The following is a 56,580-nucleotide window of genomic DNA, read 5'->3' as shown; positions in this document are numbered from 1 at the left end:
TCGCCCCTCCCGTCCCCGGTTGTGAAGGGACGTGCACCGATTGCGGGCGCGAGGGCCTGATCCGTGCGCCCCCGCACCCCGCCCCCGTCCCCCTCCCGGGGGGGACGCGCGTTCGCGGCGCCGGGGTGATTGGTCCGCACGGGTGGGGTTCGCGGCGTGGCGAGGGTGTGGTGCGGGAGACCCGGGGGGCCGTGGATTTCAGTGGGCCTCGGCACCCAGTGTGATCAGCTCCATATACCGCCGAACGTGATCAAGTCCCCCCTGCTCACGCACCCCCACGCCCCGCCCCGGAGGTACCACCCATGACCCAGAGAAGGCGCAGGTCCTTGGCGCTCCTGACCTCGGGAGTCCTCGCACTGCCGCTGCTCGCGGGATGCGGAGCGGGTGAGGACGACGGCGGCCCGGCCGCCGCGGGCCAGGACATCGCGACGACCGCCCGCGACCGGGTCGCCGACGGCGGTGTGCTCCGCTGGGCCGTGGACAACCTCCCGAACACCCTGAACACCTTCCAGGCCGACGCCGACGCCGCCACCGGCCGGATCGCCGGGGCGGTGCTGCCCCAACTGTTCGTCATGGATGCCAAGGGCCGGCCGGTGGTCAACCCGGACTACCTGGAGAAGGCCGAGGTCACGGAGCGCGAGCCCAAGCAGGTCGTGCTGTACAAGCTGAACCAGCAGGCGGTGTGGAGCGACGGCCGGGAGATCGGGGCCGCCGACTTCGTGGCCCAGTGGAGGGCCCTGAACGGCAAGGACTCGGCGTACTGGACCGCCCGCAACGCCGGCTACGAGCGCATCGAGAAGATCGAGCGGGGAAAGACCGACCTGGAGGTCAAGGTCACCTTCGCCAAGCCCTACGCCGACTGGCGCTCCCTCTTCAGCCCGCTCTACCCGAAGCAGGTCACGGGCACCCCCGAGGCCTTCAACGAGGGCGCCCGAAGCGCCCTCAAGGTGACCGCAGGACCCTTCAACCTCGGGGCCGTCGACAAGAACACCGGTACCGCGGCGCTCACCCGCAACGCCCGCTGGTGGGGTCGCCCCGCCAAGCTGGACACCCTGGTCCTCACCGCCGTGCCCCGCGCCGAGCGCCCGGCCGCCCTGGCCGCCGGCCGCCTCGACATGGCGGAGATCGACCGCGCCGGCGCCGACCGGATCGCCCTCGCCCTGCGCGACGGGGGCCGCGCCTCGGGCGCCAAGGGCGCGCACGGCCCGGGCACCTCCGTGACGGCCGCCCAGGCGACCCTGTCCTGGGCGGTGGCGTACGGGCAGGACGAGAGCAAGGCCGCCGCCGAACAGGAGACCCGCCGCAAGGACGCGGAGGCGGTGCGGAAGTACGCGGACGAGCAGGTGGCCCTGCGCACCTTCACGGTGCGCAAGTCGCTGGAGCCCGCCTACACGCAACTCGCGATGAACGGCGCCTCCGGCCCCCTCGCCGACGAGCGGGTCCGACGGGCCGTGGCCCGCGCCCTGGACCGCAAGGCGCTGGCCGAGATCGTGCTGAAGCCGCTCGGCCTGCCCGCGAAGCCGGTGGGCAGCCACCTGGCGCTCGCCGGGCAGCGCGCGTACGCCGACAACAGCGACGCGCTCGGCGGCCAGGACACCCGGGCCGCCCAGGCCCTGCTCGCCGACGCCGGATGGCGACAGGGCGGCAAGCTCACCGCGCCGCTGGGCACCAAGGCCGGCCCCGAGAGCGACGGGACGGCCCCCGGGCAGGACGACGGCAAGACCCCCTCGGGCCCGGGCACCGGCAACGACGGCCTCTACATCGTCGGCCAGGACGACGGGAAGGCCGGCGACGCCAAGGCGCCGGCGCGCGCGCCCGGCGACCACGAGGACGCCGACGGCGAGCACGAGGGGGACCTGCCCGAGGGCCGGCTGCCGGACGGCGAGATCGTCGACGCGGACGCCGCCGCCTCCGAGGCCCGTGAGGGGCGGCTCTCCCCGGTGCTGGCCCCGGCCCCGTTCGCGGCCGCGCAGGAGGAGACCCTGCTCGGCCAGGCGGAGGCGCAGGCCCGGGCCGAGGCGGAAGCCGGGACCGAGGACCGGGCGCAGGACGACGGGAAGCGCGGCCCGACCCTCGACGGCGAGCAGGGCGAGGACGACAAGGAGCCCGCCAAGGCCAGCCCGGCCCCGGCCAAGCAGGCCCACACCTCGGGCAGCGTGCTCGCCAAGGACGGCAAGCCGCTCACCCTCCGCTTCGTCCTTCCCTCCGGCCCCGGCTCGGAGTCCCTGCGGGCGGTCGGCGAGCGGATCTCGCAGATGCTGCGCAAGCTCGGCGTGAACACCGAGGTGACCAAGGTGGCGGACGAGAGTTTCTTCAAGGACCACATCGCCTCGGGCCAGTACGACCTGGCCCTCTACTCCTGGCCGGCGACGGCCTACCCGGCCACCGACGCCCGCCCCATCTTCGCCAAGCCGGAACCCGCCGCCGACGGGTCCCTCCTCGTCGAACAGAACTACACCCGGGTCGGCACGGACCACATCGACCAGCTCTTCGACCAGGCGGTCGGCGAACTGGACGAGGACCAGTCCCGCGAGCTGATGCGCAAGGCCGACGCCCGGATCTGGGCCGCGGCCGGCTCCGTCCCGCTGTACCAGCGCCCCGAGCTGGTGGCCGTCAAACCGAACCTGGTGAACGCGGGCGCCTTCGGCCTCGGCGCCCCCCGCTTCCAGGACATCGGCTGGAAGAAGGCCGCCCCGGCCAAGGGCGACGAGAAGAAGAAGTAGGACAGGGGGCGAAGAAGTGGTGACAAAGGGGGGTTCGCCAGGTTGACCCGCGGGTCACAAGCTCAGAAGTGACTCAAGTCCCTTGCCCGCCGGACACCCGGCGGGCAAGGTCGTCGATACCCGTTGACCCGAGTGAACACCCTGCAGAACACCTTGTGGACCTGCGTGAATCCCCAGTGGACACAGGCGTCGGGCGCGACCGAGATTCCCCACCCCACACTCGGTTCCGCTCAGTCGTCCGGCCTCTTGACAGACCCCCCGGCAGCCGGTTCCCGCCATCCGACGTACGATGGGGTAAGGCCGTGGCAGGTTTTCCGCCCGGTCGAGGCTCGCGTGCCGGACCGTACGCGCCGCCATCCACGATCCCGGGAGAAGCGCCGAAGTGCCCACGCGCCACGACATCCGTAACGTCGCCATCGTCGCCCACGTCGACCATGGCAAGACGACCATCGTCGATGCCATGCTCAAGCAGGCCGGTGCCTTCGCCGCCCACCAGCACCTCGACGACCGCATGATGGACTCGAACGACCTGGAGCGTGAGAAGGGCATCACGATCCTCGCCAAGAACACGGCGGTGAAGTACCACCCCAAGGACGGCGGGGCGCCCATCACGATCAACATCATCGACACCCCCGGCCACGCCGACTTCGGTGGCGAGGTCGAGCGTGGTCTGTCCATGGTGGACGCGGTCGTCCTGCTGGTGGACGCGTCGGAGGGCCCGCTGCCCCAGACCCGCTTCGTCCTGCGCAAGGCGCTGCAGGCGAAGATGCCGGTCATCCTCTGCATCAACAAGACGGACCGTCCGGACTCCCGGATCGACGAGGTCGTCAACGAGACGTACGACCTCTTCCTCGACCTGGACGCCGACGAGGAGCAGATCGAGTTCCCGATCGTCTACGCCTGTGGCCGTGACGGCGTCGCGTCGCTGACCAAGCCGGAGGACGGTACCGTCCCCGCGGACAGCGACAGCCTGGAGCCGTTCTTCTCCACCATCCTGGAGCACGTCCCCGCCCCGGTGTTCGACGAGGAGGCCCCCCTCCAGGCCCACGTCACCAACCTGGACGCCGACAACTTCCTCGGCCGCATCGCCCTGGTCCGCGTCGAGCAGGGTGAGCTCCGCAAGGGCCAGACCGTCGCGTGGATCAAGCGTGACGGCACCATCTCCAACGTCCGCATCACCGAGCTGATGATGACCGAGGCGCTCACCCGCAAGCCGGCCGAGGTGGCGGGCCCGGGCGACATCTGCGCGGTGGCCGGTTTCCCCGACATCATGATCGGCGAGACCCTGGCCGACCCGGAGAACCCGATCGCGCTCCCGCTGATCTCGGTCGACGAGCCGGCGATCTCCATGACCATCGGCACGAACACCTCCCCGATGGTCGGTCGCGGCGGCAGCGGCAAGGGCGCGGACGCCAAGTCCGCGGTCAAGGACCGCAAGGTCACCGCCCGCCAGGTCAAGGACCGCCTCGACCGCGAACTCATCGGCAACGTCTCGCTCCGCGTCCTCGACACCGAGCGCCCCGACGCCTGGGAGGTCCAGGGCCGCGGTGAGCTCGCGCTGGCCATCCTGGTCGAGCAGATGCGCCGCGAGGGCTTCGAGCTGACCATCGGCAAGCCGCAGGTCGTCACGCAGGAGATCGACGGCAAGGTGCACGAGCCGGTCGAGCGCATGACGGTCGACGTCCCCGAGGAGCACATGGGCGCGGTCACGCAGCTCATGGGCGTCCGCAAGGGCCGCATGGACAACATGTCGAACCACGGCTCCGGTTGGGTCCGCATGGAGTTCGTCGTCCCGTCGCGCGGCCTCATCGGCTTCCGTACGGAGTTCCTGACCGGCACGCGCGGCACCGGCATCGCCCACTCGATCCACGAGGGCCACGAGCCGTGGTTCGGCCAGCTGGTGACCCGCAACAACGGTTCCCTGGTCGCCGACCGCGCCGGCTCCGTGACGCCGTTCGCGATGATCAACCTCCAGGAGCGCGGTGTCCTGTTCACCGAGCCCGGCACCGAGGTGTACGAGGGCATGATCGTCGGTGAGAACTCGCGTTCCGACGACATGGACGTGAACATCACCAAGGAGAAGAAGCTCACCAACATGCGTGCGGCTTCCGCGGACAACACCGAGAACGTGGTGCCGCCCCGCAAGCTCTCCCTGGAGCAGTCCCTGGAGTTCTGCCGCGACGACGAGTGCGTCGAGGTGACCCCGGAGGCCGTCCGCATCCGCAAGGTCGTCCTGGACCAGAAGGACCGCTCGCGCACCGCTTCGCGCGCCAAGTCCGGCAAGTAGGCACGTAGCCACGGCGCTTGTCGGCTGCCGCCCGCGGCCGGCCGAAACCCGTCCTGTGGCACGGCCCCGCCCCTCACGGATCATCGTGAGGGGCGGGGCCGTTCGCATGTGTCAACCGGATTGTTTCGTTCTGCTGTCCGGATACCGACCGTGACACTCCGGATGATGAGCTAACCGTCCGTTTCGCACGTGTCTGTCTCCTATCCGTTTGTCCGGATTTCGGGTTTTCGCCATGCGGTGATGTTGTGAAAACGAGACCACTTAAGTGTGGTTTACGGTCTGGCAGTCCCCGAGGATGGCTCCATTGAGCTCGGGTCAATGGGTCACACGCTGTGGGGAGCGTCGACTCACGAGCACACACGATGGGACCGGATTTCGCTGTCAGGGGTGTCAGCGAGCCGGGTCCTTCACGAATCGACAGTGACTCCTGAGGAGGCAATTACCCATGCGCGGAGCAACGAGCGCCAAGTGGGTCGCGGGTGCCGTCATCGTGGCGATGGCTGCCACGGCTTGCAGCACCAGCAAGGACAACGCAGGCGAGGGTGGCGGCAACATCACCGTGCAGCTTGGTGAGCCGCAGCACGGCCTGATCGGTCAGAACACCGCCGAGTCCGAAGGTGCCGAGGTTCTCAACGCGCTCTTCACCGGTCTGGTCAAGTACGACAACAAGACCAACGAGCCGAAGCTCGCGGTCGCCGAGTCCATCGAGACCACGGACTCGAAGACCTGGACGATCAAGATCAAGGACGGCTACACCTTCCACAACGGCGAGAAGGTCGACGCCCAGTCGTTCGTCCGCGCCTGGAACTGGGGTGCCAACCAGGACAACGCCGCCGAGGGCCTGCCGTTCTTCTCGAAGATCGACGGTTCCGACGAGCTGGCCCCGGGCAAGGACAAGAAGCCCACCGCCAAGGAGCTCAAGGGCCTCAAGGTCGTCAGCGAGAACACCTTCACCGTCACGCTGAAGGAGTCCTTCTCCCAGTTCAAGACGATGCTGGGCTACAACGCCTTCTACCCGCTGCCGAAGGCGTTCGAGGCCGACCCGAAGAAGTTCGGCGAGGCCCCCATCGGCAACGGTGCCTTCCAGATGGACGGCGTCTGGGACCACAACAAGCAGATCAAGGTCAAGCGGTACGACAAGTACCCGGCCGAGGGTCGCGCCAAGCTGGCCGGCGTCACCTTCAAGATCTACGACAACCTGGACACGGCGTACAACGACCTGCGCGCCGACAACATCCAGATCCTCGACAAGCTCCCCATCTCGGCGATGGCCACCGTCTCCCAGGAGTTCGGCGAGCGCTACATCTACAAGCCCGAGTCCGGTGTCGGCTACGTCGGCCTGCCGCTCGAGCAGAACCCCGAGACCTTCGGCAAGCTGGAGATCCGCCAGGCGATCTCCATGGCCATCGACCGGGACGCCATCGGCAAGAGCATCTTCAACGGCACCCGCAAGCCGGCCGACGACTTCATCAGCCCGATCGTCCCCGGCTACCGCAAGGGCGCGCTCGGCGAGTTCGGCACGTACAACCCGGCCAAGGCGAAGGAGATCTTCGAGAAGGCCGGCGGCATCCCGGGCAACAAGATGGAGCTCGGCTACAACGCCGACGGCGGCCACAAGGAGTGGATCGAGGCCGTCGCGAACCAGCTGAAGCAGAACCTCGGCATCGAGGTCACCGCCAAGCCGTACGCCAAGTTCGGCGACATGCTGGACGACCTGGGCGCCTCGAAGTACAAGGGCGCGTTCCGCATGGCGTGGTCCATGGACTACCCGGCGGCCGAGAACTACCTCCGTCCGATCTTCTCGAAGGTCGCGATCGAGAACGGCTCCAACTACGGCCACTACAAGAACGACGAGTTCGAGGCCGTCATGAAGCAGGCGGACGAGGCGAAGGACCCCGCGGAGGGTCTGAAGCTGTACCAGAAGGCCGATGACATCATCATCCGCGACCTTCCGTACATCCCCGTCTTCACGTACATGTCTTCTTCGGCCTACTCCAAGTCCGTGAAGAACGTCGAGGTCGACGCCCAGGGCCGCATGGACCTGGCGAACGTCGAACTCAACTGACACCCCTCTTCACCAAGGGGACCGCGGGGGCGGGCAGGCGGAATCAGGTTTCCGCCCGCCCGCCCTTTCCCCCTGCTCTTCCGTTGGAGGTCTGATGGGCCGCTACCTCATCCGCCGACTCATACAGGCGATCCCTGTACTGCTCGGTGCCACGTTCCTCATTTACTACCTCGCCTTCAGCCTGCCCGGCGACCCCGTTTCGGCGCTGGCCGGCGACAAGAAGGCCGACCCCACCGTCGCGGCCATGCTGCGGGCGAAGTACAACCTGGACGATCCGTTCCTGCTCCAGTACTGGCACTACATCACCAACCTGTTCCAGGGGAACTTCGGTGAGACCCTGCAGGGTCGTCAGGTCATCGACCTGATCACCGAGGCGTTCCCGTACACGGTCAACCTGGCCGTCGTCGCCTTCGTCATCGAAGCCCTCGTCGGCATCACCGCCGGTGTCATGTCGGCCCTGCGCCGCGGCAAGTTCATCGACCAGCTGGTGCTGATCACCACGCTGCTCGTGATCTCGATCCCGGTCTTCGTCTTCGGTTTCGTGCTTCAGCTCGTCCTCGGCGTCGAGTTGAAGGAAGCCTGGGGAGTCGACTTCTTCCCCGTCTCCTTCAACGAGAACGACGGTCTCCGCGCCTATCTCCTGCCCGGGTTCGTGCTCGCCACGACCTCCCTGGCGTACGTGGCCCGACTGACCCGTACCAGCCTCATGGAGACCATGCGCGCGGACTACGTCCGCACCGCCACGGCCAAGGGCCTGCCCCGCCGCCGCGTCGTCGTGCGTCACGCGCTGCGCAACGCGCTGATCCCGATCATCACCTTCCTCGGTGCGGACCTCGGCTCCCTCATGGGTGGCGCGGTCATCACCGAGAGGATCTTCAACATTCACGGTATCGGCGGCACGCTGGCGATGTACGTCTGGCAGAAGCAGGGCGTGGTGGTGGTGGGCATCGTCACCATCCTGGTTCTCGTCTACATGCTCGCCAACCTGATCGTGGACCTGCTGTACGCCGTGCTCGACCCGAGGATCCGTTATGCGTGACACAACCACGGTGGGGGACGAGTTGACCGAGACCCAGACCGTCGGCGCCCCTTCCACCGACGTCAAGAGCCCCAAGGAGGGCGGGAAGCGGAAGAAGAAGGAGCGCGAGGCCAGTCTCTGGTCGGACGCGTTCTACGACCTCCGCCGCAACCCCGTCTTCCTCATCGGCGGCGCGCTGGTGCTGTTCATGGCAGTGGTCTCGCTGCTGCCGGGCATCTTCACCGGCGTCGACGCCTACGCGGCCTGCAACCTGCGCGACTCGATGATGAAGCCCAGCGGCGACCACATCTTCGGGACCGACGTGCAGGGTTGTGACGTCTACGCGAAGACCGTCTACGCGGCCAGCAACTCGATCATCGTCGGCATCGCCACGACCGCCATGGTGGTCCTGGTCGGCGTCACGTCGGGTCTGCTCGCGGGCTGGTTCGGCGGCTTCGTCGACACCGTGCTCTCCCGCTTCGCCGAGATCTTCTTCGCCATCCCGCTGATGCTCGGTGGCATGCTGATCATGTCGGGCCTCGGCAAGGGCAACGCCTGGACCGTCTCGTTGGTCCTCGCGACCCTCGGTTGGCCGCAGATCTTCCGCATCATGCGGTCGTCGGTGCTGGCCAACAAGCACAACGACTACGTGATGGCGGCCCGCGCCCTCGGCGCCGGCACCTGGCGCATCACGCTCCGGCACATCCTGCCGAACGCCATCGCCCCCGTCATCGTGGTCGGCGCGATCAGCCTGGGTGTGTACATCTCCGCCGAGGCTGCCCTGTCCTACCTGGGTGTCGGCGTCCAGGCGCCGGAGATCTCGTGGGGTCTGATGGTGAGCGACGCCCAGGCGCGCTTCCTCCAGGCTCCTTACATGCTGCTGTTCCCGGCCGCAGCGCTGAGCATCACCGTGCTCGCGTTCATCATGGTCGGCGACGCGGTGCGCGACGCCCTCGACCCGAAGCTGCGCTGAGGAAGGGCGTACGTTGACCATCATCGACAAGACCTCGAACGTCCCCGCGCCGCGATCGGCGCCGGAGGGCACTCCCCTTCTCGAAGTGCGCGACCTGCACGTCGAGTTCCACACCCGCGACGGTGTCGCCAAGGCCGTGAACGGCGTCTCGTACTCCGTGAACGCGGGCGAGACCCTCGCCGTCCTCGGCGAGTCCGGCTCCGGCAAGTCCGTGACGGCGCAGGCCATCATGGGCATCCTGGACATGCCCCCGGGCAAGATCCCGCACGGCGAGATCCTGTTCCAGGGCACCGACCTGCTGAAGCTGCCCGCCGAGGAGTTCCGCAAGGTCCGCGGCCAGAAGATCGCCATGATCTTCCAGGACGCGCTGTCCTCGCTGAACCCGGTGCACACCGTCGGCGCCCAGCTCGGCGAGATGTTCCGCGTCCACCGCGGGATGTCCAAGAAGGACGCCACGGCCAAGGCCGTCGAGCTCATGGACCGGGTCAAGATCCCCGCCGCCAAGGCGCGCGTGGGCGACTACCCGCACCAGTTCTCCGGCGGTATGCGCCAGCGCATCATGATCGCCATGGCGATGGCCCTGGAGCCCGACCTGATCATCGCCGACGAGCCCACCACGGCTCTCGACGTGACGGTCCAGGCCCAGGTCATGGACCTGCTCGCGGAACTCCAGCGCGAGATGAACATGGGCCTCATCCTGATCACCCACGACCTCGGCGTCGTCGCCGACGTCGCGGACAAGATCGCCGTCATGTACGGCGGTCGGATCGTCGAGAACGCCCCGGTCCACGAGATCTACAAGCGTCCGGCGCACCCGTACACCCGCGGCCTGCTGGACTCGATCCCGCGCCTGGACCAGAAGGGCCAGGAGCTCTACGCGATCAAGGGCCTCCCGCCCAACCTGCTGAACATCCCCTCGGGCTGCGCGTTCAACCCGCGCTGCCCCAAGGCGCAGGACATCTGCCGCACCGACGTACCGACCCTGCAGCAGGTGACCGAGCAGGACGGCGCCGTGCTGCCCGGCCGCGGCAGCGCGTGCCACTTCTGGAAGGAGCAGATCCATGGCTGAGCTCACGAAGAACGCCCCCGAGCGCGAGCCGATCCTCCAGGTGCGCAACCTGGTCAAGCACTTCCCGCTGACCCAGGGAATCCTGTTCAAGAAGCAGGTCGGAGCGGTCAAGGCCGTGGACGGGGTCTCCTTCGACCTCTACCGCGGCGAGACCCTCGGCATCGTCGGCGAGTCCGGCTGTGGCAAGTCCACCGTCGCCAAGCTCCTGATGAACCTGGAGAAGGCCACCGCGGGCGAGGTCTTCTACAAGGGCCAGGACATCACCAAGCTGTCCGGGCGCGCCCTGAAGGCCGTCCGGCGCAACATCCAGATGGTGTTCCAGGACCCGTACACCTCGCTGAACCCGCGCATGACGGTCGGCGACATCATCGGGGAGCCCTTCGACATCCACCCCGAGGTGGCCCCGAAGGGCGACCGGCGCCGCAAGGTCCAGGACCTGCTGGACGTCGTGGGCCTCAACCCGGAGTACATCAACCGCTACCCGCACCAGTTCTCCGGCGGTCAGCGCCAGCGCATCGGCATCGCCCGCGGCCTCGCGCTCAACCCGGAGATCATCATCTGCGACGAGCCGGTCTCCGCGCTCGACGTGTCGGTGCAGGCGCAGGTCATCAACCTGATGGAGAAGCTCCAGGACGAGTTCAACCTGTCCTACCTCTTCATCGCGCACGACCTGTCGATCGTCCGGCACATCTCGGACCGCGTGGGCGTCATGTACCTCGGCAAGATGGCCGAGATCGGCAGCGACGGCGAGATCTACGAGCACCCGACGCACCCCTACACCCAGGCGCTGCTGTCGGCCGTCCCGGTCCCCGACCCGGACGCCCGCGAGGGTCGCGAGCGCATCATCCTCACCGGTGACGTCCCGTCCCCGGCCAACCCGCCGTCGGGCTGCCGCTTCCGCACCCGCTGCTGGAAGGCCCAGGACAAGTGCGCCACCGAGGAGCCGCTGCTGGCGATCCCGGAGCGCTTCAAGGGCCTGGACACCCTGGCCGCGCACGAGTCGGCGTGCCACTTCGCGGAGGAGAAGGCCGTCCTGGCCGTCTGATCTCCCCCGGGACGCACCTCTGTTCAGGGCGCCCGGTACCGGATCCTTCCGGTACCGGGCGCCCTGACGTGTGGCGGGTACGGAAGTCGGTTGCCTTCGGGGCCCGCCGCCACCGAGAGTGGGCCGATGACCGACATGCTGACCGTCCGACCCGCCGGGCCCGGGGACGCGTCCGACATCTGCGCACTGCTCAACGCCGTCGACGTCATCGAGATCGGCAGACCGGAAACGGACCTCGGCACGGTCAAGGCCGACCTGCACCACCCCGGCGTCGACCTGGCGAGGGACTCCTGGCTCGCCTTCCGGGCCGGCCGGCTCGTCGCGTACGCGCTGGTCTGGGCCGACGCCGGACCGGGTCGGGTCGACGGCGACCACTACGTGCTGCCCGGCGACCCCGAGGCCGCCGTACGACTCCTGGAGCTGATGGAGGTCCGGGCCCGCAGGATGGCCGGCGCGACCCGCGCCGCCGCACTGCGACTCCAGCTCAACGTGAAACCCACCCTCGACACGGGCCTCCTGACCCGCCGCGGCTACCGTTCCGTGCGCCGGTACCAGGTGATGACCCGCCGGCTCGACGCCGCCCGCGAACGACCGCCGCGGCCCCCCGACGGGCTGACACTGCGTCACTGCGCCGCCGACGAGGCCGACCCCCGTCGGGCCCACGCCCTGGTCGAGGAGACGTTCGCGGCGCACTACGGGCACGTGGAGCGCGCGTACGAACCCTGGCTCGACCACCTCGACGCCCGTCGGCTCGACTGGTCCCTGGTCTGGATCGCCGCCCTGCCCGCCCGGGGCGACGTGGCCGTCCTGCTCACCCGGGACGACCGCATCAGCATGGGCTGGATCAGCCACATCGGCGTGCGCGGGGACGTTCGCGGCCGCGGCATCGGCGGATTCCTGCTGCGCCACGCCTTCGCCGCCTACGCGGAACGCGGCCGGGACACCGTGGGGCTGGGCGTGGACACCCACAACGAGAGCGGTGCGCTTGCGCTCTACGAGGCGCACGGAATGGGCCTGCACTACGCCGTGGACACATGGGAGCTGCCTTTGCACTCGCAGGGGTGACAGGCGGGTGACGCGAGGGTGCAATCGGTCCAACCGGAGGTGTATGGGACCCCTCATAGGGTGACATTGGCCCCTAAGTGAGACTTGGGATCCCTAGGAGGCACTCCATGCGCGGAGCCACCCACGCCAAGTGGGCCGCATGTGCGGTGGCCGTCGCCCTCGCGGCGACGGCCTGCGGCGGCGGCGGAAGCGACGGTGGCGGAGGCGAATCGGGGATCGTCAGCTCCTCGTGGGGTGACCCGCAGAACCCGCTGGAACCCGCCAACACGAACGAGGTGCAGGGCGGCAAGGTCCTCGACATGATCTTCCGGGGCCTCAAGCGCTACGACCCGAAGACCGGCGCGGCCGTCAACATGGTCGCGGAAAAGGTCGACACGACGGACAGTCAGAACTTCACGATCACGCTGAAGGACGGCTGGAAGTTCAGCAACGACGAGCCGGTCACCGCGCAGTCCTTCGTCGACGCCTGGAACTACGGGGCCGACGTGCGCAACAAGCAGAACAACTCGCCGTTCTTCTCCGACATCGTCGGCTACGAGAACCTGCACCCGGCCTCCGGCGAGCCCAAGGCCAAGACGATGTCCGGACTCGTCGTCAAGGACGCCAAGACCTTCACGGTCGCCCTGAAGTCGAAGTTCTCCACCTGGCCCGAGACCCTCGGCTACCAGGCGTTCTCCCCGCTGCCCAAGGCCTTCTTCACCGACCACGCCGGCTGGCTCTCCAAGCCGATCGGCAACGGCCCCTACACGGTGGACTCGTACACCAAGGGCACCGCGATGAACCTGCGCAAGTGGGACGGGTACACCGGTGAGGACAAGGCCCAGAACGGCGGGGTGGACCTGCGGGTCTACACCGACAACAACACCGCCTACACGGACCTGATCTCCGGAAACCTCGACCTCGTCGACGACATCCCGGCGCAGCAACTGAAGAACGTCGCCAACGACCTCGGCGACCGGTACATCAACCAGCCCGCCCTGATCATCCAGACCCTCACCTTCCCGCTGTACGACCCGCAGTGGGGCAAGGAGGGCATGGAGAAGGTCCGCCGGGGCATCTCGATGGCGATCAACCGCGACGAGATCACCAAGCAGATCTTCCGCGACACCCGCACCCCCGCCAAGGACTGGACCTCGCCGGCCCTCGGCAAGGACGGCGGCTTCAACGCCACCCTCTGCGGCGACGCCTGCGTCTTCAACCCCACCGAGGCCAAGAAGCTCATCCAGGAGGCCGGCGGCCTGCCCGGCGGCAAGATGACGCTCACCTCCAACGTGGACACCGGTTCGCACCGCGACTGGATGGACGCCGTCTGCAACAGCGTCAACAACGCCCTCGGCGAGGGCCCGGTCTGCACGGTCAACCCGGTCGGCACCTTCGCGGACTTCCGCAACCAGCAGAGCGCCTTCAAGCTCACCGGCCCCTTCCGCTCGGGCTGGCAGGCCGACTACCCGCTCATCCAGAACTTCCTGCAGCCGCTGTACTACACCGGCGCCTCCTCCAACTACGGGAAGTTCTCCAACCCCGAGTTCGACAAGCTCGTCGACCAGGCCAACCAGGAGAGCGACAGGGCGAAGGCCACGGCCACCTTCCAGGACGCCGAGAAGATCCTCGCCGAGCAGATGCCCGCCATCCCGCTCTGGTACCAGAACGGCAGCGCCGGCCACTCCGAGCGGATCTCCGACGTGGCCCTCAACCAGTTCAGCGTCCCGGTCTACAACGCGATCAAGGTCAGCTGACCCCCACACGGATCCCGCGCCCTCCGGCACCCTCCCGGTTCCGGAGGGCCCACCGACACCCCGGAGCACTCCTTGGGACGCTACGTGATCCGGCGGCTGCTCCAGATGATCCCCGTGTTCATCGGCAGCACGTTCCTGATCTTCTTCATGGTGTACGCGCTGGGCGACCCGGTCGCCGCCCTCTTCGGCGACAAGGCGCCCGACCCCGCCACCGCCGCACGCATCCGCAAGGACCTCTACCTCGACCAGCCCCTGTGGAAGCAGTACCTGCACTACATGGGGCAGATCTTCCAGGGCGACTTCGGCACCGCCTTCAACGGGCAACCGGTCACCGAACTGATGGCGTCGGCCTTCCCCGTGACCCTGCGCCTGACCCTGGTCGCCATCGTCATCGAGGTCATCGTCGGGATCACCCTCGGCGTGATCAGCGGCCTGCGCCGGGGCCGGAGCGTCGACACCACCGTGCTGGTGCTCACCCTCGTCGTGATCTCGGTGCCCACCTTCGTGACGGGGTACCTGCTCCAGTTCCTCTTCGGCGTCAAATGGGGCTGGGTCCGGCCCACCGTCTCCGGGGAGGTCGCCTTCGGGGAGCTGATCCTGCCCGGCATCGTGCTCGCGCTGGTCTCCCTCGCGTACGTCACCCGGCTCTCGCGCACCTCCATCGCGGAGAACGTCAAGGCCGACTACGTCCGCACCGCCGTCGCCAAGGGACTGCCGCGCCGCCGGGTCATCACCCGGCACCTGCTGCGCAACTCGCTGATCCCGGTGGTCACCTTCATCGGCACCGACATCGGCGCCCTCATGGGCGGCGCCATCGTCACCGAGCGGATCTTCAACATCCACGGCGTCGGCTACCAGCTCTACCAGGGCATCCTGCGCAACAACTCCCCGACGGTGGTCGGCTTCGTGACCATCCTCGTCATCGTCTTCCTCCTGGCGAACCTGCTCGTCGACCTGCTCTACGCGGTCCTGGACCCGAGGATCCGCTATGCCTGAGCCGGAGCACCCCGCCTACGACCCGCTGCAACCCGGAGAGGGGGAGGTCATCGCCCCGACCGGACAGGGCGGACCCATGGATCTCGCGCTGGAGGAGGCCGAGAGCCTGGAGAAGCCACTCGGCGACACACCCTCCGGCCCGGGGGAGAAGGCCCGTTCCCTGTGGTCCGACGCCTGGTATCAACTGCGTCGCAACCCCGTCTTCATCGTCTCCTCGCTGCTGATCCTGTTCCTCGTGGTCATCTCCATCTGGCCGCAGCTCATCGCGAGCGGCGACCCGCTGCACTGCGAGCTGTCGAAGTCCCAACAGGGCGCCTCGCCCGGCCACCCCTTCGGCTACGACACCCAGGGCTGCGACGTCTACACCCGCACCGTCTACGGCGCCCGCGCCTCCATCACGGTCGGCATCTGCGCCACCCTCGGCGCCGCCCTGCTCGGTTCCCTGCTCGGCGGTCTCGCCGGATTCTTCGGCGGATGGGGCGACTCGTTGCTCTCCCGGGTCGCGGACATCTTCTTCGGCATCCCGGTCGTCCTCGGCGGCCTGGTCTTCCTGTCCGTGGTCACCAGCACCACCGTCTGGCCCGTGGTCGGCTTCATCGTGCTGCTCGGCTGGCCGCAGATCGCCCGCATCGCCCGCGGCTCGGTGATCACCGCCAAACAGAACGACTACGTCCAGGCCGCCCGCGCCCTCGGCGCCGGCAACGGCCGGATGATGCTGCGCCACGTGGCGCCCAACGCCGTCGCGCCCGTCATCGTCGTCGCCACCATCGCCCTGGGCACCTACATCGCCTTGGAGGCCACCCTGTCGTTCCTCGGCGTGGGCCTGCGCCCGCCGACGGTCTCCTGGGGGATCGACATCTCCAACGCCGCCTCCCAGATCCGCAACGCCCCGCACATGCTGCTCTATCCGGCCGGCGCGCTGAGCATCACCGTGCTCGCCTTCATCATGCTCGGCGACGCGGTGCGCGACGCCCTCGACCCCAAGCTGCGCTGAGGAGTGGGCACCATGCTGCTCGAAGTCCGCGACCTCCACGTGGAGTTCCACACGAGGGACGGAATCGCCAAAGCCGTCAACGGCGTCAGCTACTCGGTCGACGAGGGCGAGACCCTCGCCGTGCTCGGCGAGTCCGGCTCCGGCAAGTCCGTCACCGCCCAGGCCGTCATGGGCATCCTGGACATGCCGCCGGGCAGGATCCCGCACGGCGAGATCCTGTTCAAGGGCAAGGACCTCCTGAAGGCCAAGGAGGAGGAACGCCGCAGGATCCGCGGCGCCCAGATGGCCATGATCTTCCAGGACGCCCTGTCCTCCCTGAACCCCGTCCTCAGCGTGGGCGCGCAGCTCGGCGAGATGTACGAGGTCCACCGAGGGATGTCCCGCAAGGACGCCAAGGCCAGGGCGATCGAGCTGATGGACCGGGTGCGGATCCCCGCCGCCAGGCAGCGGGTGGGGGACTACCCGCACCAGTTCTCCGGCGGCATGCGCCAACGCATCATGATCGCGATGGCGCTGGCCCTCGAACCCTCCCTGATCATCGCCGACGAGCCGACCACCGCCCTCGACGTCACCGTCCAGGCCCAGGTCATGGACCTGCTCGCCGAGCTCCAGCGCGAGCTGAACATGGGCCTCATCCTGATCACCCACGACCTCGGCGTCGTCGCCGACGTCGCCGACAAGATCGCCGTGATGTACGCGGGCCGGATCGTCGAGGCGGCCCCCGTGCACGAGATCTACAAGCGTCCGGCGCACCCGTACACCCGCGGCCTGCTGGACTCGATCCCGCGCCTGGACCAGAAGGGGCACGAGCTCTACGCGATCAAGGGCCTGCCGCCCAACCTGCTCGCCATCCCGCCCGGTTGCGCCTTCAACCCCCGCTGCCCGATGGCCCGGCCGGTCTGCCGGGCCGAGGTTCCGCCGCTCGCCGACGTCGCCCCGGACCGCACCAGCGCGTGCTTCTTCTGGAAGGAGTGCATCGGTGCCTGAAGCCATCCTGGAAGTGCGGGACCTGGTCAAGCACTACCCGCTGACCCGCGGCGTCCTCTTCAAGAAGCGGATCGGCGCCGTCAAGGCCGTCGACGGCGTGTCCTTCGGCCTCGCCCCCGGCGAGACCCTCGGCATCGTCGGCGAGTCCGGCTGCGGCAAGTCCACCGTCGCGAAGATGCTGGTCAACCTGGAACGCCCGACCTCCGGGGCCATCTCGTACAAGGGCGAGGACATCACCAAACTGTCCGGGCGCGCCCTGAAGGCCGTCCGGCGCAACATCCAGATGGTGTTCCAGGACCCGTACACCTCGCTGAACCCGCGCATGACGGTCGGCGACATCATCGGGGAGCCCTTCGACATCCACCCCGAGGTGGCCCCCAAGGGGGACCGGCGCCGCAAGGTCCAGGACCTGCTGGACGTCGTCGGCCTCAACCCCGAGTACATCAACCGCTACCCGCACCAGTTCTCCGGCGGTCAGCGCCAACGCATCGGCATCGCCCGCGGCCTGGCCCTGCGCCCCGAGGTCATCGTCGCCGACGAACCGGTCTCCGCGCTCGACGTCTCCGTCCAGGCGCAGGTGGTCAACCTGCTGGCCCGGCTCCAGGACGAGTTCGAGCTGTCCTACGTGTTCATCGCGCACGACCTCTCGATCGTCCGGCACATCTCCGACCGGGTGGGCGTGATGTACCTGGGCCGGATCGTCGAGATCGGCAGCGACATCCAGATCTACGACCACCCCACCCACCCCTACACCCAGGCGCTGCTCTCGGCCGTGCCCGTTCCCGACCCCGACGCCCGCGCCCACCGGGACCGGATCATCCTCACCGGCGACGTCCCGTCCCCGGCCGATCCGCCGTCGGGCTGCCACTTCCGCACCCGCTGCTGGAAAGCCCGGGAGCGGTGCGCGGTGGAGGTGCCGCTGCTCGCCGTCCCGCAGGTCTTCCCCTCGGGCCCGGCGGCGCATCCGTCGGCCTGCCACTTCGCGGCCGAGAAGCGGGTGGTCCCGGGGCCGGGCGAACTCTCGCCGCCACCGGACCCGCCGCCCTCCGGCCCACCGGCCCCGGAGCCGCCGTCAGCCGGTCCGTCACCCGGAGGCCCGCCGTCCAAGGAGTAGCCGCCGGGCCGCCGGCAGCACGGGGGCTCACACCCGGCGATCATTTCCAGCCACCCCCGAATATGCGGAGAGCCTGGCCCAGGGTGACGACAACTCGGTTTACCTGGTGGCAACTTGACCGTTTCTGGCCCGAGATGTGAACCGGGCAGCCTGGGCCGGGTGCGGCCGTGCGGGTGCCGACAGCCGGCCGGGCAGGCGTACGGCCTCCCCGGCCGGCCTCCCCCGTGACCCTGTGCATGCACGGCGTGCGCCCCTTGTGCTGCCGGAATTCGATCGATGCGCTGGTACGGATAGTTATGATCCGTAGCGCACGGTGGGTATGAGTCCGCCGAGCACGAATACGCGTACCGATGTCCGCTCGACGTGGAGGTGAAACGCCGTGGCACTCTCGATCTCGGCCGTGGTGCTGCTGGCGATCGTCGTCTTCCTGCTGGTTCGGAGGTCGGGACTGAAGGCAGGACACGCCGTCGTGTGTGTGCTGCTCGGCTTCTATCTGGCGAGTTCGACCATCGCGCCGACGCTCAGCCAGCTGACGTCCAACGTGGCCAGCATGATCAGTGGCCTCAAGTTCTAGGACTCAGCTCGTAGGCTGACCCCATGAACGGTCTTCCCGCTCGTCGTCTGCTCCTCGTGCACGCGCACCCGGACGACGAGTCCATCAACAACGGCGTCACCATGGCCAAGTACGCGGCCGAGGGCGCCCACGTCGCGTTGGTGACCTGCACGCTGGGCGAGGAGGGCGAGGTCATCCCGCCCGACCTCGCCCATCTCGCGGCCGACCGCGACGACACCCTCGGCCCCCATCGCATCGGCGAGCTCGCCGCGGCCATGGCGGAACTGGGCGTCACCGACCACCGGTTCCTCGGCGGTCCCGGTCGCTTCCGCGACTCCGGGATGATGGGCGCCGAACAGAACCACCGCCCCGGCGCCTTCTGGGCCGCCGACGTGGACGAGGCCGCCGCGCACCTCGTCGAGGTCATCCGGGAGCTGCGTCCGCAGGTCCTCGTGACCTACGACCCCGACGGCGGCTACGGACACCCCGACCACATCCAGGCCCACCGCGTCGCCACGCGCGCGGCGGAACTCGCCGCGGAGGGCGCGTACCGACGCGATCTCGGCGCGCCGCACACGATCGGGAAGATCTACTGGAACCGGGTGCCGCGCTCGGTGGTCGAGGAGGGCTTCGCCCGACTGCGCGCCGCCGGCGGCAAGGCGCCCTTCCCGGGGCTCGCCGCACCGGACGACGTGCCCGGGGTCGTCGCCGACGAGCGCGTCACCGCCGAGATCGGCGACGGGGCCGACGGCGAGGCGTTCGTCGCGGCCAAGGCCGCCGCGATGCGCGCGCACGCCACCCAGATCGCCGTGGACGGGCCCTTCTTCGCCCTGTCGAACGACCTGGCCCAGCCGCTCTTCGCCCGCGAGTACTACGAACTCGTCGTCGGTGAGCCGGGGGCCCCGGCCGGCGAACGCGAGCGGGACCTCTTCGCGGGGGTGTCGGCATGACCACCACCTGGACCCCCGGCCGGATCGCCGCCCTGCTCGGCCTGCTCGTCGCCGGCGCGGTGGCCGGCGCGGCGGGCTGGCTCGTCGTGGGCCTGTGGTTCCCGGGCGGACTGCTGCTCGCGCTGGCGGCGCTCTTCGGCGTGTTCCTCGCGGGCCGGATCGCCACCGGGACCGGCATCGGCGTGGGCGCCGCGGCGATCGGCTGGTTCCTGGCCTACGTACTCCTCAGCCTGCCGCGCCCCGAAGGGGACTTCCTGCTCGGTTCGTCCGGAATCGGCATGTACGCATACCTTTTGGGCGGGACCGTGATCGCTGTGATCTGTGCCACGATGCGCGGCCCGGTCGACCGGCCGGTTTCGGCCGCGAAGCCCCGCCCGTGACGTGTCGTTGAGCACGGACGGAATCCGATCGGGGACGGCTTGCGGGGGTTTGACGGATCGTTGAGTACGCTCTCGGAGCGGGTGAAGGGGAATCCCCGATTCCCGGCGAACAGTTGCGCCCGGGCGACGGCCAGTATGGTGGACGGGCCGCCGAGCTGCCCGCGCACGGTATGACGGGCGGCGGAGCCAACCGGGAGAACCTGCCTTGAGCCGTGAAACCGACAGTCCGTCCCCCGGGCCCCAAGGGCGCGGTGGAGCCGCCTACCCCTCGGGTACGCCGCCGTATGGAACCGGCCAGTATCCGTCCACGGACGCTGCGGCGACCACCCCGGAGGAGAACTCTGTGACTTCGAAGCCGTCCACGCCCGACTCCGACGGGCCGAAGACCGAGACCACCCTGACGACCCGGATCCGGATCAACATCCCGGGTTCGCGTCCGATCCCGCCCGTCGTCGTGCGCAAGCCCGTCAAGGACGCCGAGGGCGACGCCGAGCATGCCGCGCCGGGCGCCGGCGAGTCCGCCCCGCCGTCCGCGTCGGCCCCTGCCCCGGCGCCGCCCCTGCCCGTGCGCCCCGCGCAGTCGGCCCCGCCCTCCTCGGGAGGCTCGGAGGAACCGGCCAGCAACTGGTTCGCACCGCGCAAGTCGACCCCGCCGCCCCCGCCCGGCAACGGCGGCGCCCCCGCGGGACCGCCGAGCGCCGGCCACGGCGCCGCGCCGGCCGGCCCCACCCCGCCCCCCGCGGGCGGCGGCTTCGCCCCACCGCCCCCGGGCCCGCGCGGCAACGCCCCCGCGCCCGGTCAGGGCGGCGGCTTCCCGCCCGGCGCCGGCGGGGGAGCCCCCCAGGGCTACCAGGAGTACGACAACGGCCCCGTCACCGAGGCCTTCCCCGCCTTCACCGAGCCCACCGGTCCCGCCGGACCCACCGGCGGCCCCGCCATGGGCTCCGCGCCCGTACGCGGCGCCGAGGCTCCGCGCTGGCCCGGACCGGAGGCCCCGCCGGCCGGTGGCCCGATGCCGGGCGCCCCGATGCCCGGCGGTCCGATGCCGGGCGCCCCGATGCCCGGTGGCCCGATGGCCGGCGGTCCGACGCCCGGTGGCCCGACGCACGGCGGTCCGCGTCCCGGAGCGCCCATGCCCGGAGCGCCCATGCCCGGCGGTCCGCGGCCCGGCGCCCCCATGCCCGGCGCCCCCATGCCCGGAGCGCCCATGCCCGGTGGCCCGGTGGGTGGTCCGATGGCCGGCGCCCCGATGCCCGGCGGGCCCCGCCCCGGCGGCCCGGGTGGCCCCGGCGGCCCCGGCGGCCCGGGCGGCCCGGGCGGCGGTCCCGGAGCCGGGCCGGTCGTCCCGACCCCCGCGGCGCAGCCGCCGAACCAGAACCGACCGGCGCCCAAGGCCCCGGCGGCGTCCGCGAAGAAGCCCCGTTCCAAGCTGGTCGTCATCGCCGGCGGCATCATCGCCCTCGTCGGCGTGGCCTACGGCGCGGGTCTGCTGCTGAACCACTCCGACGTCCCCAAGGGCACCACCGTCCTCGGCGTGGACATCGGCGGCACCCGCGACGACGCCGTCAACAAGGTCGAGACGGCCTTCGGCAGCCGCGCGAGCGCCCCGCTGCGCCTCACCGTCGGCGGCAAGCAGGTCGAGCTCAAGCCCGACAAGGCCGGCCTGACCCTCGACAGCCAGACGACCGTCCGCAACGCGTCGGGCAGCGACTACAACCCGATCACGGTCATCGGCTCCCTCCTCGGCAACGAGCGCAGGGCCGACGCCGTCATGCCGGTGGACGAGGAGAAGCTGCGGGACGCCCTCGCGGAGCTGGCCGGGACCTCGGGCTCGGTCACCGAGGGCACCATCACGTTCGACACGGGCAAGGCCGTCGCCGTCCCCGGCAAGGCCGGCACCACCCTCGACGTGGACAGCTCCGTGGAACAGGTCACCGAGGCCTTCCGCGAACTGGTGGCCACCGGCGAGGCCAAGCCCGTCGAACTGCCCTCCGTCACCAAGGAGCCGGTGATCGGCAAGGACGAACTGAACAAGGCGATGAAGGAGTTCGCCGAACCGGCGATGTCCGGCATCGTCACCGTCAAGGCGGGCACCAAGTCCATCGCCTTCGGCCAGCGGTCGCTGCCCAAGATCCTCAGCATGCAGGCCGTGGACGGCCACCTCGTGGAGAAGTACGACCTCGAAGCCCTGCAGGCGGCGTACACGACCACGTTCGACGGCGTTCTGATCACCCGGGGCACCGGCGCGAAGACCGCCGTCACCCCGAAGGACGTCGCGGGCGCCCTCGTCAAGGGCCTGCGCGGCAAGACCCCCGCCGAGCGGACCGTGGTCATCGACACCAACCCGAGCTGACCCGCCCGGGAACGCACCCCACAGAGGAACACCGGGGAACACCGGAACACCGGAACACCGGGGAACACCGGGGAACATCGCAGGACGGAGCCCCCGCCGGATCATCGCGCGGGGGCTCCGTCATGCCCGCGACATGACAATCGTCATGTCGGGGTCACGACCGGCGACACTGCCGTGCGACCCCCCTGACCGGCGAACCTTGAGCCATGACGACGACAACCGCGACGCAATCAGCCGCCGCCACGACATCCTCCGGCGGCCCGGTGGTGAGCTTCGAGGACGTGACCAAGAGCTACGGCGCGGTCCGCGCGGTCGACGGGCTCTCCCTCGTGCTCCACCCCGGTGAGACGGTCGCGCTCCTCGGCCCCAACGGAGCCGGCAAGTCCTCCACCCTCGACCTGCTGCTCGGCCTGCGCCCCGCCGACTCCGGCACCGTACGGCTCTTCGGCACCACCCCCCGCGAGGCCATCGCCGCCGGCCGGGTCGGCGCGATGCTCCAGAGCGGCGGCCTGATGGAGGACGTCACCGTGCGCGAGGTCGTCGCGCTGGGCTGCGCACTGCACCCCCGCCCGCTCCCCGTCGACGAGGTGCTCACCCGCGCCGGCGTCGACTCCATCGCCGACCGGCTCGTCAACAAGCTCTCCGGCGGCCAGGAACAGCGGGTCCGCTTCGCCCTCGCCACCGCCGGCCACAACGACCTGATCGTCCTCGACGAACCGACCACCGGCATGGACGTCACCTCCCGCCAGGCCTTCTGGGCCACGATGCGCGAGCAGGCCGCGCAGGGCCGCACGGTCCTGTTCGCCACCCACTACCTGGAAGAGGCGGACGCGATAGCCGACCGGGTGCTGGTCCTCAACAAGGGCCGGCTGCTCGCCGACGGCACCGCCGCCGAGATCAAGGCCAAGGCGGGCGCCCGCAAGATCGCCTTCGACCTCACCGGCGACCCGGTCGACGAGGCGACGCTGCGCGCCCTCCCGCACCTGACCGCCTACGAGCGCCACGGTGACACCGTCCGGCTCCAGTCGCGCGACGCCGACGCGACCGTGCACGCCGTCTACGCCCTGGGGCTCTACCCCCGGAACCTGGAAGTCGCCGGGCTGGGTCTCGAACAGGCCTTCATCGCCCTCACCGAGGCCGAGGAGGCCGACGCGTCATGCTGAACAACGGAACGACGAAGCTCGTCACGCTCGAGATCTCCCGCGCGCTGCGCAACAAGAAGTACCTGTTCTTCACCGTCCTCTATCCCGCCGCCCTCTTCCTGATGCTCGGCGGCACCCTGGACGGCACCACGAAGGTCATGGGCACCGAACTGACCATGCCCGCCTTCTACATGGTCGCCATGGCCTCCTTCGGCGCGCTGACCGCCGTCCTGATGGGCAACAGCGAACGCATCGCCAAGGAACGCGAGAAGGGCTGGGTCCGCCAACTGCGCCTGACCGCGCTGCCCGGCCGCGGCTACGTCCTCGCCAAGACCGCCAGTGCCGGCGTCCTCTCGCTGCCCGCGATCCTCGTCGTCTTCGCGGTCGCGGCCGGAGTCAAGGGCGTACGGTTCGAGCTGTGGCAGTGGCTGGCGCTGACCGGCTCCATCTGGGCGGGCAGTCTGGTCTTCGCCGCGCTCGGCGTGGCCATCGGGTACATGGCGAGCGGCGACACGGTCCGACCCATCACGATGCTCTTCTACTTCGGCCTGTCGATCCTCGGCGGCCTGTGGATGCCCACCGCGAACTTCCCGCAGTGGCTGCGGAACATCTGCGAGTGGCTGCCCACCCACGCCTACGCCGGCCTCGGCCAGGCCATCGAACTCGGCGGCGCGCCGCACGCCAAGGACGTGGCGATCCTCGCGGTGTACTTCGTACTGTTCACCGGTGCCGCCGCCTGGCTGTACCGCAAGGACTCACTGAAGGCATGACCGTGACCAGCGAGACGGACGCCCGGTACGCGACCCCCGGGGAAGACATCCAGGGCATCGGCGTCCCCCGGATCGGAATGCGGCCGGAGAGCCGCCGGCAGCGGACCGTGAAGCTGCTGTGGACGGGCCTGTGGCTCTTCTACCTCAGCGCCCCCGTCATCGACCTGATCCGCGGCGGACACAGCCCCGGGGCCCGACTGCTCGGCGGCCTGGGCCTCGCGGCCTTCGTCGCCTGGTACCTGCTCCTGGTCCTGCGCAGCGCCAGGCCGATACCGGTCCGCCGCGTCCTGTTCTCGCTGTCGGTCCTGGCCGCCCAGGCCATGATCCTGTCCCTGTCCCTGGGCCGCGAATGGCTCGTGCTCTTCGTCTACGTGGCCATCGCCTCCGGGGCCGCCCTGCCCGGGGAGATCGCCCGCTGGACCGTCCCCGGCGCGACCGCCCTGCTGGCCGTGACGGCGCTGTCGATCCCGGGCGGGGACCAGTACCTGGCCGGCCTGCTCATCCCGGCCCTGATGGGCGGGTTCGCGATGATCGGCGTCCGCGCCATGGTCCGCACGACGATGGAGCTGCGACAGGCCCGGGCCACGGTCGCCCAGCTCGCCGCCAACGAGGAACGGCTGCGGATGGCCCGCGACCTGCACGACCTGCTGGGGCACTCGCTGTCGTTGATCACGCTCAAGAGCGAGCTGGCGGGTCGGATGCTGCCGGACCGGCCCGAGGCGGCCGCGCAGCAGGTCGCGGACATCGAGCAGGTCAGCCGGCAGGCGTTGGTCGACGTACGGGAAGCCGTGAACGGCTACCGGCGTCCCACCCTCCCCGGCGAACTGGCGGGCGCCCGCACCGCGTTGGCCGCGGCGGGCGTGCAGGCGGACCTGCCCGTCGAATGGACGCGGGAACTCCCCGAGGAGGCCGAGTCGGCCCTCGCCTGGTCGCTGCGCGAGGCCGTGACCAACGTGGTCCGGCACAGCGGGGCCCGCCGGTGCGTCGTCACCCTCGACATCCGACAGACCCTGGCGGGACCGGTGGCCGAACTGAGCGTCTCCGACGACGGATCGGGCGGCGCCGCCAAGGCCGGCAACGGGCTGACCGGACTGACGGAACGCCTGGAGGCGGTCGGCGGCAGCCTCGCGGCCGGTCCCGCCGGCAAGACCGGCTTCCGACTGCTCGCCCGCGTCCCCCTAGGATCGACCCCATGACCTCACGGCCCATCAGGATCCTCCTCGCCGAGGACCAGTCCATGGTCCGGGAGGCGTTGGCCGCGCTACTCGGCCTCGAACCCGACATCGAAGTCCTCGTCCAGGTCGCCCGCGGCGACGAGGTGGTGGCCGCGGCCCGCGCCCACGACGTGAACGTCGCCCTGCTGGACATCGAGATGCCCGGCATGACGGGCATCGAGGCCGCGGCCGCGCTGCGGGAGGCCCTGCCCGGGCTGCGCATCGTCGTCCTCACCACCTTCGGCCGCCCCGGCTACCTGCGCGGCGCGATGGAGGCGGGCGCCTCGGCGTTCCTCGTCAAGGACGCGCCGGCCGCGCAACTGGCGGACGCGGTACGCAGGGTCCTGGCGGGGGAGCGCGTCATCGACCCCACCCTGGCGGCGGCGGCCCTCGCGGAGGGCGCCAACCCGCTGACGGACCGGGAACGGGAGGTCCTGCGGGCGGCGGAACGCGGCGCGACCAACGCGGAACTGGCCGCACGCCTGCACCTGTCCCCGGGCACCGTCCGCAACTACCTCTCGACGGCGATCCAGAAGCTCGCGGCCCGCAACCGCGCCGAGGCCATCCGCACGGCCCGCGAGAAGGGCTGGCTCTGACCGGCCCCCCGTCCGGACCTCAGTTCAGGAGGGCCCGGGCCGACCCGGCCTCCGCGCGGATCCGGGCCGCCGCCTGCGCGTCCACCGCGTCCACCACCTCCGCGTACGCCTCCAGCTCCACCGCCCCCGTCACGAACTCGCCCCGCTCCACCAGCAACCGCCCCCGCTCGTAGCGCAGCGACGCCGGATGCGACGGCAGCAGCAGCGACAGGTCCAGCGCCCACAGCGCGACCGCCGAGTGCTCCGGCCGCGTCGCGGCCCACGCCCGGATGTTGTTCAGGATCCGCAGCACCACGTCCAACGTGCGCGCCGGAGTCCGGGGCTCCGCGGCCGACTCGGCGGGACCGGCGCCCAGCGAGGCGCCCCCCGCGAACGGGTCCACGACCACACCCTCCTCCGGGTCGCCGAAACCCACCACGAAATGGCCCGGCAGGCCCAGCCCGTACACCGGCGCGCCCGCCCGCCGCGCCACCTCCAGCCAGACCACCGACAGCAGGATCGGCAGGCCCCGGCGCCGCCGCAGCACCTGGTGCAGCAGGGAGGACGACAACCGTTCGTAGTCCGCCGGCGTGCCGTGGAAGCCCAGCCGGCCACCCAGCAGCTCCGTGACGGCCGAGGCCCAGGCCCGCCCACCGCGCAGACCGTACGGCAGCATGCCCGCCAGCCTGTCGAGTTCGATCTGCGCCCAGTCGATGCCGCGTTCGTCGAGGTCGGGGTCGGCCTCCGCCGCCAGCAGCAGGCACAGCAGGGCCAGGTCCGGACGCTCCGAGCGGGCCTCTTCCGCGAACCGCGCCCGCGAGGCGGAACTCACGCCGCCGCCCGGAAGTGGTGGTACGCGTGGTGCGTCGCGAAGCCCAGGCCGTCGTACAGGGCCCGCGCCCCCGGGTTCTCCGCCTCCACCTGGAGCCAGGCCGCCGAGGCGCCCTCCTCCAGGGCCCGCCGCGACAACGCCGCCATCACCGCCGTGGCCAGGCCCTGCCGCCGGTGCCCCGGATCGACGTCCACCGCGCCGAAACCGGCCCAGCGCCCGTCCACCACCATCCGCCCGATCGCCCGGCCGCCGCCCAGCACGGCGAACCACACCGAGGGCCCCTCGACCAGCATCCGCCGCGCCAGGTCGGGGTCGCGGACCTTCCCGTAGCGGGACAGCCACCGCTCGTCCGGGGCGCGCAGCAGCCGTACGTCCGACACGTCCGCGTCCACGTCCGCGACCGGTGCGAGCGCCCCGATCCGCACCTGCGCCGAGACCTCGTTGACCCACCCCAGCCGCTCCAGCTCCGCGCACAGCGGCTCCTGGGTGCCCGCGGCGCCCGTCGCGGCCTGCACATACGCCGGAAGTCCGCGTTCCGCGTACCAGGACGTCACCCGCGCGAGTGCTTCCGGTACGGGTATCCCCGGGTCGCCCAGCGGCAGTACCGAGTTGGCCCGCCGGGTGAAGCCCCCGGCCGCACGCAGCGTCCACTCGCCCAGCGGCTCGCTCTCCAGCGGCTGCCAGGCCCGCGCCGTCACCCGCGCGAGCTCCTCGAAGGAGGCCGCGGGACCCCTGCGGCGGGCCGGCGCGGCGGGCACCGTCTTGCCCGCCACCAGCGAGGATTCCGCGATCCGGACGGACACGCCGTCCTTGCGTGTGATCGTGAGCACACCGTCGTTCCAGGATGTGAGAACACCGACCGTGTCCGTGAACGACGGGGAGTCGCTCCGCCCGGCCTCCACCCGTCGTACAGAGACTCGTTTACCCACGTCAGCAGCGGTGATACGGATCTCCAGCAGCCCACCGGCAGTGATTTCCACAGCTCTGTCCGCCCCTCCTGTTCGGATCGTGCCCGGGAACGGAGATACTAGGTGCGGGCATCGACGACGCCGCGCTCCCGCGCGATATGGAAAGCCCTACCGAGGAGGAACGAGAGCGTGACCTACGTCATCGCGGAGCCTTGTGTCGACGTCAAGGACAAGGCATGCATCGAAGAGTGCCCCGTCGACTGCATCTACGAGGGCCGGCGGTCCTTGTACATCCACCCGGACGAGTGTGTCGACTGTGGCGCGTGTGAGCCGGTCTGCCCGGTCGAGGCCATCTTCTACGAGGACGACACTCCGGAGGAGTGGAAGGACTACTACAAGGCGAACGTCGAGTTCTTCGACGAGCTCGGTTCGCCCGGTGGTGCCTCGAAGCTGGGCCTGATCGAGCGCGATCACCCCTTCGTCGCCGCCCTGCCCGCGGACATCAACGCGTCGCACTGACGACGCCGGTCCAGGCAAGGCGCGCACATCCTCGGTCCCGTTCGGCTGCCCGCCGCGACGGGACCGAGTCGTTCCGGCCGGACGCCCGTGCGCCCCGCACGCGGCGCCCCGTACCAGCAGAAAGCAGAGACCACCGTGGCCGCAGTATCCGACCGTCTTCCCGCCTTCCCCTGGGACAAGCTGGAGCCGTACAAGGCGACGGCGGTCGCCCACGCGGACGGGATCGTCGACCTGTCGGTCGGCACGCCCGTCGACCCGGTCCCCGAGGTCATCCGGCGCGCCCTGATCGAGGCCGCGGACTCCCCGGGCTACCCGACGGTGTGGGGCACGGTCGCACTGCGCGACGCGATCACGGGATGGCTGCGCGGACGCCTCGGCGCGAGCGCCGCCGGACACCGCAACGTGCTGCCGGTGGTCGGCTCGAAGGAACTGGTGGCGTGGCTGCCGACCCAACTGGGCCTCGGCGCGGGCGACAAGGTGGCCTACCCCCGGCTCGCCTACCCGACGTACGAGGTCGGCGCGCGCCTGTGCGGCGCCGAGGCCGTCGTGTACGACGACCCGACCGAACTCGACCCGGCCGGCGTGAAGCTGCTGTGGCTCAACTCCCCGTCCAACCCCACCGGCAAGGTCATCCCCAAGGAAGACCTGATCCGGATCGTGGCCTGGGCGCGCGAGCACGGCATCCTGCTGTTCAGCGACGAGTGCTACCTGGAACTGGGCTGGGACACCGACCCCGTCTCGGTCCTCCACGACGACGTGTGCGGCGGCTCCTACGAGGGCATCGTGGCCGTCCACTCGCTCTCCAAGCGCTCCAACCTCGCCGGGTACCGGGCCGCCTTCATCGCCGGTGACGCGGCGGTGCTGGGCGAACTGCTGGAGATCCGCAAGCACGGCGGCATGATGACCGCGGCCCCCGTCCAGAACGCCGTGGTCGCGGCCCTCGGCGACGACGCCCACGTCGCCGCGCAGCGCGCCCGGTACGCGGCCCGCCGCGACGCGCTGCGCACCGCCCTGGAGGCGCACGGCTTCCGCATCGAGCACAGCGAGGCCGGCCTGTACCTGTGGGCGACCCGCGACGAGCCCTGCTGGCGGACCGTGGCCCACCTCGCCGAGCTGGGCATCCTGGTCGCCCCGGGCGACTTCTACGGGGAGGCGGGCGCGAACTTCGTCCGCGTCGCCGTCACCGCCACCGACGAACGGGTCGAGGCAGCGGTCAAGCGCCTCGGCTGAGCCGGGAGCGGCCCGGCGGCGCCGCGGACAGCCCGAGGGGCCGGGAGTTCGTGCTCCCGGCCCCTCGGTGTTCCTCGTCCCCGCGCAGGTCAGCCGCCCAGGCCGCCGGCCAGGGGCAGGCCGCCCAGCGGGAGGGTCTGCGCCGAGGGCAGCCCCGAGGTGGGCAGCGCGTCGGTCGGCAGGGCCTCGGTGGGCAGCCCCGAGGTCGGCAGCCCCGAGGTCGGCAGGCCGGCCAGCAGCGGGCCGGCCGCACCGGTCAGTTCGGCCGGGGCGGCCTTCGTCACGGCGTCCGTGGCCGTCGCGGCGGTCGCGCCCGCGCCGTCGGTGGCGTCCGGCGCGGTGAGCGTGCCCAGTTGCGGCACGGACTCCAGGCCCGCGGCACTGGCCGCGCCGGCCGCACCGACCACGGGAGCTGCGCCGGCTGCGAGGAGCAGCGCGGCACGGGCGATCCGACGGGTCAGGGGGAGGGACATGTTGCTCCTAAGCGGTAGCGGCTGAGTACGCCGTGTACAACCGCTCGTGGGGCGGGCGAAGTTGCGGACCCGTCGGGTAAAGGATCGGTAACGCATCGTTTAATCGGCTTCCGGGAAAAGCGCACCGGAGCCGCGCCCACCAGGCCTTCCACCGGACATGAGGCCCGGGTGTCCCTCGAACCGGTCACCCCTGAACGGGCGACGTCCCGCACGCCCGAACGAGCCCGTGAACGAGCCCCTCGAACGAGCACCCGGGGTGAGTCCGTGCACCAGCCCCCGTGCACCAGCCCCGTGCACGAGCCCCCGTGCACGAGCCCCCGGTCGCGACCCCTTCCACCGGCCTCGCGCCGTGGCGTTCGACGGGCCGCCTCAGCGCGCCAGGAAGATCCGCACCCCGTCGGAGCCCGCCGTGGGCGCGTCGCCGGCACCTCCGTCGGCTCCCGCCCCGCCCTTCGCCCGCCACCGGCCGTCGGACTCGCCCGCGACCCAGCTCCCCGGGGCGTACGACACCCGGGCGATGCCCATGTCGCGCGCGTGGGCCACCGCCCACTGCGCCACCAGCCGGTTGCGCCGCCGCTCGGCCTCGTCGGTGCCGCGCGTCGGCGCGACCGCGACCTCGCTCTGCCCGACCGGTCCGGACTCCCCGGCGGTCGCCGGCTCGGCGCGGGCTTCGAGCCGCATCTGCTTGCCGAAGATCCGCGTCAGCTCCGTCCGCACCCGCTCCGGATCGCCCGGCGCGGTGGGAGCGGGACCGCCGCAGTCCACCGAGCCCTCGCCGCCGAACGCCGCGGTCAGCACCACCGCGTCCGGCTCGTGCTTCGCGTACGCCTGCGGGAAACCACTGAGCTGCACCTTCTGCGCGGCCACCGTCAAGGGGAGCCGCGAGAACCCCTTCACCTCGGCGAGCCGGTCGTAGAAGATGCCCGCCGAGTACACCGGGTCCAAGATCTGCTCCGCGGTGCCCCAGCCCTGCGAGGGCCGCTGCTGGAACAGCCCGAGCGAGTCCCGGTCGCCGTGGTCCAGGTTGCGCAGCGCCGACTCCTGCATCGCGGTCGCCAGCGCGATCGTCACCGCCCGCTCCGGAAGCCCCTTGGAGACGCCGACCGCGGCTATCGTCGACGCGTTCGCCGCCTGCTCCGGGGACAACTCGTAGGTCTGGGCCGAGTCGTCGTCGGCGCCCGCCCCCGAGGTCCGGGCCGTGCAGTACGGGGGACCGTCACCGCCGGTCGACTCGTACTGGACGACGAGGTACCCGCCGAGCGCGAGCAGTACGAGCAGACCGGCGACCTTGGGCCAAGGCCGACGGCGACGCGGGCGGGGATGATCGGTGCGGGACACGCGGCCCACCGTACTTGAGGCGGGTGACGGGCCGGCCTGACGAGTCCCCGACTTCGCGACGGGCCTCGCTGCGGGGCCGCGGGACGCGTCCACCCGACGGACGGACCGGGCCCTGCGGCGACCCGGGCGTTAGGGTCGGTTCCATGCCCGAATCCGAGCTGGACCTCACCCTGGACGCTGCCGAGCTGACCGCCCGGCTCGTCGACATCCCTTCCGTGAGCGGCGACGAGAAGGTACTCGCCGACCTCGTGGAACACGCGCTGCGCGGCCTCCCGCACCTCACCGTCGACCGCTTCGGCAACAACGTCGTCGCCCGCACGCACCTCGGCCGCGCCGAACGCGTCGTGCTCGCCGGGCACCTCGACACCGTGCCGATCGCCGACAACGTCCCGTCCCGACTGGACGAGAACGACGTCCTGTGGGGCTGCGGCACCACCGACATGAAGTCCGGCGTCGCCGTGCAACTGCGCATCGCGGCCACCGTGCCCGAGCCGAACCGGGACCTCACCTTCGTCTTCTACGACCAGGAGGAGGTCGCCGCCGACCTCAACGGCCTGGGCAAGGTGGCCGAGGCCCACCCCGACTGGCTCGTCGGCGACTTCGCCGTCCTGCTCGAACCCTCCAACGCCGAGGTCGAGGGCGGCTGCCAGGGCACCCTGCGGGTCCTGCTGCGCACCAGCGGCGAACGCGCCCACTCGGCCCGCAGTTGGATGGGCTCCAACGCCATCCACGGCGCGGGCCCGATCCTCGCCACGCTGGCCGCGTACGAACCGCGCAAGCCCGTCATCGACGGCCTGGAGTACCACGAGGGCCTCAACGCGGTCCGCATCGAGGGCGGCGTCGCCAACAACGTCATCCCGGACTCCTGCACGGTGACGGTCAACTTCCGCTACGCCCCCGATCGCGACGAGGCGCAGGCCCTGGCCCACGTCGAAGAGGTCTTCGCGCACTGCGACATCGCCGAGTTCGTGGTCGACGACTCCTCCGGCGGCGCCCTCCCCGGCCTCGCCCACCCGGCGGCCGCGGCGTTCATGGAGGCCGTCGGCGGCCGGGCCATGCCCAAGTTCGGCTGGACGGACGTGTCCCGCTTCAGCGCCCTCGGCGTCCCCGCGGTCAACTACGGTCCGGGCGACGCGCTGCTGGCCCACAAGGTCGACGAGCGGGTCGAGACGAAGGCGATCCTGCACTGCGAGGAACGACTCCGCGCCTGGCTGACCTCCTGAATTCCGCTTCTCGTCACCTTTGTGCGCCTACCCTGATCCAACGATCAGCAGGAGGGAGCACATCATGGGCAACCCCGGCAATCTCGGCGGGAACGCTCGTCGTCGGCCCGAGGAGCAGCAGCTCGGCCCGGTGCTGCGCAGGCGGAGTCAGGTCCAGGCGGGCAGTACGACGGACCAGCGGCTGCTGGACTCGGCCGGACCCTCCGAATGGGTGCACACCGATCCCTGGCGGGTCCTGCGCATCCAGTCGGAGTTCATCGAGGGCTTCGGCACGCTGGCGGAGTTGCCGCCGGCGATCAGCGTGTTCGGATCGGCCCGTACTCCGGTGGACTCGCCGGAGTACGAGGCGGGCGTACGGATCGGGCACGCGCTCGTCGACGCCGGCTTCGCCGTCATCACGGGCGGCGGCCCCGGCGCCATGGAGGCGGCCAACAAGGGCGCGCGCGAGGCCAACGGGATCTCGGTCGGCCTGGGCATCGAGCTGCCCTTCGAACAGGGCCTGAACCAACACGTCGACCTGGGTCTGAACTTCCGTTACTTCTTCGTCCGCAAGACGATGTTCGTGAAGTACAGCCAGGGCTTCGTGGTCCTGCCGGGCGGACTCGGCACGCTGGACGAGATGTTCGAGGCGCTGACCCTGGTCCAGACGCAGAAGATCACCCGCTTCCCGATCGTGCTGTTCGGCACGGAGTACTGGAGCGGGCTGATCGACTGGCTGAAGAACACGGTGATCGCGCAGGGCAAGGCCTCCGAGCGCGACCTGTACCTCTTCCACGTCACGGACGACGTGGACGAGGCGATCGCGCTGGTGACCAAGGAAGTCGGCAAGTAGCTCCGTCGACGCGCTACGCGAGTCCCCGGCGGGCGACCGCCGGGGGCCGCAGCCCCTGGATCGAGCGCACCATGTCCAGGACCTGCCGCGTCTCCGCGACCTCGTGGACCCGGTAGACCTGCGCGCCCAGCCAGGCCGACACGGCCGTCGTGGCCAGGGTGCCCAGCAGACGCTCCTTCACCGGCTTGTCGAGGGTCTCGCCGACGAAGTCCTTGTTGGACAGGGAGACCAGCACCGGCCAGCCGGTGTCGGTCATCTCCGCCAGGCGCCGGGTCGCCTCCAGCGAGTGGCGGGTGTTCTTCCCGAAGTCGTGACCCGGATCGATCATGATCGCGTCCCGCCGGACGCCCAGCGAGGCGGCCCGCTCGGCCAGGCCCACCGTGACGCGCAGGATGTCCGCCATCACGTCCTCGTACGAGGTCCGGTGCGGGCGGGTGCGCGGCTCGACCCCACCGGCGTGCGTGCAGACGATGCCGACGTCGTACCGGGCGGCGACCTCCGCGAGCCGGGGATCCACCCCGCCCCATGCGTCGTTCAACAGATCGGCGCCGGCCTCGCACACCGCCTCGCCGACCTCGTGCCGCCAGGTGTCCACGCTGATCACCACGTCCGGGTGGCGTCGGCGCACCTCGGACACGAACCCGACCGTACGGCGGGCCTCCTCGACCGCGTCCACGTGCTCGCCCGGGCCCGCCTTGACCCCACCGATGTCGATGATCGCGGCGCCCTCGGCGACCGCCTGCTCGACCCGGTCCAACGCGGGCTCGTCGCGGAACGTCGCGCCCTGGTCGTAGAAGGAGTCCGGAGTCCGGTTCACGATGGCCATGATCACCGGCTCGTCGGTGTCGAACTCGCGCCTGCCCAGTCGCAGCATCCCGCTCTTTCCTCCTTCGGCGACCCTCTCGCCTCGTCTGTGACCTTAACCTGGTGCCCGGAAGCCTCTCAGGGAGATGATCGTGTTCTGGTTCTTGCTGATCGCGCTGGTCGTGGTCGTCACCGCGGTCACCCTCGCGGTCGTCGGTGGAGGTGCCGAGGCGGTCCTGCCCGAGGCCGAGCCGGACCGGGTGGCCGACGGGCTGCCCGACGCCCGCCCCGTCGCCCGGACGGACATCGACGCGCTCCGCCTGCCCGTCGCCGCGCGCGGCTACCGGATGGCGGAGGTCGACGACGTACTGGACCGGCTGGGAGCCGAACTGGACGAGCGCGACGCGCGGATCGCGGAACTCACGGCGCAGGTCGCGAGCGCGCCGCGGGACGCCGCGCCCCCCGCCGCGGCGGGCCGGGTGGACCTCGGCAAGGACGGCCGGTGACCGGCTCGGCGGTCGCGGGCCCCGACGGCGACCCGCGCTGTCCGTGGGCCGTGTCCACCGAGGACTACCTCGCCTACCACGACACGGAATGGGGCCGCCCGGTCCACGGGGACGACGCGCTGTACGAGCGGCTCTGCCTGGAGGCGTTCCAGTCGGGCCTGTCCTGGATCACGATCCTGCGGCGGCGCGAGGGCTTCCGGAAGGCGTTCGCGAACTTCGAGATCGCGGCGGTGGCGCGGTTCGACGAGAGCGACGCGGCGCGGTTGCTGCTGGACGAGGGCATCATCCGCAACCGGCTGAAGATCGAGGCCACCCTGGCGAACGCGCGGGTCCTGGCGGGCTGGAAGGAAGGGCGACTGGACGAGCTGATCTGGTCCCACGCCCCGAAGCGGCCGGGCCGGGCGCCGAAGACCGTCGCCGACGTCCCGGCGATCACCGACGAGTCCACGGCCCTCGCGAAGGAACTCAAGAAGGCCGGCATCCGCTTCGTCGGCCCGACCACCGCCTACGCCCTGATGCAGGCCTGCGGTCTGGTCAACGACCACCTCGCCGGCTGCGTCTCCCGCGACGGAACCTGACCGGCGCCCGGCCGCCGACGCGCCGGCGGCCGGGGGCGCGGTGCGCGCCTGATCGGCCGACCGCCGGTCGGCCGATCAGCGACCCAGGTACTTCGGGGTCTCCTTCGCCAGGAACGCCCGCACCGCGATCCCGTGGTCCTCGGACGCCCCGGCGCGCGTCTGGAGATCGTCCTCGCGGGTGAGGGCCTCGGAGAGATCGTGGGAGGCCCCGTACGCCAGGGACTCCTTGAGGGCGGCGTAGGCCACCGTGGGCCCCGCCGCGAGGGCACGGGCCACGGATTCGGCCTCGGCGGCCAGCGACTCGGACGGCACCAAGCGGTTCGCGATGCCCAGCTCGAACGCCTCCTTCGCCTTCACGGACCGCGGGAAGAACAGCAGATCGGCGGCGCGCGAGGCGCCGATGAGGCGCGGCAGGGTCCAGGACACCCCCGAATCGGCGGTCAGCGCGACCCCCGCGAACGAGGTGTTGAACGACGCCGTGTCGGCCACCACCCGGAAGTCGGCCGCCAGCGCGAAACCGAAGCCCGCCCCGGCCGCGACGCCGTTGACGCCCGCGACCACCGGCTTCGGCATCCGCGTGAGCGCCCGCACGATGGGGTTGTAGTGCTCCGCGACCGTGCTCATCGTCAGCGAAGAGCCGGTCTCGCGGTCGGCGGCGAGGTTCCCGATGTGCTCCTTGAGGTCCTGACCGACGCAGAAGGCCCGGTCGCCGGCCGCGGTCAGCAGGACCGCCCGTACCGCCGTGTCGGAGCCGGCCTCCTCGACCGCGTCGCGCAGGGCGACCTTGGTCTCGGTGTTCATGGCGTTCATCGCGTCGGGCCGGTTGATCGTGATGGTCGCGAGTCCGTCGGTCACTTCGTAGAGCACGCTGTCGGCCATGGCGGGGGTCCCCCTTCGTCGCGGGCTTGGCTACCGGCCGGTATCGGGCGGTGCAAGGGCCAGCATGGCGGACCCGGACCCGGCCGGGCATGTGATGTGCGTCAATAAAGCCGAGGGCAGTCGCCAAGGCAGCGGCGAAGTATCGCAGGCGGGTCCCCGAAATGAGTGGTTTTGGTCAAGCGCGTTGCAGAAGCGTTCCCTACCGATGTTGGTCATCGGGTCCTGACATGCGGGATAATGGCCGGGAAGCAATGTGTTCGATGCCGGGTACTAGGCGCCTGAATGGGGCCGTCGGCTGACGATGAGCTGGTTTCAGGAAGGGGAACGAGCATGGCGGCCATGAAGCCGCGGACGGGCGACGGCCCGCTCGAGGTCACCAAGGAGGGGCGGGGCATCGTCATGCGCGTACCGCTCGAGGGCGGCGGTCGGCTCGTCGTCGAGCTGACTCCGGACGAAGCGGACGCCCTGGGTGACGCCCTGAAGAAGGTCGTCGGCTAACCGGTCGGCAGTACTTTCACCATGCATTCTCTGCACTGCCCCGGCCGCGTCACGCGGCCGGGGCAGTGTTGTTCCCGGGGTCGGTGTTCCGGGCGCGTGGTCTCCCGGGGTGCGCGAGGTCGCACCCGGGCCGCGCGGCGGACGGGCGCGGGAGATCAGCGCCGGACCGCGCACAGCAGGCCGTCGCCCACGGGGAGCAGCGCGGCCTCCAGGGCGGGGCTCTCGCGGACGGTGCGCAGCAGTTCGCGGACCCGGAGCACCTCCACGGGCTGGGCCGCCGAGTCGACCGTGCGGCCGTCGGAGAAGACCCCCTCGAAGCACACCAGCCCGCCGGGCCGCAGCAACCGCAACGATTCCGCGAGGTAGTCGAGGGACTCGGAGGGGTCCCCGTCGCAGAAGACCAGGTCGTACCCGCCGTCGGCGAGCCGCGGCAGTACGTCCAGCGCGCGGCCGGGGATGAAACGGGCCCGGTTGCCCGCGAAGCCCGCGGCGCGGAACGCCTGGCGGGCGAAGGCCTGGCGGTCGGCCTCGGGATCCACGGTGGTCAGCACCCCGTCGGGGCGCATCCCGTGGAGGAGGTGGATGCCGGAGACGCCGGTGCCGGTGCCGATCTCGGCGACCGCCTTGGCGTCCGCGGTGGCGGCCAGCAGACGCAGCGCGGCCCCGGTTCCGGGGGAGACCGAACGCAGTCCCGCCTCCATGGACCGGTCGCGGGCCCATCGCAGGGCGTCGTCCTCGGCGACAAACGCGTCGGCGAACGCCCAGCTCGTCTGCCGGTTGCCGCTAATGACCCTCTCCTGTCCCCATAGTTGGCGCAACGGTGACTGTATCCGTTGACGTCGGGAACCCGCAGATGGGACCGGGCGTTGAAAGAGGTGTGCGCGGGACGGACGTCGGAGGTCGGCGAACACCTGTGGACGAGACGGCGAGCGGGGGCGTCGCAAGACCCGCGACCCGTGCAAAGTTACTGCAAAAATCTTTATCCGGAGCTGACGGGAGGGGTGGCTATGGTAGGGACTCCACTGGACACCACCAGAGCCGACAGGGGAGGTGCGGCTGCGCCTGTGGATCGTGGAGGCGTGTTCAGACGCCTCTTCTGGTCGGCCGGCGAGCCGAAATCCGTGACCGACATTGCTGACCGCTTCCACACCGCCGCATCCGCTACCACCGCGACCTTTGCCGCCGATGCGGGCTCGCAGGCGTGGACCCCTCCCTCGTGGGAGGAGATCGTCAGCACGCACAGTGCGCGGGTCTACCGTCTCGCCTACCGCCTGACGGGCAACCAGCACGACGCCGAGGATCTGACGCAGGAAGTCTTCGTCCGCGTCTTCCGCTCGCTGTCCACGTACACGCCCGGCACGTTCGAGGGCTGGCTGCACCGCATCACGACGAATCTCTTCCTGGACATGGTCCGCCGCAAGCAGCGGATCCGCTTCGACGCGCTCGGTGACGACGCCGCCGAGCGGCTGCCCAGTCGTGAGCCGTCCCCCCAGCAGGTGCTGCACGACACGCACTTCGACGCGGACGTGCAGCAGGCGCTGGACACCCTCGCCCCCGAGTTCCGCGCGGCCGTGGTGCTGTGTGACATCGAGGGCCTGTCGTACGAGGAGATCGCCGCCACGCTCGGCGTGAAGCTCGGTACCGTGCGCAGCCGCATCCACCGCGGCCGCTCCCACCTGCGCAAGGCGCTCAAGCACCGGTCTCCCCAGGCCCGTGCGGAGCAGCGTGCGCTGGCCGGGGTGGCGGTGGGCGCGCCGGGTGCCGGGGGAGAGGGCGGAGCCGAGTGACCGGAGCCCGTCCGTCCCCCGCCGAACAGCACCTGGGCGACCGTCTCGCCGCCCTCGTGGACGGCGAGTTGAGCCATGACGTGCGCGAGCGGGTGCTCGCCCACCTGGCCACCTGCCCCAAGTGCAAGGCCGAAGCCGACGCGCAGCGTCGGGTGAAGAGCATGTTCGTGGAGAGCGCGCCCCCGCCGCTGTCCGCCGGACTGCTGGCCCGCCTCCAAGGCCTCCCGGGTGGCGGTCCCGACGGTCCGCCGCCGCCCTCCGGCCCGCCGGGCGCCGACCCGTTGTCCTCCTTCGGGTACGCCGTCCCGGCGTCCTCGCGCGAGGGTTTCAGGATCCATGAGATGGGGCGACCCAGACGTCGCTTCGCGTTCGTCGCCGCGGGAGCCGTGTCGTTGGCCGCGATCGCGCTCGGCGGGTCGCTGCCGCTGGACGCCGTCGAGCCGAACGCCCGGGGAGACGCGCCCGCCACCCGGCCCGGGCCGTACGCGCCGTTGACCGACGCCGTGGTGCGCGACCGGCTGCCCAGCCCCGGCGGCCTGCCCACGCTCACCTCGCCCGGCCCCACCGTGTCGGCCCGCCCGGCGGTCTCCCTGTCCCGGTGACGCCCGCCGCCCCCTGCCCCGTCGTTCGCGTCGCGGGTTCGGGGGCGGGGCTCCCCCCGGAGGCCGGACCTGGTTGAATCGGCGGCAGATGCGCCGCCCGGCGGTGCGACAGGTACGCGGGGAGCGCGCATGTCCGACAGCCAGCAGACCGATGCGTCGCGGGCGCCACAGTGGTGGAGCCGGCCCGACGGCCCTGCGAAGGCGAGTCCGGCGGAGGTGCCCCCGCAGCGCTCGGACCCGCAGCACTCGGACCCGCAGCGCTCCAACCCTCAGTACCCGGACCCGCAGCACTCGGACCCGTGCCACGGCCCCCTGCCCGACCCGGTCATCGCTCCCGACCCGGTCACCGCTCCCGACCCGGACGCCGCGACCGTGGTCGACGCCGAGGCCGGTACCGGTACCGGTGTGGAGGTCGATCCCGACGCGGGGCACGAGGCCGCGCCGCGGTACGACCCCTGGGCGGCCCGGCCGTTGCACGTGGTGGACCGGGGTCGGGAGCCGCGCGGGTTCCGCATGTGGCAGGTGGTGGCCCTCGCGGTCGGCGTCGCCCTCCTCGCCGGCGGTGTCGGGGGCTTCCTGGGCGTCCTCGCCGAGCGCCGGAGCAGCACCCGCCTCGAACTCCCGCAGGCCGCCGTCGACTCCAAGGGGCGGGCCCCCGACAGCGTCGCCGGGATCGCCGCCTCGGCGTTGCCCGGAGTGGTCACCCTCCACGTCAGCGGAGGCGCGGGCAGCGGCACGGGCACGGGCTTCGTGCTCGACCCGCAGGGACACATCCTCACCAACAACCACGTCGTCGCCGACGCCAAGGACATAACGGTCACCTTCAGTACCGGTGAGAGCGTCCCCGCCACACTCGTCGGCCGGGACGGCGGCTACGACCTGGCCGTGGTCAAGGTCGAGGGGGTGCGCGGACTGCGGCCCCTGGCCCTCGGGAACTCCGAGAACGTCAAGGTCGGCGACCCGGTGGTGGCCATCGGAGCCCCCTTCGACCTCTCCAACACCGTCACCGCGGGCATCATCAGCGCCACCGGGCGCCCCATCACCGCGGGCGGCGACAAGGGCGACGGCAGCGACATCAGCTACGTCGACGCCCTCCAGACCGACGCACCGATCAACCCCGGCAACTCCGGCGGCCCGCTCCTCGACGCCCGCGCCCACGTCATCGGCATCAACAGCGCCATCCGGGGCGCCGACAAGAGCGGCGACGGAGACGAGGAGGACCGCCAGAGCGGCAGCATCGGCCTCGGCTTCGCCATCCCCGTGAACCAGGGCAAGCGGGTCGCGGAGGAACTCATCGGCACCGGGCACGCCACCCATCCGGTCATCGGAGTCACCCTCGACATGCAGTACAAGGGCGACGGAGCCCGTGTCGGGACCAAGGCCGGGGACGGCAAGCCCCCTGTCGTCGCCGACGGGCCGGGAGCCCGCGCCGGGATCAAGGCGGGCGACGTGATCACCAAGGTGGACGGGCAGCGGGTGCACGGCGGGGACGAGCTGATCATCAAGATCCGGGCCCACCGGCCGGGCGATTCCCTGAACCTGACCGTGCTGCGCGACGGCGGGGAGCGCACGCTGGACGTGGTGCTGGGTTCGGCCGACGGCTCGTGACACCGGCGGCGCGCCCGACGCGCCCCCGGCGCCGGAAGGCGGCGAAAGTGGTACCCGTGCGGTACGGGCGTATGGGTCCCGAGGCATCGCCGGGTACCGTTGTCCTGGCCCGACGTGAAGAGAGCCGAGGAGCGGCAAGGTGTTCAACGACATAGGCGCACTCGAGCTGGTCACGATCGTCGTGCTGGCCATTCTCGTCTTCGGTCCGGACAAACTGCCGAAGATGATCCAGGACGTCACCGGGGTGATCCGCAAGATCCGGTCGTTCTCGGACAGTGCCAAACAGGACATCCGCTCCGAACTGGGTCCGGAATTCAAGGACTTCGAGTTCGAGGACCTCAATCCCAAGACGTTCATCCGCAAGCAGCTGACGGAGAACGAGGACCTCAAGGACATCCGCAGCAGCTTCGACCTCCGCAAGGAGCTCAACGACGTCACCGACGCCGTGAACGGCAAGGAGCCCGCCGCGCCCGCGACCCCGTCCGCGTCCGCCGCCGCGGGCACCGGCCCCGACCTGCTGAAGAAGCCCGCCGCCCCGTCCCCCGAGCAGCGCACTCCCTTCGACGCCGACGCCACCTGAGCCGCCGCCTGCCCGGTGATCCGGAGTCGGATGGCTATCCTCCATCTGTCCGTCCGGACGCAGGACGCCCGAGGGAGGGGGTCCCCCCAGCGAGTCGAGGGGGAGGGCCGTTCCGGACCCCAGGGAACGAGAGGCCGCCCAGATGGAGACGACGAGCAGTAGCCGGGTAGGCGCGCAGCCTGCCGAGATCCCCGCAGAGCTGCCCGCGGACGACCCGCAGGCACAGCAGGACCCGCAACAGAGCCCCGGGGCGGCCCAGGAGGCCACCGACCCCGCCCCTGCGGCCCGTCGGGCGGTGGAGGGGTACCTGCGGGCGGACTTCCCCTGGTACGGCCTGGACGGGGCCTTCACCGGCCCCCGCCGGCTGATGCAGGTCGGCACCGCCGCTGACGGGACCGTGGAGCACGGTTCCACCGGCCACGGGGACGAGCCGTCCGTGCGCGGGGAGATCGCCACCGGCGAGAAGGAACACTTCGCGGTGGTGATCACCGTCGCCGGCAACCCGCTCCGCCGCAGCGCCGACGGAACCGGCGTCCTGGAGGCCACCTCGGTCTCCTCGGCCGCCTGGCTGGCCGGCTCGGGCCTGCTGGCCTACAGCTGGCCCGGTCGGATGGACCACAGCCTGCGCGACGACTGGCTCGACCAGCAGACCGAGGCGGCCTGGGAACTCGCCGACGACCTCGACGGCGAGGACTGGTCGACGCTGTCCCTGCCGGTGGACGGGGAGCCGACGCCGTTCCACTACCGCGAGTCGGAGTTCGGCTGGGTGCTCGCGGGCTCCCGGGGCGGGGTGCACCTGGGCGCGTACGGGCGCGGCATGAGCGCGTATGGACTCGGCTTCTCGGTGATCGGCGACCTGGACGCGTACCGGTAGCCGCCGGAAGGACGCGTACCGGTAGCCGCCGGAAGTCCGCCCCCCCCACGCCGGAAACGCACGGCGGGACGGGTGACGGAAACGGGGGAGGGCACCGCCGATCGGCGGTGCCCTCCCCCGTTTCGTGCTCTCGGACGAGTACTAGAACTTGTTGCGCGGGGTGATCCCCAGCGACATGCCCGAGAGACCGCGGGCCCGGCCGCCGAGCTTGCCGGCGATCGCGCGCAGGGCCGCGCCGGCGGGGGAGTCGGGGTCGGACAGGACGACGGGCCTGCCCTCGTCGCCGCCCTCGCGCAGCCGGACGTCGATCGGGATCGAGCCCAGCACCGGCACCGAGGCGCCGACCGTCTTGGTCAGCCCGTCGGCGACCTTCTGCCCACCGCCCGAACCGAAGACGTCCACCATCTCGTCGCAGTGCGGGCACGGCAGGCCCGACATGTTCTCGACGACACCGACGATCTTCTGGTGGGTCTGCACGGCGATCGAACCGGCCCGCTCGGCCACCTCGGCGGCGGCCTGCTGCGGGGTGGTCACCACGAGGATCTCGGCGTTCGGCACCAGTTGGGCCACCGAGATCGCGATGTCGCCGGTGCCCGGCGGGAGGTCGAGCAGCAGGACGTCCAGGTCGCCCCAGAACACGTCCGCCAGGAACTGCTGGAGCGCGCGGTGCAGCATCGGACCGCGCCAGACCACCGGCGCGTTGCCCGGGGTGAACATGCCGATGGAGATCACCTTCACGCCGTGCGCGGAGGGCGGCATGATCATGTTCTCGACCTGGGTGGGGCGCCCGTCCACGCCGAGCATGCGCGGCACGCTGTGGCCGTAGATGTCCGCGTCGACCACGCCCACCTTCAGACCGTCCGCCGCCATCGCCGCGGCGAGGTTCACCGTCACCGAGGACTTGCCGACGCCGCCCTTGCCGGACGCGACCGCGTACACACGGGTCAGCGAGCCCGGCTTGGCGAAGGGCACCTCGCGCTCGGCGGTGCCGCCGCGCAGGGTGTTCGCCAGGTCCTTGCGCTGTTCGTCGCTCATCACGTCGAGGGTGACGGCGACGGAGGTGACACCGGGGACGCCCTCGACGGCCTCGGTGACGTTCTTGGTGATCGTCTCGCGCATGGGGCAGCCCGACACCGTCAGGTAGACGGTGACGGCGACCGCGCCGCCGTCGCCGATCTCCACCGATTTGACCATGCCGAGCTCGGTGATCGGCCGGTGGATCTCGGGGTCGTTCACCGTCGCCAGCGCGTCCAGGATCGCGTCCTGCTCGGGCACGGCGGCGTCGGCGGAGCTTGTGTCGGTAGCCATGTCCCGATGGTACGGCTCACCGGCACGCCGTCGGTAAGCCCGTCAGCGGTCGCCTTCGTCACGTTCGGGGGCCAGCAGCCGCCGTTCGTCCATCTCCTTGATCAGGTCCTGGAACTCCGACCTGATCCAGTCGCGCGTGGCGACCTCGCCCAGGCCCATGCGCAGCGAGGCGATCTCCCGCGTCAGGTACTCGGTGTCGGCGATGGACCGCTCGTTCTGCTTGCGGTCCTGCTCCAGGTTGACCCGGTCGCGGTCGTCCTGCCGGTTCTGGGCGAGCAGGATCAACGGGGCCGCGTACGAGGCCTGGAGCGACAGCATCAGCGTCAGGAAGATGAACGGGTACTCGTCCCACCGCAGGTGCACGGGCGCGAAGATGTTCCACAGCACCCAGGCGATGATGACGATCGTCATCCAGACGATGAACCGGCCCGTGCCCAGGAACCGCGCCACCTTCTCCGACAGCCGCCCGAAGGCCTCCGGGTCGTACTCGGGCAACAGCCGGCGGCGTGCCGCCCGCGGCTGGTCCAGCCGGACGCGCGAACGCGTCAGCGCGCTCGACCCGGACGGGGCGCTCCCCTTGGACCGGTCGGCGGAACGCTCCGGCCGGTCGGCCCGCAGCCGCTCCGCCGCCTCCTCCAGCCGATCCGACAGGCCCTCGCGGGCATGGTCGCGCCGCTCCCGCCGCTGCTTGCGCGCGGCGTCGCCGCGCGGGGCCCCGGCGCCCCGGCCCCGATCGCCGCGCCCCCGCTCAGTGGCCACTCACGGCCTCCTCGGAATGGAAGTCCGTCTCCCGCCAGTCGTCCGGCAGCAGGTGGTCGAGCACGTCGTCGACGGTCACCGCGCCCAGCAGCGAGCCGCTCTCGTCGACCACCGGCACCGCGACCATGTTGTAGGCGGCCAGGTAGCTGGTCACCACCGGCAGCGAGGCGTCCGGCCGCAGCGGCGGCAGGTCGGTGTCCACGATCGAGCTGACCAGGGTGAACGGCGGGTCCCGCAGCAGCCGCTGGAAGTGCACCGTCCCCAGGTACTTGCCCGTCGGCGTCTCGTCCGGCGGCCGGCACACGTACACCTGCGCCGCCAGCGCCGGCGACAGGTCCGACTGCCGTACCCGGGCCAGCGCGTCGGCGACCGTGGCGTCCGGGCGCAGCACGATCGGCTCCGTCGTCATCAGACCGCCCGCCGTGCGTTCCTCGTACGACATCAGCCGGCGCACGTCCGCGGCGTCGTCCGGCTGCATCAGCGTCAGCAGCCGCTCCTTGTCGTCCTCGGGCAGCTCGGACAGCAGGTCGGCCGCGTCATCGGGGTCCATCGCCTCCAGGACGTCGGCCGCGCGCTCCTCCTTCAGCTTGCCGAGGATCTCCACCTGGTCGTCCTCGGGCAGCTCCTCCATGACGTCCGCGAGCCGGTCGTCGTCGAGGGCGCTGGCGACCTCGGCGCGACGCTTCGGCGTCAGGTGGTGCAGTACGTTCGCCAGGTCGGCCGGTCGCATCTGCTCGAAGGTCGCCACCAGGCTCTCGGCGCCCTGCCCGTGCTCCTCCAACGAGAACCCGCTCACCGCGGACCACTCCACCGTGAGGGTCTCGCCGCGCCGGCGCAGCGCGCCCGCCTTGCCCTTGCGCACGAAGATCCGGTCGATCTCCCAGTCCCGGCGGGCGGGCAACTGCTGGATGGCCACGTCCAGGACGGTGACCTCCTCGCCGGTAGCGGTCAGCCGCACGCGCCGGTCGAGGAGTTCGCCGAGGACCAGCCGCTCGGTGGGGCGCTGCTCGAAGCGCCGCATGTTGACGACACCGGTGGTGATGACCTGACCGGACTCCACGCCCGTCACCCGGGTCATCGGCAGGAAGATCCGGCGCCGGCTGACCACCTCGACGACCAGGCCCAGCAGCCGCGGCGGGCGACCGCCGACGCGCAGCATGGCGACGATGTCGCGGACTCGGCCCACCTGATCGCCGTTGGGATCGAAGACGGGCACACCCGACAGATGCGAGACGAAGATCCGCGGGGCGCCTGCAGCCATCCGAGCGCCTCCTAGAGCGTGAACCAACCGTCGATCAAGAGTCGTGCCGAGCCTCAGGCTAGCCCGTGCCCCCGCGAAGCGTCCTGGTGGGGCCGTCCGGCCGGGGGTGGCGCGACCGTCCGAGCCGTGCGGGGGCCGCCGCCGGGCCCTGTCGTCGAGGTCTCGCCCGGCCCGTGGCGCCCGGTACCGCGCCCCGCCGCGTTGTCGGGGCACCCGGGTACGTCCGGTACAAGGGCGCCCCTCCGCCTCGCGATGCACGGCACCGGATGCCACGGGCCTCACCGGCGCCCCTTCGACGACAGGGCCCAAAGGCCCCCGCACCCCTCTCCGGACGCGGGCGCGGGCCGCGACGCACGGGCGGGTACGCTGCCTGTCGCCCCCAGAGGAACCACCGAGAGGCACCCGCCCGTGACCGCCAACCTCCCTGTCGCACGGCTGCGCCGGGCCGCCGTCGCCGGCGTCCTGTGCGCGGGCCTCGCCGTCTCCGTCACGGGCTGTGGCGGCGGCGCCGGCGAGGATCCCGACAAGGGGACCAACGGGGTCGGCAAGCTCTCCGCCGACAAGATCGAGGCGCAGGCGCGGACGGCGGCCACCGCGGCATCCTCGGTGCACCTGTCCGGCACCCTGGTCAGCGGCGGCAAGTCCTTCACCCTCGACATGCGCCTGAAGTTCGACGGCGGCACCGGCGAGGTGAAGTCCCAGGAGGACACCTTCCAGGTGCTGCGCGTCGGGGAGCAGCTCTACCTGAAGGCCAGCGCCGCCTTCTGGGGCGAGACCGACTCGGCGGGCAAGCTCGGCGACAAGTTCGTGAAGGTGCCCCAGAGCGACCCCACCTACAAGCAGTTCCGCGGCTTCACCGACATGGGCGTCCTGCTCGACGGGCTGCTCGGCCTCGACGGCAAGCTCACCAAGAGCCCGTACAGCAAGGTCGGGCACGCCCGCGTGGTCCCGCTCCTGGCCGACGGGGGCAAGGGCGGTCGCCTCTCGGTGTCCCTCGACGGCACGCCCTACCCGCTGCTCATGGAACGCGCGGGCGGGGCCGGCCGGGTGGAGCTCGCGGACTGGGGCCAGGCCTTCCCGCTGGATCCCCCCGCGAAGGACCAGACGGTGGACTACGGGTCCCAGTTGCCCACGACCAGGAACCAGGGCGGCGTCAAGCCGAGCCCGAGCGGCAGCTCGGGCCAGGGCTCCAACCCCGGCGGCTGAACGGCGGCCGACCCGAGGCCGACCGGCGGCGGGCCGGGCCCGTCGCGACCCGTCACCGCCCGAGGTTCAGCGCGCGGCCTTGCGCCGCTTCAGCAGCAGCTTCGGCAGCCCTGCCGGGATGGCCCGTCGGGTCGTCGCGGGGGAGGGCAGCGGGGCCGCGGCCAGCGAACCGGCCGGCAGCGCGTCCCGTACGGCCTCGGGCTCCAGCCGCAGCAGCCGGCACTCGCGCGCCCACCGCTCCGTCATCAGTTCGGAGTCGGGGGCGTTCAGCCGCTTGCCCTTCAGCTCGGCCACCGCGGCCTGCCACTCCTCGCCGCGCGGCGGGAGTTCGCGCACGGTCGCCGTCCACGCGACGAGCCGGCCGCCCTTGTCCTTGCTGCGTACGGTGACCTCGGCCGTCGAGCCGTCCGCGAGCCCCGGGAACGGCTGCTCCCCGGGCCCGTCGCCGAGCACGTGCGCGGCGCCGTCCACCCAGGCGTGCCACAGGGCCCGATCGGCCCCGGAGCCGCGGACCCAGATCAGGCCGGACTTCTTGCCGGCCTCCTCGACGAGGGCCAGATCGAGCGCGCTGAGAGTCATGGGGACAGCGTAGCCGGCCGCGCCCGGTTCGCAGGGAGGTGTCCTGTCGGTCGGGCCGGGCTCGTCGCGTCCGGGCCCGATCGACAGGACATCCCCTACAGCCAGCCGTGGCGTCTGAGGGACCGGTGGATGGTGAGACAGGTCGCGACGATGGTCACCATCACCATCGGGTAGCCGTACTTCCACTGGAGCTCCGGCATGTGCGTGAAGTTCATTCCGTACACCCCGCAGATCATCGTGGGCACGGCGATGATCGCCGCCCAGGAGGTGATCTTGCGCATGTCCTCGTTCTGGGCGACGGTCGCCTGCGCGAGGTTGGCCTGGAGGATCGAGTTCAACAGCTCGTCGAAGCCCACGACCTGCTCGTGCACCCGCGCCAGGTGGTCCGCGACGTCGCGGAAGTACTTCTGGATGTCCGGATCCACCAGCCGCATCGGGCGCTCGCTCAACAGCTCCATGGGGCGCAGCAGCGGGGCGACCGCCCGCTTGAACTCCAGCACCTCGCGCTTGAGCTGGTAGATGCGGCCCGCGTCGCCGCCGCGGGTGGCGCCCTTGGCGGGCGCGGCGAAGACCTCGCTCTCCACCTCGTCGATGTCGTCCTGGACGGCCGCCGCGACGGCGATGTACCCGTCGACCACGTGGTCGGCGATGGAGTGCAGCACGGCCGAAGGCCCCCGGGCCAGCAGTTCGGGGTCGTCCTGGAGGCGGTGCCGCAGGCCCTTGAGGGAGCCCTGGCCGCCGTGCCGGACGGTGATGACGAAGTCGGGTCCGGTGAAGCACATCACCTCGCCCGTCTCCACCACCTCGCTGGTCGAGGTCAGTTGGGCGTGGTCGACGTAGTGGATCGTCTTGAAGACGGTGAAGAGGGTGTCGTCGTAGCGCTCCAGCTTCGGCCGCTGGTGCGCGTGCACCGCGTCCTCCACGGCGAGCGGGTGCAGTCCGAAGACGGCGGCGATCCCCGCGAACTCGGACTCGGTCGGCTCGTGCAGGCCGATCCAGGCGAACCCGCCGTCCTCGCGGACCCGACGGATCGCCTCACGGGGCGTCAGACAGCCCGGTCCGGGCGCGCGCCGGCCGTCGCGGTACACGGCGCAGTCGACCACCGCGCTGCTCGCGGACGGGTCACGGGTGGTGTCGTAGCCGGGCTGCGCGGAGGTGGACCGGCGCAGGGACGGACGGACGGCGGCACGGAGGTAGGGCAGCATCGACATGGCAGGCTCCTTCGCGCGCACGGCTGCGGACCGTACGGGTGGGAGACCCTCCGCGGCTGCGGGCGGGCGGGCAGGCCCCGGCAGGCGGAAGGAGAAGGACGGAGAGGACAAAGTTCTGCCGTCGCTCTTCTACTGATCGCGAGATCACAGGGGGCGGGAGGCGCCCGGCCTGAAAGTGGAAGAGCGATTGGTACTGCACGATCGACTTCGATCCATTGCAGCCCCACCTCCTCCGGCCGGTCCCCCGTGGGGGACGTCCTGTCGTCCGGCCCTTGAAACGATGCTTCTGCACGCGGGTCGAACCAGCTGTCAACACTATCAGCCGACGGATGGTCAAGACCCGCCCTTTACCCGGGGGATACGAGTTCTATGCTCGCTCCATGGCAGAAATTCTGGCTCTTGTGGAGACCCGGCTGCGGACCGCGTTCGGCGAACCCGACGCCCGCGCCGCCGTCACCTTCCTGGGCACCGATCGCATCGAGGTACTCCGCTTCGTGGAGGGTGACCTCCTGCGGTACGCGACCCTCGGCATGTCCGCCCACCCGATGACCGACCCCACCGCCGTGGTCGCCGACCCGGTGCGCGGTCCGCGCGCCGAACTGGTGCTGACCGTCCGCGGGGGCCTCGCCCCCACCGACCGGCTGCTGCGACCGCTCGCCGTGCTCGGCGCCTCCCCCGTCGTCGAGGGCCTGATCGTCGCCCCCGGGGCCTCGCTGGACGTGGGCGAACCGCTCTGGGAGGGGGCACCGTTCACCTCGGTGCTGGTCGCGGAACCGGGCGGGCTGGTGCCCGACCTGGAACTCGACGAGCCCATGGACCCCGTGCACTTCCTCCCCCTGCTCCCGATGACGGCGAACGAGGCCGCCTGGAAGCGGGTCCACGGCGCCGCCGCGCTCCAGGAGCGCTGGCTCGCGCGCGGCACGGATCTGCGGGACCCGCTGCGCAGCGCCGTCGTACTGGACTGAGCGCCGCCGGTTGCGGGTACGGATGGGATCCGGACGGGTGATCGCGTCTTGACGGGGCGCCGGGCGGGGAGGAGCGTGCTTCCTATGAGGGGCGAACCGAGTTGCCCGAAGTGCGGAGGCCGGGTCCGCGCACCCGGTCTTTTCGCCGACTCCTGGCAGTGCGCGGTAGACGGCGCCGTCCATCCCCTGCAGCCCGTCATCCCGCCGAGCGTCGAGGGCCTGGGCGTGGTCGTCCACCGGGCGCAGGTGCCGGTCTGGATGCCGTGGCCGCTGCCGGTCGGATGGCTGTTCACCGGGGTCGCGGCCGCCGGTGACGACCGCAGCGGGGGCCGGGCCACCGCCGTGGCCTGCTCGGGTCCCGGGCCCCTGGGCGGTATCGGCGAGCTGCTGCTGATCGCCGAGGAGCTGGGCGTCGGACTCGGCGCGCGGTACGCGGGGATCGACGCGCCCGACCCGGGTCCCCACATGGACGTCTCGGGTCCGCCGCACGCCAAGGTCGTCGCCGCCGGCCGGCCGACACCGCTGTGGCACGTCACCGGCACCCCGGACGACCGCGCCGTCTTCGCCGGCGAGGCGCGCGGGCTGTGGCTGTGGGCGATCGTCTGGCCCGAACAGTCGGGGCTGCTGATGTACGACGAGCTGGTCCTGACGGATCTGCGCGACGCGGGTGCCGAGGTCGAACTCCTTCCCTGCGGCGCCCTGAGCCCCCGGATCCTCGGCCCGTCCTGACCGTGCCCGCCGTGCGGTGGGGCCGTGGGGCTCGCGGGGCTGGGTATTCTGGAGTGTCCCCCCGTCCGTACGAGAACCATGGAGCACGGCTGTGCGCATCGACCTGCACGCCCACTCCACGGCATCCGACGGCACGGACACCCCCGCCGAACTGGTCCGCAACGCCGCCGCCGCCGGGCTCGACGTGGTCGCGCTGACCGACCACGACACCGTCGGGGGATACGCCGAGGCCATCGCCCACGTGCCGGCCGGCCTCACGCTCGTCACCGGGGCCGAACTCAGCTGCCGTCTCGACGGCGTCGGCATGCACATGCTCGCGTACCTCTTCGATCCCGAGGAGCCCGAGTTCGCCCGTGAGCGGGAGCTGGTCCGCGACGACCGCACCCCCCGCGCGCAGGCCATGATCGGCAAGCTGCGGGACCTCGGCGTGGACATCACCTGGGAGCGGGTCGCCCGCATCGCGGGCGACGGCTCCGTGGGCCGTCCGCACATCGCCACCGCCATGGTGGACCTGGGCGTCGTGCCCACCGTGTCCGACGCGTTCACCGCGGACTGGCTCGCCGACGGCGGCCGCGCCTATGCCGGCAAGCACGAACTCGACCCCTTCGACGCCGTCCGCCTCGTCAAGGCGGCCGGTGGGGTCACCGTCTTCGCGCACCCCGCCGCGGTCAAGCGCGGGCGGGTCGTCCCCGAGGCTGCCATCGCGGCCCTGGCGGCCGCCGGGCTGGACGGCATCGAGGTGGACCACATGGACCACGACGCGGACACCCGGGCCCGACTGCGCGCACTGGCCGCGGACCTGGACCTGCTGACCACCGGGTCCAGCGACTACCACGGCACCCGCAAGTCCTGTCGCCTCGGCGAGTACACCACCGACCCGGAGATCTACGGCGAGATCACGCGCCGTTCCACCGGGGCGTTCCCCGTGCCCGGCGCCGGCGGACCGCTCGCGTAACGAGGACCGGTTCCTCGCCCGCCCCGCTCTCTCTTCGCTTCACCCCTCTCTCCTGCAAGGCATCACTGTGTTTGATTTCGCCGTCTTCGGATCCCTTTTTCTCACCCTTTTTGTGATTATGGACCCCCCGGGGATCACGCCGATCTTCCTCGCCCTGACCTCCGGGCGCCCCGCGAAGGTGCAGCGCCGCATGGCCTGGCAGGCCGTCTGCGTGGCCTTCGGCGTCATCGCCGTCTTCGGTCTCTGCGGCCAGCAGATCCTGGACTACCTGCACGTGTCCGTTCCGGCGCTGATGATCGCCGGCGGGCTGCTGCTCCTGCTCATCGCCCTCGACCTGCTGACCGGCAAGACCGACGAGCCCAAGCAGACCAAGGACGTGAACGTCGCCCTCGTCCCGCTCGGCATGCCCCTGCTGGCCGGACCGGGCGCGATCGTGTCGGTCATCCTCGCCGTGCAGAAGGCGCCCGGCTTCAGCGGCCAGGTCTCCGTCTGGGCGGCGATCGTCGCCATGCACGTCGTGCTGTGGATCACCATGCGCTACTCGCTGGTGATCATCCGGGTCATCAAGGACGGCGGCGTCGTCCTGGTGACGCGGCTCGCCGGCATGATGCTCTCCGCCATCGCGGTCCAGCAGATCATCAACGGTGTCGTCCAGGTCGTGCACACCTCCTGATCGCGGGCGCGGCCTCGACACCACGACGGACCAGGCGACACACATGCGAATGCCCCGCACCGGATCGGTGCGGGGCATCGGTGTCCATACACGCGGCGGCCGTCAGGCGGCTCGCGTCAGGTGGGTCAGGAGGACGCCGTCTCGGCCGGTCGGATCAGAATGCGCTGGCCGACAGACGCGGCCTGCTGCACGATCCGGTTGACGGAGGCCGCGTCCACGACGGTGCTGTCCACGGCGGATCCGTCGACATCGTCCAGGCGCAGAATCTCGAAGCGCACGGGCTTCTCCCTTCGTCGGTGTTCTCCTTGCACAGGGTTAACGAAGTGTAAGCGGCAAACATTCCCTACGCTAAGGAAATTTTTTCACTGGCTAACTATCAGCGCGTGGTCGCGCTCCAGAAGTCCGCCAGCGCATCGGCCGTGACCTGCGGATTCTCGGCGTTTGGGGAGTGCTCCGCGCCCTTCACGATCACCCGCGACGCCCCCAGGCGATCGGCCATGGAGTCCATCAGCGGCACCGGCCACGCGTCGTCCACCACTCCGGACAGCACCAGCATGCGCAGCGGCACCACAGCCAGCTCGGCCACCCGGTCCGGCTCCGACATCAGCACCCGCCCGGTGGCGATCAACTGCTCCGGCTCGGTCGCCAGCCACCGCCCGCGCAGGAACTCCGTCAGTTCGGGGCCGTCGACCGGGGCGTCCACCGGGTCCTGGGCCCGCATCGCCGCCCACACCACCGACATGCATTCTGCGGGCGTGACCCCCCGCAGCGACTCCAGAGCCGCCACCAGCAGCTTCGTACGCTCCTGCTGCGCCTGCGAGATAGCCGCCGGACCGCTGCTCATCAGGGTCAGGGAGGCGAAGGGGGTGTGGTCGCGCAGCACGGCGGCGCGGGCGATCAGACCACCCAGCGAGTGACCCACCAGGTGGATCGGGCCCCCCTCGCCGGACACGGCCGCCGCCTGGGCCAGCACGTCCGCCGCCAGCTCCTCCAGCGCGTACGCGGACTCCTCGCGGGGGCCGGGGCTCTCGTGCTGACCGCGCCCGTCGACCGCCACCACCCGGAAGCCGGCCTCGGCCAGCGGCTCCAGCAGTCCGATGAAGTCCTCCTTGCTCCCCGTGTACCCGGGAACCAGCAGGGCGGTGCCGCGCAGCGGCTCACCCGCCTCGTGCACGGCGAACGCGCCGCGCGCGGTCGTCAGGCGGTACGCACGGGCCGCGGGCGGCAGGGTGAGGCGCGGTGGCTTGCTCATGGGCCCGAGGTTACCGGCCCGTACGCCCGGACACGAGGACGGCCCCGACCCCCTCGAAGGGGGTCGGGGCCGTCCTCGTACGGCGGTGCGGCTCAGGCCTCGGGGGTCTGCGCCACGGCCTTGCGGGTACGCGTGCGCTTCGGCTTGACCGGCGCCTCCTCGGCGTCGACCACGGCCGCCGAGGCGTCCGGGGCGACCGCGGTGGCCTTGCGGGCACGGGTGCGCTTCGGCTTCACCGGGGCCTCCTCGGCCTCGACGGCGGCCTCGGCGACCGGAGCGGGCTCCGCCACCTTGCGCGTGCGGGTCCGGCGCACCTTGACCGGGGCCTCCTCGACCGCGGTGGCCACGACCACCGGAGCCTCGACGGCGGCGGCCTGGGAGGCGATGGCCACGGCCTCGGCGACCGGGGCCGCCGCGACCTTGCGCGGCCGGGTGCGGCGCACCTTGACCGGGGGCTCCACGAGCGGAGCCATCTGGAAGTCGGGCTCCGGGGCCGGCGCCTCGACCGGGGCGGCCACCACGGCGGACTCGACCACGGCGGCCGGGGCCGACGCACGGGTCCGGCGACGGCGCGGCCTGCGCGGCTCGTCGACCGCCGGGGCCTCGGTCGCCTCGGGCGCCTCGGCGACCGGGGTCACGGCGGTCACCGCGGTGGCCACGGCCACGGCCTCGGCGGCCTGCTCGCTGCCGCCGCGGGTCCGACGACGCTGACGCGGGGTACGGGTCCGAGCCGGACGCTCCTCGGCCACCGGGGCGGCGGCGGCAGCGCCGCGACCGCCACGGCCACCGCGGCCGCCGGTCTCGCCCAGGTCCTCGAGGTTCTCGGCCTTCAGGCCGGCCCGCACGCGCTCGGCGCGCGGCAGGATGCCCTTGGTCCCGGCCGGGATGTTCATCTCCTCGAACAGGTGCGGGGACGTGGAGTACGTCTCGACCGGGTCGTGGAAGTCCAGCTCCAGCGCCTTGTTGATCAGCTGCCAGCGCGGGATGTCGTCCCAGTCGACCAGCGTGACGGCGATGCCCTTGTTGCCCGCGCGGCCGGTGCGGCCCACACGGTGCAGGAAGGTCTTCTCGTCCTCCGGCGCCTGGTAGTTGATGACGTGCGTCACACCCTCGACGTCGATGCCGCGCGCGGCGACGTCGGTGCACACGAGCACGTCGACCTTGCCGTTGCGGAACGCGCGCAGCGCCTGCTCGCGCGCACCCTGGCCCAGGTCGCCGTGGACGGCGCCGGACGCGAAGCCGCGCTTCTCCAGCTGCTCGGCGATGTCGGCCGCCGTGCGCTTGGTACGGCAGAAGATCATGGCCAGGCCGCGGCCCTCGGCCTGCAGGATGCGGGAGACGAGCTCCGGCTTGTCCATGTTGTGCGCACGGAAGACGTGCTGCTTGATGTTGGCGACGGTCACGCCCTCGCCCTCGGGGGAGGTGGCGCGGATGTGCGTCGGCTGCGTCATGTACCGGCGGGCCAGTCCGATGACCGCGCCCGGCATGGTCGCCGAGAACAGCATGGTCTGACGCTTCGGCGGCAGGTAGTTGATGATCTTCTCGACGTCGGGCAGGAAGCCCAGGTCGAGCATCTCGTCGGCCTCGTCGAGGACGAGGGCCTTGACGTGGGAGAGGTCGAGCTTCTTCTGCCCGGCCAGGTCCAGCAGGCGGCCCGGGGTGCCGACGATCACGTCGACGCCCTTCTTGAGCGCCTCGACCTGGGGCTCGTACGCGCGGCCGCCGTATATGGCGAGGACGCGCACGTTGCGGACCTTGCCCGCGGTCAGGAGGTCGTTGGTGACCTGGGTGCACAGCTCGCGGGTCGGAACCACCACGAGGGCCTGGGGGGCGTCGGTGAGCTGCGCGGGCGTCGCCCGGCCGGCCTCGACGTCCGCGGGGACGACGACCCGCTCCAGCAGCGGCAGGCCGAAACCGAGCGTCTTGCCGGTACCGGTCTTCGCCTGGCCGATGACGTCCGTGCCGGAAAGGGCGACGGGAAGGGTCATCTCCTGGATCGGGAAGGGGGACACGATGCCGACGGCCTCAAGGGCCTCGGCCGTCTCGGGAAAGATCCCGAGGTCTCGGAACGTAGTCAGGGTGCTGCCTCTTCTGTGAGACGCGGCGCGAGGCGGCGATGGGGGTCGTACCGTGCCGGGCTTGCAGTACTACGACGTACGTACAAAGCTGCGCGGGACCACTAGCCTTCGCTCAAGCGCTTCTGCCGCTGAGGGGGCCCCTCGTGCAGGGCGGTACGCATGAGCGCACACACCACATCGAGGGCGGTCGGGTTGGAGCCGATCGGGCCACCGACCGGGCATCCTCATTCGGACGGCCCGCCGAGATTCGGCAGGCGCATTACCACTGTACCCCGGATTCGCGCAGGTGTGTTGGGTGAATTCACCTGGTAGTCGCGTTTAAGCGGAGTGTCGATGGCCATAGGTCGTGCCTTGACCGGGCTTTAGGCGGGCTATTGTGCGGAGCATGTCGACCGTAGAAAACGCATCTCCCGCCGACGACAGCGCGCCCGTCGAGGCGCTCGGAATCGCCGCCCAGGACTGGGCGACGGCCTCCGCCTCGCCGCAGTACCGGGCCGCCGTCGAGGACCTCCTCGGCGCGCTGGCGTACGGAGAGCTCGCCGCGTTCGAGCGCCTCGCCGAGGACGCGAAGCTCGCGCCCACCCTCGGCGACAAGGCCGAGCTCGCGAAGATGGCCTCCGCCGAGTTCCACCACTTCGAGCGGCTGCGCGACCGGCTCGCGGCGATCGACGTCGACCCCACCGCGGCGATGGAACCCTTCGCGAAGGGCGTCGACGACTTCCACCGCCAGACCGCCCCCTCCGACTGGCTGGAAGGCCTGGTCAAGGCGTACGTCGGCGACTCCATCGCCAGTGACTTCTACCGCGAGGTCGCCACCCACCTCGACACCGACACCCGCGCCCTCGTCGTCGGTGTGCTCGACGACACGGGCCACGGCGGTTTCGCCGTCGAGAAGGTGCGCGCGGCGATCGAGGCCGACCCCCGCTGCGGCGGACGGCTCGCCCTGTGGGCCCGCCGGCTGATGGGCGAGGCGCTCTCGCAGGCCCAGCGCGTGGTCGCGGAACGCGACGCGCTCTCCACGATGCTGGTCGGCGGCGTCGACGGGATGGCGGCCGGATTCGACCTGGCGGCCGTGGGCGAGATGTTCACCCGGATCACCAAGGCCCACACCAAGCGGATGGCGGCCCTCGGCCTCGCGGCCTGAGCCCCACGCGGGCTTCGAGCCCACCCAGGCATGCGTCGGCCCCGGCACGGAAGCACTCCGTGCCGGGGCCGACCCGTGTCAGGGGACGGGCGGGGGCGGGCGACGGTCGTCCCGCTCAGCCTCGCGAGGGGAGCGAAAAGGGAGGGCGTCGGTGCGTCCGACCGGAGCCCGAGCCGGGGCGCAGCAGGAGCGAGAGCACGACCGCCGACACCAGGGTCCCGCCGATCAGGGTCGCCACCAGGGTGTTGTGACCCGGTCCGAGCGACATGTGCGTGAGATAGGCGCCGAACAGCGCTCCCACGACCCCGCTGACCAGGACCACCCTCGGTGACGGCAGCCGCTTCGCGAATCTGCGCACGGCGGCCCCGGACAGGGCGAGG

General features: G+C 71.2%; 55 protein-coding genes (1 of these 55 running past the window's edge). 39 read left to right on the top strand and 16 right to left on the bottom strand.

Annotated features, from left to right (window positions below; all coding sequences use genetic code 11):
• The first annotated feature begins 302 nt into the window (after nt 1-302).
• From ACFYW3_RS10750 to ACFYW3_RS10650, 21 genes are all read left to right on the top strand, one after another.
• Nucleotides 303-2,723 (top strand): ABC transporter family substrate-binding protein, encoded by a 2,421-nt coding sequence (locus ACFYW3_RS10750; RefSeq protein WP_389386082.1) that lies wholly within the window; start codon nt 303-305, stop codon nt 2,721-2,723.
• A 382-nt stretch (nt 2,724-3,105) separates the two neighbouring features.
• On the top strand, nt 3,106-5,010 hold the full coding sequence (typA, locus tag ACFYW3_RS10745) for a translational GTPase TypA (RefSeq protein WP_267826854.1): 1,905 nt from the start codon (nt 3,106-3,108) through the stop codon (nt 5,008-5,010).
• 445 nt (nt 5,011-5,455) lie between these two features.
• Nucleotides 5,456-7,075 carry an ABC transporter substrate-binding protein gene (locus ACFYW3_RS10740; protein ID WP_351756216.1) on the top strand — a complete coding sequence of 540 codons (1,620 nt, stop codon included), beginning with the start codon at nt 5,456-5,458 and terminating at the stop codon, nt 7,073-7,075.
• 94 nt (nt 7,076-7,169) lie between these two features.
• Nucleotides 7,170-8,114 (top strand): ABC transporter permease, encoded by a 945-nt coding sequence (locus ACFYW3_RS10735; protein WP_351756214.1) that lies wholly within the window; start codon nt 7,170-7,172, stop codon nt 8,112-8,114.
• Nucleotides 8,107-9,066: an ABC transporter permease gene (locus ACFYW3_RS10730; RefSeq protein WP_351756212.1), complete on the top strand. Its 960-nt coding sequence runs from the start codon at nt 8,107-8,109 to the stop codon at nt 9,064-9,066. Before ACFYW3_RS10735 ends, ACFYW3_RS10730 begins: the two co-directional genes overlap by 8 nt.
• Nucleotides 9,067-9,079: 13 nt before the next feature.
• Nucleotides 9,080-10,135, top strand: coding sequence for an ABC transporter ATP-binding protein (locus ACFYW3_RS10725; RefSeq protein ID WP_053677086.1), 1,056 nt, complete (start codon nt 9,080-9,082; stop codon nt 10,133-10,135).
• Nucleotides 10,128-11,180 (top strand): dipeptide ABC transporter ATP-binding protein, encoded by a 1,053-nt coding sequence (locus ACFYW3_RS10720; RefSeq protein WP_351756209.1) that lies wholly within the window; start codon nt 10,128-10,130, stop codon nt 11,178-11,180. Before ACFYW3_RS10725 ends, ACFYW3_RS10720 begins: the two co-directional genes overlap by 8 nt.
• A 126-nt stretch (nt 11,181-11,306) precedes the next feature.
• A complete protein-coding gene (locus ACFYW3_RS10715; RefSeq protein ID WP_389386081.1) occupies nt 11,307-12,245 on the top strand; it encodes a GNAT family N-acetyltransferase in 939 nt (312 codons plus the stop codon).
• Between the two features lie 107 nt (nt 12,246-12,352).
• Entirely contained in the window at nt 12,353-13,981 is a 1,629-nt protein-coding gene (locus ACFYW3_RS10710) for an ABC transporter substrate-binding protein (RefSeq protein ID WP_351756204.1), read from the top strand.
• A gap of 72 nt (nt 13,982-14,053) precedes the next feature.
• Nucleotides 14,054-14,977, top strand: a complete 924-nt coding sequence (locus tag ACFYW3_RS10705; protein WP_351378195.1) for an ABC transporter permease — start codon at nt 14,054-14,056, stop codon at nt 14,975-14,977.
• Nucleotides 14,970-15,971 (top strand): ABC transporter permease, encoded by a 1,002-nt coding sequence (locus ACFYW3_RS10700; RefSeq protein ID WP_389386080.1) that lies wholly within the window; start codon nt 14,970-14,972, stop codon nt 15,969-15,971. The genes ACFYW3_RS10705 and ACFYW3_RS10700 overlap by 8 nt, the downstream gene beginning before the upstream one ends.
• A gap of 12 nt (nt 15,972-15,983) precedes the next feature.
• Complete coding sequence (locus ACFYW3_RS10695; RefSeq protein WP_389386079.1) at nt 15,984-16,958, top strand: ABC transporter ATP-binding protein; 975 nt, start codon at nt 15,984-15,986, stop codon at nt 16,956-16,958.
• Nucleotides 16,951-18,072: an ABC transporter ATP-binding protein gene (locus ACFYW3_RS10690; RefSeq protein ID WP_389386078.1), complete on the top strand. Its 1,122-nt coding sequence runs from the start codon at nt 16,951-16,953 to the stop codon at nt 18,070-18,072. Before ACFYW3_RS10695 ends, ACFYW3_RS10690 begins: the two co-directional genes overlap by 8 nt.
• 379 nt (nt 18,073-18,451) lie before the next feature.
• Complete coding sequence (locus tag ACFYW3_RS10685) at nt 18,452-18,646, top strand: hypothetical protein (RefSeq protein ID WP_053677094.1); 195 nt, start codon at nt 18,452-18,454, stop codon at nt 18,644-18,646.
• 23 nt (nt 18,647-18,669) lie between these two features.
• Nucleotides 18,670-19,575: an N-acetyl-1-D-myo-inositol-2-amino-2-deoxy-alpha-D-glucopyranoside deacetylase gene (gene mshB / locus ACFYW3_RS10680; protein WP_389386077.1), complete on the top strand. Its 906-nt coding sequence runs from the start codon at nt 18,670-18,672 to the stop codon at nt 19,573-19,575.
• The gene (locus tag ACFYW3_RS10675; protein ID WP_384621691.1) at nt 19,572-19,955 is read left to right on the top strand and encodes a DUF6113 family protein; all 384 of its coding nucleotides are present in this window, start codon (nt 19,572-19,574) and stop codon (nt 19,953-19,955) included. The genes mshB and ACFYW3_RS10675 overlap by 4 nt, the downstream gene beginning before the upstream one ends.
• Nucleotides 19,956-20,298: 343 nt before the next feature.
• Nucleotides 20,299-22,308, top strand: coding sequence for a hypothetical protein (locus ACFYW3_RS10670; RefSeq protein ID WP_389386076.1), 2,010 nt, complete (start codon nt 20,299-20,301; stop codon nt 22,306-22,308).
• Between the two features lie 206 nt (nt 22,309-22,514).
• Nucleotides 22,515-23,471 (top strand): ABC transporter ATP-binding protein, encoded by a 957-nt coding sequence (locus ACFYW3_RS10665; protein WP_389386075.1) that lies wholly within the window; start codon nt 22,515-22,517, stop codon nt 23,469-23,471.
• The gene (locus ACFYW3_RS10660) at nt 23,465-24,220 is read left to right on the top strand and encodes an ABC transporter permease (protein ID WP_351756184.1); all 756 of its coding nucleotides are present in this window, start codon (nt 23,465-23,467) and stop codon (nt 24,218-24,220) included. The genes ACFYW3_RS10665 and ACFYW3_RS10660 overlap by 7 nt, the downstream gene beginning before the upstream one ends.
• Nucleotides 24,221-24,297: 77 nt before the next feature.
• Nucleotides 24,298-25,416: a sensor histidine kinase gene (locus ACFYW3_RS10655; RefSeq protein ID WP_389386256.1), complete on the top strand. Its 1,119-nt coding sequence runs from the start codon at nt 24,298-24,300 to the stop codon at nt 25,414-25,416.
• Entirely contained in the window at nt 25,413-26,030 is a 618-nt protein-coding gene (locus ACFYW3_RS10650) for a response regulator transcription factor (RefSeq protein ID WP_351756181.1), read from the top strand. The genes ACFYW3_RS10655 and ACFYW3_RS10650 overlap by 4 nt, the downstream gene beginning before the upstream one ends.
• A gap of 19 nt (nt 26,031-26,049) precedes the next feature.
• Here the strand turns inward: ACFYW3_RS10650 and ACFYW3_RS10645 are convergent, their stop codons facing one another.
• Nucleotides 26,050-26,841: a transglutaminase-like domain-containing protein gene (locus tag ACFYW3_RS10645; protein ID WP_351756178.1), complete on the bottom strand. Its 792-nt coding sequence runs from the start codon at nt 26,839-26,841 to the stop codon at nt 26,050-26,052.
• Nucleotides 26,838-27,821 (bottom strand): GNAT family N-acetyltransferase, encoded by a 984-nt coding sequence (locus ACFYW3_RS10640; protein ID WP_389386074.1) that lies wholly within the window; start codon nt 27,819-27,821, stop codon nt 26,838-26,840. Before ACFYW3_RS10640 ends, ACFYW3_RS10645 begins: the two co-directional genes overlap by 4 nt.
• A gap of 117 nt (nt 27,822-27,938) precedes the next feature.
• On the opposite strand from ACFYW3_RS10640, the gene fdxA reads away from it, so the two are divergent.
• Together fdxA and dapC are read left to right on the top strand one after the other, a co-directional pair.
• Nucleotides 27,939-28,268, top strand: a complete 330-nt coding sequence (fdxA, locus tag ACFYW3_RS10635; protein ID WP_389386073.1) for a ferredoxin — start codon at nt 27,939-27,941, stop codon at nt 28,266-28,268.
• 135 nt (nt 28,269-28,403) lie between these two features.
• Nucleotides 28,404-29,498, top strand: a complete 1,095-nt coding sequence (gene dapC, locus ACFYW3_RS10630) for a succinyldiaminopimelate transaminase (RefSeq protein WP_351756169.1) — start codon at nt 28,404-28,406, stop codon at nt 29,496-29,498.
• 89 nt (nt 29,499-29,587) lie between these two features.
• Here the strand turns inward: dapC and ACFYW3_RS10625 are convergent, their stop codons facing one another.
• Entirely contained in the window at nt 29,588-29,971 is a 384-nt protein-coding gene (locus ACFYW3_RS10625) for an ATP-binding protein (RefSeq protein WP_389386072.1), read from the bottom strand.
• Between the two features lie 369 nt (nt 29,972-30,340).
• Entirely contained in the window at nt 30,341-31,309 is a 969-nt protein-coding gene (locus ACFYW3_RS10620; RefSeq protein WP_389386071.1) for a hypothetical protein, read from the bottom strand.
• Nucleotides 31,310-31,452: 143 nt separating this feature from the next.
• On the opposite strand from ACFYW3_RS10620, the gene dapE reads away from it, so the two are divergent.
• The gene (gene dapE / locus ACFYW3_RS10615; protein ID WP_351756161.1) at nt 31,453-32,532 is read left to right on the top strand and encodes a succinyl-diaminopimelate desuccinylase; all 1,080 of its coding nucleotides are present in this window, start codon (nt 31,453-31,455) and stop codon (nt 32,530-32,532) included.
• 64 nt (nt 32,533-32,596) lie between these two features.
• Nucleotides 32,597-33,364, top strand: a complete 768-nt coding sequence (locus tag ACFYW3_RS10610; protein ID WP_053680482.1) for a TIGR00730 family Rossman fold protein — start codon at nt 32,597-32,599, stop codon at nt 33,362-33,364.
• 13 nt (nt 33,365-33,377) lie between these two features.
• Here ACFYW3_RS10610 and folP read toward each other — a convergent pair whose 3' ends face one another.
• Nucleotides 33,378-34,238 carry a dihydropteroate synthase gene (gene folP / locus ACFYW3_RS10605; protein ID WP_053680480.1) on the bottom strand — a complete coding sequence of 287 codons (861 nt, stop codon included), beginning with the start codon at nt 34,236-34,238 and terminating at the stop codon, nt 33,378-33,380.
• Nucleotides 34,239-34,314: 76 nt separating this feature from the next.
• Between folP and ACFYW3_RS10600 the strand changes: the two genes are divergently transcribed.
• The gene (locus ACFYW3_RS10600; protein WP_351756157.1) at nt 34,315-34,674 is read left to right on the top strand and encodes a DivIVA domain-containing protein; all 360 of its coding nucleotides are present in this window, start codon (nt 34,315-34,317) and stop codon (nt 34,672-34,674) included.
• Entirely contained in the window at nt 34,671-35,252 is a 582-nt protein-coding gene (locus ACFYW3_RS10595; RefSeq protein ID WP_351756154.1) for a DNA-3-methyladenine glycosylase I, read from the top strand. Before ACFYW3_RS10600 ends, ACFYW3_RS10595 begins: the two co-directional genes overlap by 4 nt.
• Before the next feature lie 75 nt (nt 35,253-35,327).
• On the opposite strand, the gene ACFYW3_RS10590 is transcribed toward ACFYW3_RS10595, so the two are convergent.
• Nucleotides 35,328-36,131: an enoyl-CoA hydratase-related protein gene (locus ACFYW3_RS10590; protein ID WP_351762234.1), complete on the bottom strand. Its 804-nt coding sequence runs from the start codon at nt 36,129-36,131 to the stop codon at nt 35,328-35,330.
• A 330-nt stretch (nt 36,132-36,461) separates the two neighbouring features.
• On the opposite strand from ACFYW3_RS10590, the gene ACFYW3_RS10585 reads away from it, so the two are divergent.
• The gene (locus ACFYW3_RS10585) at nt 36,462-36,629 is read left to right on the top strand and encodes a DUF3117 domain-containing protein (RefSeq protein WP_003966491.1); all 168 of its coding nucleotides are present in this window, start codon (nt 36,462-36,464) and stop codon (nt 36,627-36,629) included.
• Nucleotides 36,630-36,784: 155 nt separating this feature from the next.
• On the opposite strand, the gene ACFYW3_RS10580 is transcribed toward ACFYW3_RS10585, so the two are convergent.
• Entirely contained in the window at nt 36,785-37,447 is a 663-nt protein-coding gene (locus ACFYW3_RS10580; protein WP_351762232.1) for a class I SAM-dependent methyltransferase, read from the bottom strand.
• Nucleotides 37,448-37,636: 189 nt separating this feature from the next.
• Here ACFYW3_RS10580 and sigE point away from each other — a divergent pair, with 189 nt between their 5' ends.
• The 5 genes from sigE to ACFYW3_RS10555 all read left to right on the top strand — a co-directional run bounded on the left by sigE (nt 37,637) and on the right by ACFYW3_RS10555 (nt 42,080).
• Nucleotides 37,637-38,416: an RNA polymerase sigma factor SigE gene (gene sigE, locus ACFYW3_RS10575; RefSeq protein ID WP_351762230.1), complete on the top strand. Its 780-nt coding sequence runs from the start codon at nt 37,637-37,639 to the stop codon at nt 38,414-38,416.
• Nucleotides 38,413-39,018, top strand: coding sequence for a zf-HC2 domain-containing protein (locus ACFYW3_RS10570; RefSeq protein WP_389386070.1), 606 nt, complete (start codon nt 38,413-38,415; stop codon nt 39,016-39,018). The genes sigE and ACFYW3_RS10570 overlap by 4 nt, the downstream gene beginning before the upstream one ends.
• 129 nt (nt 39,019-39,147) lie before the next feature.
• Complete coding sequence (locus ACFYW3_RS10565; protein ID WP_389386069.1) at nt 39,148-40,626, top strand: trypsin-like peptidase domain-containing protein; 1,479 nt, start codon at nt 39,148-39,150, stop codon at nt 40,624-40,626.
• 139 nt (nt 40,627-40,765) lie between these two features.
• Nucleotides 40,766-41,206: a sec-independent translocase gene (locus ACFYW3_RS10560; protein WP_351762225.1), complete on the top strand. Its 441-nt coding sequence runs from the start codon at nt 40,766-40,768 to the stop codon at nt 41,204-41,206.
• A 142-nt stretch (nt 41,207-41,348) separates the two neighbouring features.
• Nucleotides 41,349-42,080: a hypothetical protein gene (locus ACFYW3_RS10555; RefSeq protein ID WP_351762223.1), complete on the top strand. Its 732-nt coding sequence runs from the start codon at nt 41,349-41,351 to the stop codon at nt 42,078-42,080.
• 141 nt (nt 42,081-42,221) lie between these two features.
• On the opposite strand, the gene ACFYW3_RS10550 is transcribed toward ACFYW3_RS10555, so the two are convergent.
• The 3 genes from ACFYW3_RS10550 to ACFYW3_RS10540 form a co-directional block, all read right to left on the bottom strand.
• The gene (locus ACFYW3_RS10550) at nt 42,222-43,388 is read right to left on the bottom strand and encodes an Mrp/NBP35 family ATP-binding protein (RefSeq protein WP_351762221.1); all 1,167 of its coding nucleotides are present in this window, start codon (nt 43,386-43,388) and stop codon (nt 42,222-42,224) included.
• Nucleotides 43,389-43,430: 42 nt separating this feature from the next.
• Complete coding sequence (locus tag ACFYW3_RS10545) at nt 43,431-43,937, bottom strand: DUF1003 domain-containing protein (protein WP_385647056.1); 507 nt, start codon at nt 43,935-43,937, stop codon at nt 43,431-43,433.
• Between the two features lie 199 nt (nt 43,938-44,136).
• Nucleotides 44,137-45,408, bottom strand: coding sequence for a magnesium transporter MgtE N-terminal domain-containing protein (locus ACFYW3_RS10540; protein WP_351378256.1), 1,272 nt, complete (start codon nt 45,406-45,408; stop codon nt 44,137-44,139).
• Between the two features lie 408 nt (nt 45,409-45,816).
• Between ACFYW3_RS10540 and ACFYW3_RS10535 the strand changes: the two genes are divergently transcribed.
• Nucleotides 45,817-46,614, top strand: a complete 798-nt coding sequence (locus ACFYW3_RS10535) for a hypothetical protein (RefSeq protein WP_389386068.1) — start codon at nt 45,817-45,819, stop codon at nt 46,612-46,614.
• A 66-nt stretch (nt 46,615-46,680) separates the two neighbouring features.
• Here the strand turns inward: ACFYW3_RS10535 and ACFYW3_RS10530 are convergent, their stop codons facing one another.
• On the bottom strand, nt 46,681-47,193 hold the full coding sequence (locus ACFYW3_RS10530; RefSeq protein ID WP_351762219.1) for a hypothetical protein: 513 nt from the start codon (nt 47,191-47,193) through the stop codon (nt 46,681-46,683).
• A 95-nt stretch (nt 47,194-47,288) separates the two neighbouring features.
• Entirely contained in the window at nt 47,289-48,404 is a 1,116-nt protein-coding gene (locus ACFYW3_RS10525; RefSeq protein WP_351762217.1) for a magnesium and cobalt transport protein CorA, read from the bottom strand.
• A gap of 380 nt (nt 48,405-48,784) precedes the next feature.
• Between ACFYW3_RS10525 and ACFYW3_RS10520 the strand changes: the two genes are divergently transcribed.
• From ACFYW3_RS10520 to ACFYW3_RS10505, 4 genes are all read left to right on the top strand, one after another.
• Complete coding sequence (locus ACFYW3_RS10520; RefSeq protein ID WP_389386067.1) at nt 48,785-49,369, top strand: suppressor of fused domain protein; 585 nt, start codon at nt 48,785-48,787, stop codon at nt 49,367-49,369.
• An 84-nt stretch (nt 49,370-49,453) separates the two neighbouring features.
• Complete coding sequence (locus ACFYW3_RS10515) at nt 49,454-50,098, top strand: DUF6758 family protein (protein ID WP_351762211.1); 645 nt, start codon at nt 49,454-49,456, stop codon at nt 50,096-50,098.
• Nucleotides 50,099-50,189: 91 nt separating this feature from the next.
• Nucleotides 50,190-51,053, top strand: a complete 864-nt coding sequence (locus tag ACFYW3_RS10510) for a PHP domain-containing protein (protein WP_389386066.1) — start codon at nt 50,190-50,192, stop codon at nt 51,051-51,053.
• Between the two features lie 67 nt (nt 51,054-51,120).
• A complete protein-coding gene (locus tag ACFYW3_RS10505; RefSeq protein WP_351762206.1) occupies nt 51,121-51,726 on the top strand; it encodes a MarC family protein in 606 nt (201 codons plus the stop codon).
• A 125-nt stretch (nt 51,727-51,851) separates the two neighbouring features.
• Here ACFYW3_RS10505 and ACFYW3_RS10500 read toward each other — a convergent pair whose 3' ends face one another.
• The 3 genes from ACFYW3_RS10500 to ACFYW3_RS10490 form a co-directional block, all read right to left on the bottom strand.
• Entirely contained in the window at nt 51,852-52,004 is a 153-nt protein-coding gene (locus ACFYW3_RS10500) for a hypothetical protein (protein WP_199826569.1), read from the bottom strand.
• A 98-nt stretch (nt 52,005-52,102) separates the two neighbouring features.
• Nucleotides 52,103-52,978: an alpha/beta fold hydrolase gene (locus ACFYW3_RS10495; RefSeq protein WP_389386065.1), complete on the bottom strand. Its 876-nt coding sequence runs from the start codon at nt 52,976-52,978 to the stop codon at nt 52,103-52,105.
• 92 nt (nt 52,979-53,070) lie between these two features.
• Entirely contained in the window at nt 53,071-54,990 is a 1,920-nt protein-coding gene (locus tag ACFYW3_RS10490; protein WP_389386064.1) for a DEAD/DEAH box helicase, read from the bottom strand.
• Nucleotides 54,991-55,441: 451 nt separating this feature from the next.
• Between ACFYW3_RS10490 and ACFYW3_RS10485 the strand changes: the two genes are divergently transcribed.
• Nucleotides 55,442-56,200: a ferritin-like fold-containing protein gene (locus ACFYW3_RS10485; protein WP_351378277.1), complete on the top strand. Its 759-nt coding sequence runs from the start codon at nt 55,442-55,444 to the stop codon at nt 56,198-56,200.
• A 115-nt stretch (nt 56,201-56,315) separates the two neighbouring features.
• On the opposite strand, the gene ACFYW3_RS10480 is transcribed toward ACFYW3_RS10485, so the two are convergent.
• Nucleotides 56,316-56,580: the 3' portion of a hypothetical protein gene (locus ACFYW3_RS10480; protein ID WP_199826568.1), read on the bottom strand. The gene runs 38 nt beyond the window's last position; 265 of the gene's 303 nt are visible here — the last part of the coding sequence; its start codon lies off the right edge, out of view; its stop codon occupies nt 56,316-56,318.

Origin of the sequence: Streptomyces sp. NPDC002602, from assembly GCF_042889445.1 — a bacterium.
GTDB lineage: Bacteria > Actinomycetota > Actinomycetes > Streptomycetales > Streptomycetaceae > Streptomyces.
Note: the sequence above shows the minus strand (reverse complement) of the source record. Positions and strands in the feature narration are given on the sequence as shown.

Excerpts from the sequence above, each read along its gene's own strand:
- ACFYW3_RS10730 (WP_351756212.1), top strand. The coding sequence starts at position 8,107 with ATGCGTGACACAACCACGGTGGGGGACGAGTTGACCGAGACCCAGACC.
- ACFYW3_RS10585 (WP_003966491.1), top strand. The coding sequence starts at position 36,462 with ATGGCGGCCATGAAGCCGCGGACGGGCGACGGCCCGCTCGAGGTCACC.
- ACFYW3_RS10720 (WP_351756209.1), top strand. The coding sequence starts at position 10,128 with ATGGCTGAGCTCACGAAGAACGCCCCCGAGCGCGAGCCGATCCTCCAG.
- ACFYW3_RS10650 (WP_351756181.1), top strand. The coding sequence starts at position 25,413 with ATGACCTCACGGCCCATCAGGATCCTCCTCGCCGAGGACCAGTCCATG.
- ACFYW3_RS10610 (WP_053680482.1), top strand. The coding sequence starts at position 32,597 with ATGGGCAACCCCGGCAATCTCGGCGGGAACGCTCGTCGTCGGCCCGAG.
- ACFYW3_RS10625 (WP_389386072.1), bottom strand. The coding sequence starts at position 29,971 with ATGTCCCTCCCCCTGACCCGTCGGATCGCCCGTGCCGCGCTGCTCCTC.
- ACFYW3_RS10750 (WP_389386082.1), top strand. The coding sequence starts at position 303 with ATGACCCAGAGAAGGCGCAGGTCCTTGGCGCTCCTGACCTCGGGAGTC.
- ACFYW3_RS10515 (WP_351762211.1), top strand. The coding sequence starts at position 49,454 with ATGAGGGGCGAACCGAGTTGCCCGAAGTGCGGAGGCCGGGTCCGCGCA.
- ACFYW3_RS10665 (WP_389386075.1), top strand. The coding sequence starts at position 22,515 with ATGACGACGACAACCGCGACGCAATCAGCCGCCGCCACGACATCCTCC.
- ACFYW3_RS10555 (WP_351762223.1), top strand. The coding sequence starts at position 41,349 with ATGGAGACGACGAGCAGTAGCCGGGTAGGCGCGCAGCCTGCCGAGATC.
- ACFYW3_RS10700 (WP_389386080.1), top strand. The coding sequence starts at position 14,970 with ATGCCTGAGCCGGAGCACCCCGCCTACGACCCGCTGCAACCCGGAGAG.
- ACFYW3_RS10740 (WP_351756216.1), top strand. The coding sequence starts at position 5,456 with ATGCGCGGAGCAACGAGCGCCAAGTGGGTCGCGGGTGCCGTCATCGTG.
- ACFYW3_RS10565 (WP_389386069.1), top strand. The coding sequence starts at position 39,148 with ATGTCCGACAGCCAGCAGACCGATGCGTCGCGGGCGCCACAGTGGTGG.
- sigE (WP_351762230.1), top strand. The coding sequence starts at position 37,637 with ATGGTAGGGACTCCACTGGACACCACCAGAGCCGACAGGGGAGGTGCG.
- ACFYW3_RS10710 (WP_351756204.1), top strand. The coding sequence starts at position 12,353 with ATGCGCGGAGCCACCCACGCCAAGTGGGCCGCATGTGCGGTGGCCGTC.
- ACFYW3_RS10485 (WP_351378277.1), top strand. The coding sequence starts at position 55,442 with ATGTCGACCGTAGAAAACGCATCTCCCGCCGACGACAGCGCGCCCGTC.
- ACFYW3_RS10540 (WP_351378256.1), bottom strand. The coding sequence starts at position 45,408 with ATGGCTGCAGGCGCCCCGCGGATCTTCGTCTCGCATCTGTCGGGTGTG.
- ACFYW3_RS10525 (WP_351762217.1), bottom strand. The coding sequence starts at position 48,404 with ATGTCGATGCTGCCCTACCTCCGTGCCGCCGTCCGTCCGTCCCTGCGC.
- ACFYW3_RS10590 (WP_351762234.1), bottom strand. The coding sequence starts at position 36,131 with ATGGCCGACAGCGTGCTCTACGAAGTGACCGACGGACTCGCGACCATC.
- ACFYW3_RS10660 (WP_351756184.1), top strand. The coding sequence starts at position 23,465 with ATGCTGAACAACGGAACGACGAAGCTCGTCACGCTCGAGATCTCCCGC.
- ACFYW3_RS10600 (WP_351756157.1), top strand. The coding sequence starts at position 34,315 with ATGATCGTGTTCTGGTTCTTGCTGATCGCGCTGGTCGTGGTCGTCACC.
- ACFYW3_RS10550 (WP_351762221.1), bottom strand. The coding sequence starts at position 43,388 with ATGGCTACCGACACAAGCTCCGCCGACGCCGCCGTGCCCGAGCAGGAC.
- ACFYW3_RS10695 (WP_389386079.1), top strand. The coding sequence starts at position 15,984 with ATGCTGCTCGAAGTCCGCGACCTCCACGTGGAGTTCCACACGAGGGAC.
- ACFYW3_RS10675 (WP_384621691.1), top strand. The coding sequence starts at position 19,572 with ATGACCACCACCTGGACCCCCGGCCGGATCGCCGCCCTGCTCGGCCTG.
- ACFYW3_RS10530 (WP_351762219.1), bottom strand. The coding sequence starts at position 47,193 with ATGACTCTCAGCGCGCTCGATCTGGCCCTCGTCGAGGAGGCCGGCAAG.
- mshB (WP_389386077.1), top strand. The coding sequence starts at position 18,670 with ATGAACGGTCTTCCCGCTCGTCGTCTGCTCCTCGTGCACGCGCACCCG.
- ACFYW3_RS10735 (WP_351756214.1), top strand. The coding sequence starts at position 7,170 with ATGGGCCGCTACCTCATCCGCCGACTCATACAGGCGATCCCTGTACTG.
- ACFYW3_RS10520 (WP_389386067.1), top strand. The coding sequence starts at position 48,785 with ATGGCAGAAATTCTGGCTCTTGTGGAGACCCGGCTGCGGACCGCGTTC.
- ACFYW3_RS10715 (WP_389386081.1), top strand. The coding sequence starts at position 11,307 with ATGACCGACATGCTGACCGTCCGACCCGCCGGGCCCGGGGACGCGTCC.
- ACFYW3_RS10655 (WP_389386256.1), top strand. The coding sequence starts at position 24,298 with ATGCGGCCGGAGAGCCGCCGGCAGCGGACCGTGAAGCTGCTGTGGACG.
- ACFYW3_RS10495 (WP_389386065.1), bottom strand. The coding sequence starts at position 52,978 with ATGAGCAAGCCACCGCGCCTCACCCTGCCGCCCGCGGCCCGTGCGTAC.
- folP (WP_053680480.1), bottom strand. The coding sequence starts at position 34,238 with ATGCTGCGACTGGGCAGGCGCGAGTTCGACACCGACGAGCCGGTGATC.
- dapE (WP_351756161.1), top strand. The coding sequence starts at position 31,453 with ATGCCCGAATCCGAGCTGGACCTCACCCTGGACGCTGCCGAGCTGACC.